Source organism: Paraburkholderia ultramafica (genome assembly GCF_902859915.1).
GTDB lineage: Bacteria > Pseudomonadota > Gammaproteobacteria > Burkholderiales > Burkholderiaceae > Paraburkholderia > Paraburkholderia ultramafica.
Map to the genome: position 1 here is coordinate 226,766 of NZ_CADIKK010000006.1, position 54,937 is coordinate 281,702.

The window sequence follows — 54,937 nt, forward strand, 5'->3', positions numbered from 1 at the left end:
GCCGCATCCCGGACGCTATAATCCGGCACACGCATAATTCAAATCCGGATACGCCAGCGGGTGCCTGACGACCTGGCGTCGACTTCCCTTCGTTGCGGCGCCGTGGCGCCTGCCCGTTTCGCCTCATGCTCGCTCGACTGTCAGATATCGATCGCCGTGACTTCCGTGAGGGCGCGCGCGACTATTCGCCCACGCTGATGGCGATTTTCTCGTGGGGGCTCGTCACCGGTATCGCGATGAGCAAATCCGTGCTCACGTTGCCGCAGGCGCTCACCATGTCGCTGCTGTGCTACGCCGGTTCGTCGCAACTGGCGGTGCTGCCGCTGCTCGCCGCCAAGCTGCCGATCTGGACCGTGCTGCTCACCGCGGCAATGGTCAATACGCGTTTCGTGATTTTCAGCGCCGGACTGGCGCCGCATTTCTCCTATCTGCCGATGTGGCGGCGCATCGTGCTCGGCTATTTCAACGGCGATGTGATCTATCTGCTGTTCGAGAAGAAGAGTTTCCCGACCGGCTACATGCCGGGCAAGGAGGCGTACTACTGGGGCATGGCGCTCTCGAGCTGGCTGTCCTGGCAGGTGTCGTCGATTGCCGGCATCCTGCTCGCGAGCCTGATTCCCGACAACTGGGGGCTCGCGCTGGCGGGCACGCTGGCCCTGGTGCCCATCATGGTGGCGGCGATCGCGACGCGCTCCACACTGGTGGCGGTCAGCATCGCCGGGGTCGTGTCACTGCTTGCCTTCGACCTGCCGTATCGGCTCGCGCTGCCGTTCGCGGTGATCGCGGCGATCGTCGCCGGCAGCGCCGCCGACCTGATGGTCGAGCGAGCCGACTTGCGCCGCATCCGCAACAGCGCCGGAGATTCCCGATGACGTCCACACAAATCTGGCTGGCCATTTTCGGCATGACCTTCGTCACCGCGCTGACCCGCGCGATGTTTCTGATCGGCGGCGAGCGCACGGTCTTGCCGGCGCGCGTGCAGCGGATGCTGCGCTACGCGCCGGCCGCGGCGCTGGCCGCCGTGGTGCTGCCCGACGTGCTGTCGACGCCCGAAGGGCTGTCGTTTGCGCCGTCCAATCACGAGTTTTACGCGACGCTGTCCGGTCTGGGATGGTTTTTGTGGCGGCGCACCATGCTCGGCACGATTGTCACCGGAATGGTCGTGTTCACGTTGTTACGCGTCTTCATATGATTGAATGGGCGAGAAATGCTGCATTGCGGCATGCGCGGCCCTATCTCCAAATACGGGACATTCGCCCAGTCGCGGGTCAGAAGGCAGTGTGGATCAGTTAAACTGCCGGTTTCCGGGTTGAGCGCGCCGCTGCAAGGCGCGAGAGCCGCGGCCCTGCCGTCGGCGCCCGATCCCGTGGAGCCGCTGCCGTGCCGAAGCGCTGGAATTTGCCGCGCTGCAAGCCCGGCGCGTCGTCCGCCACCGCCTTCTCATCAACTCGCACATACACGCCTATGAACAAGGTATTGCGTCTCTCCGATCTGATCGCCGAAGGCAAACTATCCGGCAAACGCGTGTTCATCCGCGCCGATCTGAACGTGCCGCAGGACGATCAAGGCAACATCACCGAAGACACCCGTATCCGCGCCTCCGTGCCGGCGATCAAGGCGGCGCTCGACGCGGGCGCCGCCGTGATGGTCACGTCGCACCTGGGCCGCCCCACCGAGGGCGACTTCAAGCCGGAAGACTCGCTCGCGCCGGTCGCGCAGCGTCTGGCCGAACTGCTCGGCCGCGACGTGCCGCTGGTCGCGAACTGGGTCGAAAACGGCGTGAACGTCGCGCCGGGGTCGGTCGTGCTGCTGGAAAACTGCCGCGTCAACAAGGGCGAAAAGAAAGATTCCGACGAGCTCGCGCAGAAAATGGCGAAGCTCTGCGATGTCTACGTGAACGACGCGTTCGGCACCGCGCACCGCGCCGAAGCGACCACGCACGGCATCGCCAGATATGCGCCGGTCGCCTGCGCCGGTCCGCTGCTGGCCGCTGAGCTCGAAGCGCTCGGCAAGGCGCTGGGCGCGCCGAAGCGCCCGCTGGTGGCGATCGTCGCCGGCTCGAAGGTGTCGACCAAGCTGACCATTCTGAAGTCGCTGGCCGACAAGGTCGATCAGCTGATCGTCGGCGGCGGCATCGCGAATACGTTCATGCTGGCCGCGGGCCTGAAGATCGGCAAGTCGCTCGCCGAAGCCGATCTGATCAACGAAGCCAAGGCCATCATCGACGCGGCCAAAGCCCGCGGCGCCTCGGTGCCGATCCCGACCGACGTGGTCACGGCCAAGGAGTTTTCGCCGACCGCCAAGGCCGAAATCAAGGCTGTCGCCGATGTGCAGGACGACGACATGATCCTCGACATCGGACCGGAAACCGCCAAGGTGCTCGCCGCGCAACTGGAAAAGGCCGGCACGATCGTGTGGAACGGGCCGGTCGGCGTGTTCGAATTCGACCAGTTCGGCAACGGCACGAAGACGCTGGCGGACGCGATCGCCAAGTCGTCGGCGTTCTCGATCGCAGGCGGCGGCGACACGCTCGCGGCGATCGCCAAGTACGGCATCCACGACAAGGTCAGCTATATCTCGACGGGCGGCGGCGCCTTCCTCGAGTTCCTCGAAGGCAAGAAGTTGCCGGCGGTCGAAGTTCTGGAATCGCGGGCTTAAACGTGGCGACGCGCTCCCCAACGGCAAAGTCTGCAAAAGCGCGCGGCGGCCAGCGAGCCAACAAGCCGCGCAACCTCGCAGCAGAGACGGCAGGGGAGCGCGCGGCGCGCTCCGCCGCCACCCCGGCAGTGTCTGCCGAAACAGAAGAATCCAGATCGCCCCTCGCGCTCGCGGAGTTGACCACTGCCGACGACGCAGCGGATTTGTCCAGCGGACAAGCCGCCCCGTCGCCGGCAGAACTCCCCGACGAAGAGACCGTCCCCCCGCCGGCACCCCCCGTGCCGGTGTCGAACACCGCTTCACCCTACAAAGCGACGCTGGTTTCAACCGGCGCGCAGCCCCTGGCAGCATCTTCCGGTGCGCAGCCTCCGCATCCGACTCGCAGCGCTCATTCCAGCGATCCTATCCAGACGAGGAGACTCATGCATCGCGCCACCAAGATTGTCGCTACCATCGGACCGGCTTCCAACACGCCGGAAATCCTGTTGCAAATGATTCAGGCAGGGTTGGATGTGGTGCGGCTCAATTTTTCGCACGGCACCGCCGACGACCACCGCCAGCGCGCCGAATTCGTGCGCGAAGCGGCCCGCCAGGCCGGCCGCGAAGTCGCCATCATGGCGGACCTGCAAGGCCCGAAGATCCGGGTCGGCAAATTTGAAAACGGCAAGGTCTTGCTGGTTGCCGGCGAGCCGTTCATCCTCGACGCCGACTGCGAACTCGGCAACGAGCAACGCGCCGGTCTCGACTACAAGGACCTGCCGCGCGACCTGAAGCCGGGCGACGTGCTGTTGCTCAACGACGGCCTGATCGTGCTGAACGTGTCGCGCGTGATCGGCAACGAGATCCACACGGTCGTGAAGATCGGCGGCGAGCTGTCGAACAACAAGGGCATCAACCGCCAGGGCGGTGGCCTGTCGGCGCCCGCGCTCACCGCGAAAGACATGGAAGACATTCGCACGGCGATGTCGCTCGGTGTCGACTACGTCGCGGTTTCGTTCCCGAAGAACGCCACCGACATGGAGATGGCCCGCCAGCTCGCGAACATCGCCGGTGCGCCGTTCGGCATCAAGCCGAAGATGATCGCCAAGATCGAGCGCGCGGAAGCGATTCCGGCGCTGCAAGGCATTCTCGACGCCTCGGACGGCATCATGGTCGCGCGCGGCGATCTGGCGGTGGAAGTGGGGAATGCCGCAGTCCCCGCGCTGCAAAAGCGGATGATTCGTATGGCGCGCGAATCGAACAAGTTCGTGATCACCGCGACCCAGATGATGGAGTCGATGATCTACGCGCCGGTGCCGACCCGGGCCGAAGTCTCGGACGTCGCCAACGCGGTGCTCGACGGTACCGATGCGGTGATGCTGTCGGCGGAATCGGCGGCGGGCAAGTACCCGGTGCAAACCATCGAGACGATGGCGGCGATCTGTCTGGAAGCCGAGAAGTCGGAACAGTCGGAACTGGACAAGGATTTCCTCGACCGCACGTTCACCCGCATCGACCAGTCGATCGCGATGGGCGCGCTCTTCACGGCCTATCACCTGGGCGCGAAGGCGATCGTGGCGTTGACCGAATCCGGCTCGACCGCGCTGTGGATGTCGCGCCACTGGACCCATGTGCCAATTTTCGCGCTCACGCCGCGCGTCGGCAGTGAACGGGCGATGGCGCTGTACCGCAACGTGACCTCGCTGCATCTGGACACCAACACCAACACCGACCGCGACACCGCGTTGCAGCAGGCGTTGGAGACCGTGGTGAGCAAGGGCTACGCGTCGCGTGGTGACATGGTGGTGCTGACTGTCGGCGAGCCGATGGGTCAGGCCGGCGGCACCAATACGTTGAAAATCGTGCGGGTCGGAGAACCGTACTGATCAGGTAGCAACTGCTCGATCGGCACGGGCTGGATCGAGCGAAGCAGGCTGACATGCCCCGCGAGAGGCGGCGCACCGTCTTCAATCGCGTCCGGAGCGTACAGGAACGCCCGGCGCCTTAGGGACCGTGTGAACGGGTATGCAGCTTGCTCCGCGATAAAATCGCCCAACAAGATGCCGACGGCACAAGGATTCGTTTCAATCTAAGGAGTTACAGCATGCCTCTCGTATCAATGCGTCAACTGCTGGACCATGCCGCCGAAAACGGCTATGGCCTTCCGGCATTCAACGTGAACAATCTGGAGCAAGTGCAGGCGATCATGGCGGCGGCCGACAAGGTCAACGCCCCGGTTATCATGCAGGCTTCCGCCGGCGCGCGTAAGTACGCGGGCGAAGCGTTCCTGCGTCACCTGATCGAAGCGGCGGTCGAGTCGTATCCGCATATTCCGGTCGTGATGCACCAGGACCACGGGCAGTCGCCGGCGGTCTGCATGGCGGCGATCCGCAGCGGTTTCACCAGCGTGATGATGGACGGCTCGCTTGAAGCCGACGGCAAGACCGTCGCGTCGTACGAGTACAACGTCGACGTGTCGCGCAAGGTCGTGGAAGCGGCGCACTCGATCGGCATCACGGTGGAAGCGGAACTGGGCGTGCTCGGTTCGCTGGAAACCATGAAGGGCGACAAGGAAGACGGCCACGGCGCGGAAGGCACGATGACTCGCGAGCAGCTGCTGACGGATCCGGAGCAGGCGGCCGACTTCGTCAAGGCGACGCAGTGCGACGCACTGGCGATCGCGATCGGCACGTCGCACGGCGCATACAAGTTCAGCAAGAAGCCCACGGGCGACATTCTGTCGATCCAGCGCATCAAGGAAATCCACCAGCGCATTCCGAACACTCACCTGGTGATGCACGGCTCGTCGTCGGTGCCGCAGGAACTGCTCGCGGAAATCCGCGAATTCGGCGGCGACATGAAGGAAACCTACGGCGTGCCGGTCGAGGAAATCCAGCAAGGCATCAAGAACGGCGTGCGCAAGGTCAACATCGACACCGACCTGCGTCTGGCGATCACCGGCGCGATCCGCCGCTACATGGCGACCAGTCCGGGCAAGTTCGACCCGCGCGATTACCTGAAGCCGGCGCGCGAAGCGGCGATGAAGATCTGTATCGACCGTTACATGCAGTTCGGCTGCGAAGGCCAGGCCGGCAAGATCAAGCCGCTTTCGCTTGATAAAATCGCGGAGAAGTACAAGTCGGGCGAGCTCGCGCAAGTCGTCCGCTAAGCTATAGCTCGGTTCTGCACCTGGCCGTTTGGCCAGGTTGTCGTTAGATCGCCGTTCCCGCATCATCCGGGGAACGGCGTTTCCCTTTTGTTCCGGTCACACTTTTTGCCTCACTTTTAGCGAACCACGACGATGTCTACCCTCTACGAATCCACGCTCCGCTCGCTGCCGCTGCTCGGCCGCGGTAAAGTCCGCGACAACTATGCGGTGGGCAACGACCAGTTGCTGATCGTCACGACCGACCGTCTGTCGGCGTTCGACGTCATCATGGGCGAGCCGATTCCGAACAAGGGCCGCGTGCTCAACGAGATGGCGAACTTCTGGTTCGAGAAACTGAAGCATGTGGTGCCGAACCACCTGACGGGCGTCGCGCCCGAGTCCGTGGTCGCGGCGGACGAAGTCGAGCAGGTCAAGGGCCGCGCGGTGGTCGTCAAGCGCCTCGAGCCGATTCTCGTCGAAGCGGTGGTGCGCGGCTATCTGGCCGGCAGCGGCTGGAAAGACTACCAGGCAACCGGTTCGGTGTGCGGCGTGCAATTGCCGCCGGGTCTGCAAAATGCGCAGAAGCTGCCCGAGCCGATTTTCACGCCGGCTGCCAAGGCCGAAATGGGCCACCACGACGAAAACATCACGTACGACGAGATGGAACGCCGCATCGGCACCGAACTGTCGGCCACGATCCGCGACATCTCGATCAAGCTGTACAAGGAAGCCGCTGATTACGCGGCGACGCGCGGCATCATCATCGCGGATACGAAGTTCGAATTCGGTCTGGACAACCACGGCAAGCTGTATCTGATGGACGAGGCGTTGACCGCGGATTCGTCGCGCTTCTGGCCGGCCGACCAGTATCAGGTCGGCACCAACCCGCCGTCGTTCGACAAGCAGTTCGTGCGCGACTGGCTCGAAACCCAGCCGTGGAAGAAAGAACCGCCGGCGCCGAAGCTGCCGGACGACGTGGTCACCAGGACGGGAGAGAAGTACCAGGAAGCGCTCGAACGCCTGACCGGGCACAAGCTCGCCTGATCAGATCCGCGCCGTTCGGGAAACAAGGAAGCCGTAAGATGAGTGAAGCTCAAACCGCCCATACGCATGGCGCGCCGGTCGTCGGCGTGCTGATGGGCTCCAGTTCCGACTGGGAAGTCATGAAGAACGCCGTGGCGATTTTGCAGGAATTCGGCGTGCCTTACGAGGCCAGGGTCGTGTCCGCGCACCGCATGCCCGACGAGATGTTCGCCTATGCTGAAAGTGCGCGTGAGCGCGGCATTCGCGCGATCATCGCGGGCGCGGGCGGCGCGGCGCATCTGCCGGGCATGCTGGCGGCCAAGACCACGGTGCCGGTGCTCGGCGTGCCGGTGGCGAGCAAGTATCTGAAGGGCGTCGATTCGCTTCATTCGATCGTGCAGATGCCCAAGGGCGTGCCGGTCGCCACGTTTGCAATCGGCGAAGCGGGCGCGGCGAACGCGGCGCTGTTCGCGGTGTCGCTGCTGAGCGGCACGAGCACCGAGTATGCGGAAAAGCTGGCTGCGTTCCGCGTGCGCCAGAACGAAGCGGCCCATGCAATGGTATTGCCGGCGCTGTAATAGCGCGCTGGCTGATTGCTTTGAGACGTCCCCCTGTCTGACCCCCGGCCGGGTGCCCGCAGTTGCACGACTGCATGCGCACCCGGCCGCGACCGACCACTAAGATGACCCCAGACAACACACCGGTTTCACCGATTCTGCCCGGCGCATGGCTTGGCATGGTCGGTGGCGGCCAACTCGGCCGCATGTTCTGCTTTGCCGCCCAGGCGATGGGCTATCGTGTCGCCGTGCTCGATCCGGACGAAAACAGTCCGGCGGGCGCCGTCGCCGACCGCCATCTGCGCGCGGCCTACGACGACGAAACGTCGTTGACCGAACTCGCGCGGCTGTGCGCGGCCGTGTCGACCGAATTCGAGAACGTGCCGGCCGCGAGCCTCGACTTTCTCGCGAAGACCACCTTCGTGAGTCCGGCGGGCCGTTGCGTGGCGGTGGCCCAGGACCGCATCGCCGAGAAGCGCTTTATCGCGTCGTCGGGCGTGACGGTGGCGCCGCATGTGGTGATCGGGTCGTCGGCCGCGCTGGCCGCGCTCGACGACGCCAAACTCGAAGCCGTGCTGCCGGGCATTCTCAAGACCGCGCGCATGGGCTACGACGGCAAAGGCCAGCTTCGCGTGCGCAACGCCGAGGAAGTGCGCGAGGCGCATGCGTCGCTCGGCGGCGTGCCGTGCGTGCTGGAAAAGCGCTTGCCGCTGAAGTTCGAAGTGTCGGCGCTGATCGCGCGCGCGGCGAGCGGCGCGTCGGTGGTGTATCCGCTGGCGCAGAACACGCACCGCGGCGGCGTGCTGTTGCACACCATCGTCCCCGCGCCGGACGCGAGTTCGACGCTGGTCGAGCAGGCGCAGCAGGCCGCGCTGCAAATCGCCGACAAGCTCGGCTATGTGGGCGTGCTGTGCGTCGAGTTCTTCATTCTCGAAGACGGTTCGCTGGTGGCCAACGAAATGGCGCCGCGTCCGCACAATTCCGGCCATTACACCGTCGACGCCTGCGCAACCAGCCAGTTCGAACAGCAGGTGCGCGCGATGACCGGCATGCCGCTCGGCGACACGCGTCAGCATTCGCCGGCGGTGATGCTGAACATCCTCGGCGACGTGTGGTTCCCGGACGGTCCGAAGCGCGCGGCGGTCACGCCGCCGTGGCACGAAGTCGCGGCGATGCCGGCGGCGCGTCTGCATCTGTACGGCAAGGAAGAGGCGCGTTGCGGCCGCAAGATGGGCCACGTGAACTTCACGGCGGCGACGCTCGAAGAAGCCCGCACGGCTGGGCGCGATTGCGCGCGGCTCCTGCACATCGTCACGAGCTGACGCGCGCGCCATGCCGGATCAACAGAAACCCGCTGATGGCGCCGCGAGCGCATTGCCTGTGAGCGCCGCACAGATCGAGCACGCGGCGGCACTGCTCGACGCGGGTGGTCTGGTCGCGTTTCCGACCGAGACGGTGTACGGGCTCGGCGGCGACGCCGAGAGTCCGGACGCGGTCGCGCGCATCTACGCGGCGAAGGGCAGGCCGGCGAATCATCCGGTGATCGTGCATCTGGCGCCGCAAGGCGATCCGAACTACTGGGTCGAGCAACTGCCCGCGGAAGCGCAGCGCCTGATCGATGCGTTCTGGCCGGGTCCGCTCACGCTGATCCTGAAGCGCGCCGCGCGGATTCCAGCGGCGGTGAGCGGCGGCCAGGATTCGGTGGGCCTGCGTTGCCCGTCGCATCCAGTGGCGCAGGCCTTGCTCGAGGCGTTCAGCGCATTGCGCGGCGGCCACGGTGGCGTGGCTGCGCCGTCGGCGAATCGTTTCGGGCATGTGAGCCCGACCACGGCGCAGCATGTGCGCGACGAGTTTGGCAGCGCGATTCATGTGCTGGACGGCGGCGCGTCGGATGTCGGAATCGAATCGACTATCCTGGATTTGTCGCGCGGTTTTCCGGCGCTGTTGAGGCCGGGCCGGGTCACGCCGCAAGATATCGCCGACGTGCTCGGCGAGGTGCCGCGCCTGGCGGACGGATCGGATGCGACTGCGCCGCGTGCTTCCGGCACGTTGAAGGCGCATTACGCGCCGCGCACGCCGTTGGCCTTATTGCCGTTCGGTGCGCTGGAGCCGTTGCTTGCCGCGCGCGCAGCGGGCGAGCGTGTGGCGCTGGTCGCGCGCGCGTCGCGAGCCGGGCATTGGGCCGATGCCGAAGGCGTGCATTTCATCGCCGCGCCGGAAGACCCGCATGTGTACGCGCGCGAGTTGTATGGTCTGCTGAGGGCTCTCGATCGCGCGAACGTCACGCGGATTCTGATCGAGAAGCTGCCGGATACGATCGAATGGATTGCGGTGAATGACCGGCTCGGTCGGGCTGCGGCTGCGTTCGAAGCGCAAGGATAGGGGCGGCCTGGTCAGCACCGCTCCCATCCTGTCGCCGCTATGCGGCAATCCTCAACTTACTTCCCCAACCCCGTCGCCGCGATCTGCTGCTGGACGAATTGCGCGAACAAGGCGTACAAGTGCGTGGTCGGGTGGACCGAGTCCGCGAACATGTAGGTCTGGTCAGCGCCGGCCACCGTGTAGGTCTGCGGCGAGCAGAACAGCGACGAGCCGAACTGGGCGCCGTACTGCTCCGGAGTCAGCCCGTTCGTCGCGCCCGGATTGGCCTTGGCGTAAGCAGTTGCGTTGTTCACCATCGACGTCAGGTTACACGCCGTGCCGGTGTTGGACACTGTGAAGCCCAGCGCCTGGTAGTTCGGCAACTGCTGATCCAGCCACGTGAACGTATCGAGCACGATCACCTTGCCCGTACCCACCAGGCCGAGGGCGGTCAGGTTCTGGACCAGCAGATAGTTGAATGCCGCGCTGATCCCCGTCAGCAGTGCAGCCGAGCCTGGCGTCGTCACGTTGGCCGCGACGCCGAGCGGCGTATTGCCGATGTCAGGCACATTCGCCACCACCACGTGGGTCGCACCCGAGTCGACGATGGTCTTGACTTGCGCGGCGAGCTGGGTGGCGGCCTGCGCGATCTGAGGGTTGGCCAGCTGCTGCAGGTAGCCGACGATGAACGCGACCTGGCCCGCCTGCGAGTTTGGCAGTTTGCCGGCCAGCACGAGTTTCGGGTAATCCGTCTGTAGCGCGGCGCCGAGCGCCGTCAGATTGGCGGTGGTCGCCGCGAACTGCAAGATGTCGTTCGCGCCGCCGTCCACCAGCACCAGCTGGTTCGAGTTGAAGCTCGTATGTGCGCCCAGGTAGTTCGCCACCTGAGTCACGATCGGCACCGTCGTAGCCGCCATGTTGTTCGGCGCCCAACCTTGGCCTTGAGCGTTGACGACGAGCGCGCCGCCCTGCGCATAACCGAAGCCGCCTGCTGCGACCAGCGGCTTGCCGAAGCCGCCGAGGTACGCCGGCGTCAACGTGCCGCCGTAGTATTCGGCAACCTTTTGCGTCCACACTTCACCCGGGTTGGTCGTGAAGCGGCCGCCGCCGAAACTGGCCTGAATCACCGGCGCATAAGTGCCGACGTCCGACAGGCTGTCGCCGAACGACACGACCTGCAACTTGACGCCGCCTGCCGGTGTGCTGCTGTTCGAGTTGTTGTTATCGTCGCCGCCACCGCCGCAGGCAGCGAGCGCGGCAAACGCGGCGCTGGCGATGACGATCTGCGTGACGCGCAACCATGGGTGTTTCTTCGATGCTGTTTGATTCATGTTGACTACATCTCCTCGTATGTGTGGCCCTTGCGCCATGTGTTGCAGGCAGCGTCCGCCGCGTCGGTGGCGTGACGCCAGCTTACAGAATCTTCTACGGCCTGCGCGTCGTTTGAAACGCAGCCGTATGGTTTGCATTCACGCTCGACTGTTCGCTCGTCGATGCGCTCAAATCTGCCGTCAGTGAAGCTGAACCGGCGGCGCGACGCGCATGATAATCCGCGGCCCAAGCGGGCGGCGCAAACAGTGCGCGCCACTTGTTGCGCCAGCCGCGCACGCTCGCGAAGTCGGCAGCCATCGACGCCCATTCGTGAAACGTCGCCTTCAGCGGGTTGTAGGTGTGAAGCGGCTCGACGATGCCGTACACCGGTACGTCGTGCGGATTCTCGTCGACATAGCTGCCGAACAGACGGTCCCAGATCACCAGCACGCCCGCATAGTTGCGATCGATATAACGGTCGTTGCGCGCGTGATGCACGCGATGAATCGACGGCGTATTGAACACGTATTCGAGCCAGCCGAGCTTGCCGATTGCCTGGGTGTGCACGAAGAACTGGAAGCCGAGATTGATCAGCACGATCGCGACGATCTGCTTCGGCGCAAAGCCGAGCACGGCGAGCGGAATCCAGAACAGCCACATGCCGGCGATCGGATACATCAGGCTCTGACGGAACGCGGTCGAGAAATTCAGGCGCTCCGACGAGTGATGGACAACATGCGCGGCCCACAGCCAGCGCACCCGATGGCTGCAACGGTGAAACACGTAGTAGAGCAGGTCCTGGGCGACGAACAGCACGACGAACGAGACCCAGCTCGCCTGCCACGTGTAGACGCGGTAGTGCTCGTAGAAAAACGCGTAGACCGGAATGATCGCGAGCCACGCGAGCTTGTCGGCGGCTTGCTGCATGAGCGCGAGCGCGGCATTGCAGAACGTGTCGCGCCAGCTATAGATCGGTTCGCCCGGGCACGTGCGCCGCAGGTGCCACGCCTCCCAGCCGATACATGCGAGAAAGACTGGCGCCATGGCGAGCAGCAGCAATTCAGCATCGAATTGCATGGTGTCGTCCTCCGTTGTCCCTGACCGCCGAGAGTTCTCAGCGGGTGGTGTCGTTATCGTTCGAGTGAGCCGCGCTGCCCTGAGGAAGTCCCCTTGGGGAAGCGCACCGGGCGCGCGGTTTGTGCGACACGCATGGCGCCTGGCGCGCGCATCAATCACTGCCCGACAGCGTACACGCTCAGGACCTTGCCGCGCGCGGCTTCGCTAGAAGGAATCCTCAGTGGCTCGCGCGTTTGTGCGGGTTTCTCCTGAGCTTGCCGCGCGGTTCGTCGACGGGATCGGCGACCTTGGTGAAGCCTTGAGCCGGTCCCTGGTAGACCCATTCGAGCAACGCGTCGTGCGCGGCGCGCGCGGCTTCCGAATGCGGATCGTTGATCAGGCTCACGACCACGTAGCTGTTGCCGTCCGCCGACGCGACGTAGCCCGCGATCGCGCGTACGTCGCGCAAGGTGCCGGTCTTGATGTGCGCGTTGCCGTCTGCGCCCTGATTGGTCAAGCGGTTGCGCATCGTGCCGTCGACGCCCGCGATCGGCAGCGACTCCACGAACACCTGGGCGACCGGACTCGCGTTGGCCCGCTGCAACAGGTCGGCGAGCGCGAGCGCGGTGATGTGCTCGTCGCGCGACAGGCCCGAGCCGTTGTCGAGCGTCAGATATTGCGTGTCGAGGCTGTCGCGGCGCAGAAACGCCTGAATCGCACGCGCCGCTTTGGCGGGCGTCGCGGGCGGCCTTTCTTCCGCAGCGCCGATCGTCAGGAACAGATTGCGCGCCATCGTGTTGTTGCTGAATTTGTTGATGTCGCGAACGATGTCGGACAGCATCGGCCCCTGGTGTGTGGCGATCAGTTTGGCGCCAACCGGCACCGCGCCTTCGCGGGTCGCGCCGTTGAAGGTGCCGCCGGTTTGCTGCCACAGCGCGAGAAAGCCGCCCGCGAAAAACGCCGAGTGATCGAGCACCGCGACGTTGATCGTGCGCGGGTCGCAGCGCATCGAGTAGTCGCCGGTGAACGAGGCGACGACGGTGCCGTTCGGCTGCGGCGTGACGGTGGGTGACACAGAGGCTGAGCCGCCGCGGCACGGGCCGTTGACCGCGCGCATCTGATTGTCGATCTGCAATTGCGAGAGCGCCGGCAGCACCTCGATTGCAACGCTGCCGTCGGGCGACGGCGTCAGCGTGAACGACAGCGATTTGAACGCGTACAGCAGCGCATCGGGGCCGACGTTGTATGGCGCGGTGGCGTCGTCGTCGAACGGCGGCAGGTCGCGCGTCGACGGATCGAAGTAGCGCTTGTCGAGCACCAGCGCGCCGTCGATGCCGTTGATGCCCGCCTTGTGAATCTTCTGCACAAGGTCGATCAGTTCTTCCGGCACGAGCTTCGGGTCGCCGGTGCCTTGAATGTACAGATTGCCGTGCAGCACGCCGTTCGCGTCGAGCGTGCCGTCCGCGTACGCGCTCGTGCGCCAGCGATAGTCGGGGCCGAGCATCGACAGGCCGGAGTAGGTGGTGACGAGCTTCATCGTCGACGCGGGCATCATCGGCTTGCCGGCGTTCAATGCGACGATCGGCGTGCGGTCGCCGACCTTCTCCACCACCACGCTGATCGACGACAAGGGCACGTGCGCGCGCTGCAAGCCGACCATCACCGATTGCGGCAACACCGTTGTGACGTTGACGCTCGGATGCGTCGCCTTGGCACGCGCCTGGGCGGCAAGCGGCAGTGCCGCGCCCGAGCCGAGCGCGGCGCACACGAGCAGCCACGCCGACGCGCGAGGCGCGAGCCGGCGAGGCATGTGAGCGGCGGAGGCGAAAGCGGAGGAACAGCGCGGGCGCAGCGCCACGCGGCGTGCGAGAGAAGACAGGAAAGCGTGCGTCATGAACGGGCGAAGAAGCAAAATTTCAGGGCGTGCGGCACGCGGCAATTCACGCTGCATTGATCCAGTGCTTGGCGCGTTCGGCCGAATCGCCGTCGCGCGACACAAAGCGCCCATTGTAGTGACATGCCGCCACGCTGCGGTGAAAAAAGCACCGCGCGCCGCGCACGCCGGGGGCGGGCGCTAGAATGCGGCATCATCAAACGTTTCGGAAAGTACAACCATGCGCATCTTGCTAGTCGAAGACGACCGGATGATCGCCGAAGGTGTGCGCAAGGCGCTGCGCGGCGAAGGCTTCGCGGTCGACTGGGTGGAAGACGGTGAAGCGGCGCTGCGCGCGGCGGCTGGGCAACCTTACGATCTGGTGCTGCTCGATCTCGGCCTGCCCAAACGCGATGGTCTCGACGTGCTGCGCACGCTGCGCACGCGCGGCCACGCGTTGCCGGTGCTGATCGTCACCGCGCGCGACGCGGTGGCCGAGCGCGTCAAGGGCCTCGATGCCGGCGCCGACGATTACCTTGTCAAACCTTTCGATCTCGACGAACTCGGCGCCCGCATGCGCGCGCTGATCCGGCGCCAATCCGGCCGCAGCGATTCGACGATCCGCCACGGCAGCCTGACGCTCGATCCGGCGTCGCACCAGGTCACGCTCGACGGCGCGCCGGTCGCGTTGTCCGCGCGTGAATTCGCCCTGCTCGAAGCGTTGATCGCGCGGCCCGGCGCGGTGCTGTCGAAGAGCCAGCTCGAAGAAAAAATGTATGGCTGGGGCGAGGAGATCGGCAGCAATACCGTCGAGGTCTACATTCACGCGCTGCGCAAGAAGCTCGGCGCGGACCTGATCCGCAACGTGCGTGGGCTCGGCTACATGATCGCGAAGGACGCCTGAGTCGATGCGCTCGATTCGCCGTCAACTGCTGGTCTGGCTGCTGGCGCTGGTGTTGCTCGGCGTCGGCATTGCGGGTTGGCTGATCTATCGGCAGGCGCTGGCCGAAGCCAACGAACTGTTCGATTACCAACTGGAGCAGATCGCCGCGGCGCTGCCGGCGGAACCGTTCTCGCAGGTGCTCGGTTCACGCGACACCGGCGACGAAGGCATCGTGCTGCAGATCTGGAATCGCAACGGCGTGCTGATGTACTACTCGCGTCCGCGTGCGCCGCTCGCGCCGCGCGCCGAACTCGGTTTTTCGACCGAGCACACGGAGCGCGGCGACTGGCGCGTGTACGGCGCGATCGTCGGCGATAACGTCGTGCAGCTGGCGCAGCCGCTGTCCGTGCGCAACCGGCTCGCCGCGAATGTGGCGCTGCGCACCTTGTGGCCGTTGATCGTGCTGCTGCCGTTGTTGGGTGTGGCGGTGTGGGTGATCGTCGGACGCGGGCTCAGGCCGTTGCGGCGCGTGACCAGCGCGCTCGACACGCGTCATCCCGAGGCGCTCGATCCGTTGCCGGATCAGCGTTTGCCGCTCGAAGTGCAACCGCTCGTGCGCGCGTTGAACGGGCTGCTCGAGCGGCTCGCCACCGCGCTCGACATTCAGAAAGCGTTTGTCGCCGATGCTGCGCACGAATTGCGCACGCCGCTCGCCGCCGTGCAGATACAGGCGCAACTGGTGGGGCGCGCGAAAGACGAGACCGCCCGCAATGAAGCGCTTGTGGATCTGCAGGCGGGCGTTACGCGCGCCACGCGGCTCGCCGAGCAATTGCTGGCGCTCGCGCGTTCCGAACCGGACGGCGTCGCCATCACCGACGCGATCGATCTGCGCGCGCTGCTGCAGGAGTGCGTGGCGACCTATGCGCCGCTTGCGCTGAATCGCGGCGTCGATCTCGGCGTCGAGGCGAGCGAAGCGGCCACCCTGATCGGCGATGCCGACGCGCTACGCGTGATGTTCAACAACCTCGTCGATAACGCCACCAAGTACACGCCGCGCGGTGGTCGCGTCGACGTCAGCCTGCGCGTCGAAGACGGGCATCCACTGGTGCGGATTGCCGACAGCGGACCCGGGATCGAACCGGCCGACCGCGATCGCGTGTTCGATCGCTTTTATCGCGCCGGCGCTGGCGCGAATCGCGCGCGCACTGACGTGGCGGGCAGCGGCCTGGGCCTCGCGATCGTGCGCCGCATCGCGACGCAGCACCACGCAACCGTGTCGCTCGATGAATCGCAGGCGGGCGGCTTGCGGGTCACGGTGCGCTTCTAGTGGTGAGCCTTTCTGTTCGTAAAGTGGTTCAAACGCGGGTCAAACGCCCCAGGAATAAGGTTTTAGCGATCTGGCGCTGCTTAAGACTCTTTTAAGCGATGCCACGTACGCTCCTCGGCATTCCAAAGTCTCTTTCTCCAGTGAGGAGTACACGATGAACGCGAAAACCTTGTCCCGCAGCGCTGTTGCAGTAGCTGTCGCCGTTGCGCTTTCCGCCGGCTATGTGGCGGGGCATCGCGACATGCCCGCACCGCAGGTGATTTCGCCAGCGCAAGCCGCCATGATGCCTGCCGAAGCCGCCGCCAAAACCGGCATCCCCGATTTCTCGGGCCTAGTCGAAACCTACGGCCCCGCCGTCGTCAACATCAGCGCGAAGCACGTGGTCAAGCAGACTGCGCTGCGCGGTAACGGTGGCAATGGCGGCAACGCCGGCGGCAATCAGTTGCCGATCGATCCGAGCGATCCTTTCTATCAGTTCTACAAACACTTCTTCGGCGGCATGCCGGGCGCGCAAGGCGGCGACGGCGGCGATGCGCCGGATCAACCGAGCGCGAGCCTGGGTTCGGGCTTCATCGTCAGTAATGACGGCTACATCCTGACCAACGCGCATGTGGTGGATGGCGCGAATGTCGTCACCGTGAGGCTCACCGACAAGCGCGAGTTCAAGGCGAAGGTGGTCGGCGCAGACAAGCAGTCCGACGTCGCCGTGCTGAAGATCGACGCGAGCAACCTGCCGACCGTGAAGATCGGCGATCCGCGTCAGAGCAAGGTCGGCCAGTGGGTGGTCGCGATCGGTTCGCCTTACGGCTTCGACAATACCGTGACCTCGGGCATCATCAGCGCGAAGTCGCGCTCGCTGCCTAACGAAAACTACACGCCGTTCATTCAGACTGACGTGCCGGTGAACCCGGGCAATTCGGGCGGCCCGCTGTTCAACCTGCAAGGCGAAGTGATCGGCATCAACTCGATGATCTATTCGCAAACAGGCGGCTTCCAGGGCCTTTCGTTCGCGATCCCGATCAATGAAGCGATCAAGGTCAAGGACGACCTCGTCAAGACCGGCCACGTGAGCCGCGGTCGTCTCGGCGTCGCGGTGCAGGGTCTGAATCAGACGCTGGCCGACTCGTTCGGCATGCAGAAGCCGCAAGGCGCGCTGGTCAGTTCGGTCGATCCGGGCGGCCCAGCCGGCAAGGCCGGTTTGCAGCCGGGCGACGTGATCCTGTCGGTGAACGGCGATGCGGTCAATGACTCGACGGAATTGCCGGCACAGGTTGCGGGTCTGGCGCCGGGCAGCTCGGCGACCTTGAAGGTGTGGCGCGACAAGGCCGCCAGGGAAATGAAGGTGACCATTGGCTCGTTCTCGGATGCGAAGGTCGCGTCGAAGGCCGATCAGCCGACCCAGTTGCAAGGCCGTCTCGGCGTCGCGGTGCGGCCGCTGACGCCGGAAGAGAAGAGCGGCGCGTCGGTGTCGCATGGTCTGCTGGTGCAGCAGGCGGGCGGCGCGGCGGCAAGCGCCGGCATCCAGCCGGGCGACGTGATTCTGGCGGTCAACGGCCGGCCGGTCGCCAGCGTCGATCAGTTGAAGCAGATGATCACCAGCGCCGGCAACAGCATCGCGTTGCTGATCCAGCGCGACAACGCACAGATCTTCGTGCCGGTCGATCTCGGCTAATAGCTTGTCCTGAGCGGATGGCTCGATCGTCGAGGCGGCAGTTTGACCGACGCATCGCCCGATCCGCCAGCGATTGAAGTAACGTTTGCCGGTCCTTGCATTTACTGCAACGGACCGGTTTCTTTTGCCCGTTCCAAAAGCCGTGAGAAAAGACCCGCGCGCCACGTGGCGCGCCGGGGCAGTCGATTCCGGACGACGCGTCCGACGCTTGGCACGCAGGTTGCGTCTCATTTGATCCGGGCCCGTCGCGGGATACCGGACGACAAGACCTTAACAAGGAGCGAACCGATGAAGACCCAACGCAATCAGCGAAGGATCATAGCCGCGGCACTATGCGCGGCGCTCACGCTCGGTCTGGCGGGCGGCGCGTATGCGCAGCAGGCAAGCGAAGTAACCGGCGGCACGACCACCGACAACAGCAGCGCGGGCAACGTCAATGGCGGCGGCTTGCCGCAAATCCAGCAGCAGGGCGACGTCTCGTTCGTATCGGGCGGCGTCGGTCTCGACGAATCGAAGGCGCTGCAGCAGGCGCAGAGCCAGTGGCCGCTGTCGCTGCGCTTTACGGGCTCCGGCGCCGAGTTTCTCGCCGACGTCCACGTACGGGTAGTCGACGCGCACAATGGCGAAGTGCTGAACACCACGTCGCGCGGACCATACATGCTGGTCAGGCTGCATCCGGGCCGCTACACCGTGCACGCGCGGTACAAGGACCAGGAGCAGTCCAAACCGGTGACGGTCCCGGCCGCGGGCACAGCCAAATCCGCGTTCTACTGGAACATGAACTAAGCGGCCCTGGCGCCTCGGCCCGGCCGGGCGTCTTGCAGGAAGGCCGCGCAATCGGCTGGAGTTTGGCCGATAATGAAGCCACGGGTGCGCCCGTGGCTTTCCTGTTTGTACGACCGCACACCATCACGGAGCCGAGACATGAGCGATGCCTTGACACCTCACGGAAGCCCCGGCACGAGCACGGGGGGCCACACTATCACGATCCGCGGCAACCACCACCGGGTGCGCGTGATCCACGGCGGCGTGACCATGGCCGATACCCAGGCGGGGCTGACACTCTCGGAAACCGGTTTGCCCGACGTGTTCTATTTCCCGCGCGAGCACGTCAACATGGCCCGGCTCGAACGCTCCACGCATACTTCGCACTGCCCGTTCAAGGGCGAGGCTTCGTACTTCCATTTGCGCACCGAAGACGAACTGATCGAAAACGCCGTGTGGAGCTATGAAGCGCCGCTCGAGCAGGTCGTGCAGATCAAAGGGTATCTCGCGTTTTACGCATCGCGCGTTGACCGCATCGATCAGACGTCCTGATCCCGCTGTCGCGCGTTCATCGGGGGAGGCTGCCATGGAACTGAACGACGCGTTACGGATTCCGCTTGCGCCACCCGACGTTTGGGAAGCTTTGCAAGACCTCGCGCTGTTGCGTGCCAGCCTCGATAACTGCGAGTCGTTCACGCGCCTTGCGCACGGCGAATATGAGCTGACCATGACCGTGCCGCTCGGCCCGTTACGCGCGCGTTACGAAGCGCGCGCCCACGTGGCCGGCCAGGACTCCGGACCGGCGGATGCGCAGCGCCGCACCATCAACTTCAAGGCGCGAGCCGAAGGCATTGGCGCGTTGCGCGGCCAGATCGAAGTGCGCTTGCGTCCGGAAGAGGGCATGCACGGCGCCGGCAAGGAGCGCAGCACGCGGATCGACTACACGATCTGGGCGACCTCGTCCGGGCCTCTCGCCGAACTGCCGACGCGTCAGCTCGAAAACGCGCTGCGCCAACTGGCCGACGATTTTTTCGCCGAATTCGACGCGGTCGTGCGGGCCAAGCATGGACAAGGCCCGAACCGTGCGCGCGGATCGGCGGTGCGCCGCCAGCATGTGTTTTTAAGGCCGATCACGCTTGGCGGCATCGCGCGGCGTACGCGTATCGATCACGGCAATGCGCTGACCGGGCGGGCGGCGAGTGCGGCGCATGGCGTTTCACACGGCTTGTCGCATGGCGTCGCGCGTCGGGAGCCGGATTCGCACGTGGTCCCGAACTGGGCCTGGGCAGCGATGATTTTTCTGGTCGCGCTGTTGCTGTATCTCGTGCGCTGGCTTAACGAGACGTGACGCTCGATTGGCGCGCGGTCATCGCGCGACGATGATGGATCGCGCTGCTGTCGCGTCGGCGCGACTACGAAATCCCGGTAGGGCACTACGAAACGCTGTTGATCATGCGGCGTCCGCGCGTGGTGCCTGGGGCGCTTTCGTTCGCTTCGAACTTTTCGCCGGCGCTTGTCTCTGCGCGCTTTCCCGCGCTGTCACAGGCTCTCGGCCGGCTGCGCGCACTCACCACGTTCACACCCCGCGAAACTCCCGCCGCCATGCGGATGGCGACGTGCGAAACGCATCCGCGAAATGTTGCCGTAGCGAAGCCGTCGAGCCGAAGCCCGCGATCTCCGCGATCGCTTCCACCGACTCGTCGGTGCTTTCCAGCAATTGCTGCGCGCGAGCGAGCCGCTGTGCCAGCAACCACGCGCCGACCGTGGTGCCGGTCGCGAGCCGGAAGCGTCGCGTGAAGGTGCGACGGCTCATCAGCGCGCGCCCGGCGAGCGTGTCGAGCGTATGCGGCACGTCCAGATTGCCGCTCACCCAATCGAGCAGTCCTGACAGCCGGTCGCCCCGCAGGTTCGGCGGCATCGGCTGCTGGACGAATTGCGCCTGACCGCCTTGCCGGTGCGGCGGCACCACCAGCCTGCGCGCCACATAGTTCGCCACCTGCGCGCCGCACATCTTGCGCAGCACGTGCAGGCAGCAGTCGAGGCCGGCCGCGGTGCCGGCCGAGGTCATCACGTTGCCGTCGTCGACGTAGAGCACGTCGGGGTCGAGCCGCACGCGCGGATAGCGGCGCGCGAAATCGTCGGCCCACGCCCAATGGGTCGAGGCCGGACGATCGTCGAGGATGCCGGCGGCGGCCAGCACGAACGCACCCAGACACAGCCCGACCAGTTGCGCGCCGCGTGCGTGGGCGGCGCGCAAGGCGGCGAGCAGCGCGGCGGGCGGCGTCTCGTCAGGGTCGCGCCAGCTCGGCACGATGATCGTGTCGGCGTCGGCGAGCGCTTCGAGTCCGTGCGTGACGGCGATCGAGAAGCCGACGGTGGTGGTCAGCGCGCCCGTTTCAGCGGCGCAGACACGGAAGTCGAAGTCCGGCAGGCCGCCGCCGCTGCGGTCCTCGCCGAATACCACGCACGGCACCGACAGATGGAACGGGCTGATACGGTCGAACGCGACCACGGCGACGATGTGGCGGGGCGCGCCGCCGCGCTTCGCTCGTGAGGGTGCAGCCAACGATCACCTCGTCAAAGCAACGATGGCCCGATTCTAGCGAATCTTGTCATTCGGGTCGCTATCGTGAAAGCGGCGGCGCGCGAACAATGCAGTCATCGCCGCTGCCTCGCCCGATGCCCACGCCGGGCCGCACAGCGCGAGCCTTCCCCTTCATTCCCTGATTCGACAGAAGCCTTGCCATGACCAACCCGCGCCGTGCGCTGATCGTCATCGACGTGCAGAACGAATACGTGACCGGCGATCTGCCGATCGAATTCCCGGACGTACAGACCTCGCTCGCCAACCTCGGCCGCGCGATGGATGCGGCGCGGGCCGCCGGCATACCGGTGGTGGTCGTGCAGAACTTCGCGCCGGCCACCTCGCCGCTGTTCGCGCGTGGCAGCGCGGCGGCGGAGCTGCATCCGGTGGTGGGCTCGCGTGCCCACGATCACTACGTGGAGAAATCCCTGCCGAGCGCGTTCACCGGAACCGATCTGGCCGACTGGCTAGCCGCGCGGCAGATCGACACGCTGACGGTGACCGGCTACATGACGCACAACTGCGACGCGTCCACCATCAACCACGCGGTTCACGCGGGGCTTGCCGTCGAATTCCTGCATGACGCGACGGGCTCGGTGCCGTATGAAAACAGTGCGGGCTTTGCCAGCGCTGAGGATATCCACCGGGTATTCAACGTGGTGCTGCAATCGCGCTTCGCGGCGGTGGCGAGTACGGACGCGTGGATTGCATCAGTGAAGAGCGGGGCGCCGCTGGAGCGCGGCAACATCTATACGTCGAATCAGGCGGCGCGGGCTCGCCGGGCCGTTGCCTAAAGCGCGGGTGTTGCGCGGAACCGGCCGAATGATGTGGCATCGAGCGGCTGTCTCAGGTCGCGATGCAACGCCGCTGCACGAAGCTGCCACGCTTAAATGAAAGCGGGCGAATTACTCACCCGCCCGCCGCCCGCTTTTCTGCGTTAGCCGTGCCGACACGATAGCTGCACTGCCGGAGCGCACAGCCGCTACGCTTTCACCTTGCGCAGCGCCGGGCTCAACCGCAGCGCGTCGAACATGCCTTCGACCATCTGCTGCGCATGAGCGCCGAAATCCGTTGCGTCGGGCAGGAACAGCATGTCGCGCAGCGCGCCGCCGACATACGCATGTACCATCGCCGCCGCCAGCTTCGTATCGAGATCCGCGGGCATTTGCCCCTTCGAGATCGCGTTGCGCAGACCGCCTTCGATCTTCAACAGTCCTTCGCGCATGTTGGTCTGATAGCGGACCATCACCGGCCCCATTTCCTCGACCAGCTCGCATTTCAGAAACAGGATGTCGAACACGCGCCGGCGCCGCGGGTCGTTGGCCGTGTCGCGCAGACAGACCATGCAGATTTCCATCAGGCGCCCGAGCGGATCGGGCTCGTTGGGGTCTTGCGACGCGGCTTTGAGTTCGTCCAGCGGCAGCAGCACGCGGTCGAACATTTCGGTAAACAGGTCGCTTTTGTGCGCGAAGTGCCAGTAGATTGCGCCGCGCGTGACGCCGGCAGCCTGGGCGATATCGGCGAGCGAAGTTCGCGATACGCCCTTCTCGAAGAAAACGCGTTCAGCCGCGTCGAGAATGCTTGTGCGCGTCTCCAGCGCCTCTTCTTTGGTTCTTCTGACCATATTGGTATGACCTGCCCTGTTGCGGGGGTTTTCCCGAACTTTTTAAAGTCAGCCCGGTGACAATCTGTCAACTATTGCGCAATTTACGAAGCATTCTTGCGGGCCTTCTCCGCGCAAGAGAGGCAAATGCACTTTTACATTCATTCTTGAACGTATATATAATAGCACCCCACGATCGGATAGCCCAAGCCGTGACGACCAGTTAATATCCGTCACTGTTGCCTTTCAAAACGCTCCTGCGCGTCGCCCGAATGGGCGGCGCCGTGCGGCATTGCCCGGTATGGCGCATTTCGCAGCAGGATGCCCCTGCGGGTGCGGATTGCATCCACGGGCTTCCGGTCAGGCGTCGCAAGACGCATGTGTGCGCTGTCGTCCCCGGGGTAGGGATGCGCGCACTTTTTCATTCTCAGTCTTTGACAGAGGTCGCTCCATGCGCGTCGAACGGGTTCCATTCCGCTTAATCAGTGCCGCGACGGCTGCCATATTGCTGGCAGCGTGCGGACCAAAACAATCTGCCCCGCCGCCACAGGCGCCCGAAGTCGGCGTCGTCACCGTCCAGCCGACCACCGTGCCGGTCGTCACCGAACTGCCCGGCCGCACCAGCGCTTTCCTCGTCGCGCAAGTGCGCGCACGGGTCGACGGCATCGTGCTGCGTCGCGAGTTCACGGAAGGCAGCCAGGTGACAGCCGGCCAGCGTCTGTACAAGATCGATCCGGCGCCGTACATCGCGACGTTGAACAACGCGAAGGCGACGCTCGCCAAGGCGCAGGCCAACCTCGTGTCGACCACCGCGCAGGCGAACCGTTACAAGGTGCTGGTCACCGCCAACGCGGTCAGCAAGCAGGACTACGACAACGCGGTGGCCGCGCAAGGTCAGGCCGCGGCCGACGTCGCCGCCGGCAAGGCAGCGGTCGACACGGCGCAGATCAACCTCGGCTATACCGACGTGACCTCGCCGGTGACCGGCCAGATCGGCGTGTCGCAAGTCACGCCGGGCGCCTACGTGCAGGCGAGCGCGGCCACACTGCTGGCCACGGTCCAGCAGCTCGATCCGGTCTACGTGGACCTGACGCAATCGAGCCTCGACGGTCTGAAGCTGCGCCGCGAAGTGCAGGAAGGCCGTCTGAAGACGACCGGCCCAGGCGCTGCGCAGGTGTCGCTGATTCTCGAAGACGGCCGCGTCTATCCGGAAAAGGGCAAGCTGCAGTTCACCGACGTGACGGTCGACCAGAGCACCGGCTCGGTCACGGTTCGCGCAATCTTCAAGAACGCGGACAAGGTGCTGCTGCCGGGCATGTTCGTGCGCGCGAAGATCGAGGAAGGCGTCAACCAGAACGCGCTCGTCGTGCCGCAAGTCGGCATCACGCACGACCAGAAAGGTCAGCCGACCACGCTGGTCGTCGGCGCCGGCAACAAGGTCGAATTGCGTCAGCTCGTCACTGCCGGCACGTTCGGTTCGAACTGGGTGGTCGCAAGCGGCCTGAACCCCGGTGACCGCGTGATTGTCCAGGGCACCGACAAGGCACGCCCCGGCCAGCAGGTCAAGCCAGTTGCCGCGCAACTTCCCGCCACCCCCGCTTCCGACGCAGCCGCCCCAGGCGCGCCGGCCGCCAGCGGTGCTGCCCAGACGGCTCAACCAGCCTCTGCCGCATCGGGCGCGTAATAACAGGGAGCCCGCCTCATGGCAAAGTTCTTTATTGATCGCCCGATTTTTGCATGGGTGATCGCCATCATTCTGATGCTCGCGGGTATCGCGTCGGTCTTCACGTTGCCGATCGCGCAATACCCGACCATCGCGCCGCCGGCCGTGCAGATCAGCGCAACGTACCCGGGCGCATCGGCGAAGACGGTGGAAAACACCGTCACGCAGGTGATCGAGCAGCAGATGAGTGGTCTCGACCACTTGCTGTATCTGGCGTCCACCTCGGACGATTCGGGTACGGCAACCATCACGCTGACGTTCGCGGCCGGCACCAATCCTGACATCGCGCAGGTGCAGGTGCAGAACAAGCTGCAACTTGCCACGCCGCTGCTGCCGCAAGCCGTGCAGCAGTTGGGCACCAAGGTCACGAAGTCGAGCAGCAGCTTCCTGCTGGTCATGGCGTTCGTGTCCGAAGACGGCAGCATGAGCAAGTACGACCTGGCGAACTATGTCGCGTCGAACGTTCAGGATCCGATCAGCCGTATCGACGGCGTGGGCACGGTGACGCTGTTCGGCTCGCAGTACGCGATGCGGGTCTGGCTTGACGCGAACAAGCTGAACAACTTCGGCCTGACGCCAGTCGACGTGGAAACCGCATTGCAGGCGCAGAACGTGCAGGTCGCGGGCGGCTCGCTCGGCGGCACGCCGTCGGTGCAGGGTCAGGTGCTGCAGGCAACCATTACGCAAGCCACGCTGCTGAATACGCCTGAACAGTTCGGCAACGTGCTGCTGAAGGTGAACCCCGACGGCTCGCAGGTGCGGATCCGCGACGTGGGGCACGTCGAGCTGGGCGGCGAAAACTACAACTTCGACACTAAATACAACGGGCAGCCGACGGCAGGCTTCGGTATCCAGCTCGCGACCGGCGCCAACGCGCTGGCCACCGCCAAGGCGGTGCGCGCGAAGATCACTGAACTGTCGAAGTACTTCCCGCACGGTCTGGTCGTGCAGTATCCGTACGACACCACGCCGTTCGTGCGCCTGTCGATCGAGGAAGTGGTCAAGACGCTGCTCGAAGGTATCGTGCTGGTGTTCCTGGTCATGTACCTGTTCCTGCAGAACCTGCGCGCCACGCTGATCCCGACGATCGCCGTGCCGGTGGTGCTGCTGGGCACGTTCGCGATCATGGGCGTGGTCGGCTTCTCGATCAACACGCTGTCAATGTTCGGGCTCGTCCTGGCGATCGGCTTGCTGGTGGACGATGCGATCGTGGTGGTGGAAAACGTCGAGCGGGTGATGCAGGAAGAGGGCTTGTCGCCTCGAGACGCGACCCGCAAGGCAATGGACCAGATCACCGGCGCGCTGGTCGGCGTCGCGCTCGTCCTGTCGGCGGTGTTCGTGCCGGTGGCGTTCTCCGGCGGTTCGGTCGGCGCCATTTACCGGCAGTTCTCGCTGACGATCGTGGCGGCGATGGTGCTGTCCGTGCTGGTCGCGTTGATTCTGACGCCGGCGCTGTGCGCGACGATCCTCAAGCCGATTCCGCAAGGTCATCACGAAAAAGCCACTGGCTTCTTCGGCTGGTTCAACCGCACGTTCAACAAGAGCCGCGACAAGTATCACTCGGGCGTGCACCACGTGATCAAGCGCTCGGGCCGTTGGCTGATCATCTACATGGTGGTGATCTTCGCGGTCGGCCTGCTGTTCGTCAGACTGCCGAAGTCGTTCCTGCCTGACGAAGATCAGGGCACGATGTTCGTGCTGGTGCAAACGCCGTCGGGTTCGACCCAGGAAACCACGGCACGCGCGCTGAAGGACATTTCCGACTACCTGCTCAACGACGAGAAGTCGATTGTCGAATCGACCTTCACGGTGAACGGCTTCAGCTTCGCCGGCCGCGGCCAGAACGCGGGCCTCGTGTTCGTGCGGATGAAGGATTACGCGCAGCGTCAGCACGCGGACCAGAAGGTGCAGGCGCTGGTGGGCCGTCTCTACATGCACTTCAGCACCTACAAGAACGCGACGGTGTTCCCGGTCAATCCGCCGTCGATTCCTGAGCTTGGCACCGCAGCGGGCTTCGACTTCCAGTTGCAGGACCGCGCGGGCATCGGCCACGCGAAGCTGATGGAAGCACGCAATATGTTGCTGGGCCTGGCGGCGAAAGATCCGACGCTGGCGCAGGTGCGTCCGAACGGCCTGAACGATACGCCGCAGTTCAAGGTGAGCATCGACCACGAGAAGGCTTCCGCGCTCGGCGTCTCGCTGTCTTCGATCGACCAGACGTTCTCGATCGCGTGGGCGTCGCAGTACGTGAACAACTTCCTCGATACCGACGGCCGGATCAAGAAGGTGTTCTTGCAGAGTGACGCGCCGTTCCGGATGAAACCGGAAGACGTGAACGGCTGGTTCGTGCGCAACAGCGCGGGCACGATGGTACCGTTCTCGGCGTTCGCAAGCACCGAGTGGACCTTTGGTTCGCCGAAGCTGGAGCGCTACAACGGTATCTCGTCGGTGGAAATCCAGGGCGCGGCGGCACCGGGCAAGTCGACCGGTCAGGCGATGACGGCGATGGAAGCCCTCGTGGCGAAGTTGCCGGCGGGCGTCGGCTACGAATGGACTGGCCTGTCGTTGCAGGAACGCCAGTCCGGTTCGCAGGCGCCGATTCTGTACGGCATCTCGATCCTCGTGGTGTTCCTGTGTCTCGCGGCGCTGTATGAAAGCTGGTCGATTCCGTTCTCGGTGATCATGGTGGTGCCGCTCGGCGTGATCGGCGCACTGCTGGCCGCGACGCTGCGCGGACTCGAGAACGACGTGTTCTTCCAGGTGGGTCTGTTGACCACGGTCGGGTTGTCGGCGAAGAACGCGATTCTGATCGTGGAATTCGCCCGTGAACTGCAGCAGGGTGAAGGCATGGGGCCGATCGAGGCCGCGCTGGAAGCAGCGCGTCTGCGGTTGCGTCCGATCCTGATGACCTCGCTCGCGTTCATTCTCGGCGTGATGCCGCTCGCGATCAGTAACGGCGCGGGCTCGGCCAGCCAGCACGCGATCGGTACCGGCGTGATCGGCGGGATGCTGACGGCGACCTTCCTGGCGATTTTCATGATCCCGATGTTCTTCGTCGTGATCCGCGCGAAATTCGGCGGTGAGAAGGAAGACCCGGATGAGGCGCTCGCTCACTACAACCAGCACCATCCGCATGATCCGGAAGCTGGCGGGTCGGCTGGCGGGTCGACTGATCAAGGCTCGGGCAAGGACGGACATTGAGATGCAAAAACACTCTCTAATTGCAGTGGCGGTCGCGTTGCTCGCCGCGGGTTGCACGATGGCGCCGCACTACCAGCGCCCGGCTGCGCCCGTGACGGCGACCTTCCCGACCGGCGGCGTGTACGACACGCAGCCGGGCGCGACCGGCGCGCGTAGCGCGAACGGCCAGGCTGCCGCCGACATCGGCTGGCGCGAGTTCTTCATCGATCCGCGCATGCAGCGGCTGATCGAGATCGCGCTGAAGAACAACCGCGATCTGCGCGTGTCGGTGCTGAACATGCAGGCGTCGCAGGCGCAGTACCGGATCGTTCGCGCCGGCCTGTTCCCGACGCTCAATGCGGCGGCTTCCGGAAGCGCGCAGCGCACGCCGCGCGACCTGGCATTGTTCGACCAGACGATTTCCCGCTCGTACTCGGTCGGTTTGAACGCGTCGTGGGAAATCGACTTCTTCGGGCGGATTCAGAGCCTGAAGGATCAGGCGTTGGCGATCTACCTTGGCACGGCCCAGGCACGCAAGGCGGCGGAAATCGCGCTGGTCTCGCAGGTGGCGAACCAGTACCTGACGGTGCTCGAACTGGACGACCTGCTGAAGGTCACGCAGGACACGCTGACGACGTCGCAGGAATCGTATCGGATCACCAAGCTGCAGTTCGACAACGGCACCGGCTCGGAACTCGATCTGCGCCAGGCGCAGACGGTGGTCGAGACGGCCACCGCCAACCTGCAGTCGCAGGAGCGTTTGCGGGCTCAGGCCGAGAACGCGCTGGTGCTGCTGCTGGGCGAACCGTTGCCGGCCGATCTGCCGCCGGGCCTGAGGCTGGGCGACCAGAATCTCCTCACGGATATTCCGGCAGGTCTGCCGTCCGATCTGCTGACGCGTCGTCCGGACATCATGGAGGCCGAGGAGAATCTGCTCGCGGCCAACGCGAACATCGGCGCGGCGCGCGCGGCGTTCTTCCCGAAGGTTTCGCTGACCGGCAGTTTCGGTACGCTGAGCCCGACGCTCGGCGGTCTGTTCAAGCCGGGTTCAGCGGCGTGGAGCTTCGCGCCGTCGATCACGTTGCCGATCTTCGAGGGCGGCCAGAACGTCGCCAACCTGAATCTTGCCAACATCCAGAAGAACGCCCAGATCGCCACGTATGAAAAGGCGATCCAGACGGCCTTCCGCGAAGTGGCGGACGGACTGGCGGCGCGCGGCACGTTCGATCAGCAGATTCAGGCGCTCGAGCGCAATACCTTTGCCGAGCAGCGTCGGCTGGATCTGTCGAACCTGCGCTACACGAACGGGGTCGACAGCTATCTGGCGGTGCTGACCGCGCAGACCGATCTGTACACGTCGCAGCAGTTGTTGGTTACCGCGCGGCTGGAACGCCTGCAGAACCTGGTCACGCTGTACCAGGCACTCGGCGGCGGCTGGATCGAGCGTACCGGCGAGCAGCCGCGTCCGGCCGACGCGCCGGTCGACTACGGCGCGGCGAGTGCGCCGGTGGCGGCTTCGGCGGCGAACGCGAGCTGAGTCTCCCGGTTTGAGTCTCTGATACCAGCGCTAACGCGGGGCGGTTTCTGATTCAGGAGACCGAGCCGCGCAGCCGGACCAACAAAAACGCCACGGCATGCCGCGGCGTTTTTTTATCCACTGCCGCGGCTCGCACCGCGCCAGTGAGCGGCGGCGACGCTCAATGCAGGTCTGCCGCGCGCAGCAGCTCGTCGCGTTGCGGTTCGCTGCCGCCGCGTCCGTCGAAGTCGTGCCCGGCGCGGCGAATTTCGCTCTGCGCCTGCTTCTCGCTCTTCACGCCGTTGAAGATCAGGTTCAGCACCACCGCCGACACCGACGCCAGCAGAATCCCGCTATGCAGCAGCGGCGACAGCGCCGGCGGCAGCTTCGAGAAGAAGTGCGGCGACACCACCGGCACCAAGCCCAGACCGATACTCACCGCGACGATGAACAGGTTGTGGTGGTTCTTCACGAAGTCGACTTTCGACAGCACCTTGATGCCGTTCGCCGCGACCATGCCGAACATCACGATGCCTGCGCCGCCGAGCACGAAGGCCGGCACCGACGCGACCACTTGCGCCATCTTCGGGAACAGGCCGAGCAGCACCAGGATCACGCCGCCCATCGCGCAGACAAAGCGGCTCTTCACGCCGGTCACGCCGATCAGGCCGACGTTCTGCGAAAACGAGGTATGCGGAAACGAGTTGAAGATGCCGCCGATCAGCGTGCCCAGGCCGTCGACGCGCAAGCCGCGCACCAGCGTCTTCTGATCGACAGGACGATCGACCATGTCGCCGACCGCGAGGAACATGCCGGTCGATTCGATGAAGGTGACGAACATCACCGTGACCATCGTCGCGATCGACAGCGGATCGAAGTGCGGCAGGCCGAAGTGGAACGGCATCACGAAGCCGACCCACGGCGCGAGCGTGACGCCGTCCATGTTGACGCGGCCGAGCGCCAGCGCGATCACGAAGCCCGCGACGATGCCGAGCAGCACCGAGATATTGGCGAGGAAGCCTTTGGCGAACTTGTTGATCAGCAGGATCAGCATCAGCACGAGCAGCGACAGGCCCAGATACACCGGATTGCCGTAATCGGGATTGCCCACCCCGCCGGCCGCCCAGTTGATGCCGACTTCCATCAGCGACAAGCCGATCACCGAGATCACCACGCCGATCACAACTGGCGGGAAGAAGCGCAGCAGCTTGCCGACCGCGGGCGCGAGCAGGATGCCGACCACCCCGGCCGCGATCGTCGAGCCGAAGATGTCGAGAATGCCGAGCGAAGGATTGGTGCCGATCGCGACCATCGGACCGACGGCCGCGAACGTGCAGCCCATGATGACCGGCAGACGGATGCCGAAGATCCACAGACCGAGCGTCTGGATCAGCGTGGCGATACCGCATGAAAACAGATCGGCGCTGATCAGGAACGCGATCTGGTCCTTCGGCAGCTTGAGCGCCGCGCCGATGATCAAGGGCACGGCAACGGCGCCGGCGTACATCACCAGAACGTGCTGAATGCCGAGGGTGAGCAACTGGCCCGCGGGCAGTCGCTCGTCGCACGGATGAACCGCGTTCGCTTGCATATCGTCTGTCTCCACCATCTGGTTTTGGAATGACTCCAAGGTATCGGGGACGAAAAGCTGCAACAAGACCACTGGGGCCTATTCCGGCATTCCCGCTGACGATATGCGAGCGCGTCGTTTGAAAGGCAAATTAAAGGTCCGTGCGTAGCCGATCGGCGGTCAGCCCCTTGCAGCGGCGCTGCGCGGCCGCGCGCCACGTGTGCGCGGTTCGCCGGGATATATGTGAGAATCAATGAGGCGTATCGCGTCCAGCGCATAGTCCTGTTTTCACGCGGCTCGCGGTGTGGCGGGGTTAACCCGCGATTCGGGAATTTCAGCGTGGGTTCGGGCGCGCGTCCGAAGCCGCGCGATAGTGACAACGGCTACGCGTTGCCACGCAACTTGCGCGCGTTTTTTTGCATGCTCGCCACGCGTACGGCCGCGTCGAAACATGGTTCGGCGATCCGACGCTTCGTTAGCCGAAGCAATGTCAGGCGAGGACAATGCGGTGTCGCGCTTTGCAATACCATTACGCTTTTCGCGCGCTAAGCTGGAACGCGGCCCGCAAGGCCATTCGGCCGCGACAACATCGGCCGCTGGCACCGCATCTGAATCACACGCGGCCGGTGAAATGGAACACCCGCGCGCCGCGACCTATCGAACCTCGACGCACGTCGCATTCACAGACTCACAGGAGCATTGACGATGAAAACCAAAGCAGCAATCGCATGGAAAGCCGGCGCCCCGCTGACGATCGAAGAAGTCGATCTGGAAGGGCCGCGCGCCGGTGAAGTCCTGATCGAAGTGAAGGCGACGGGCATCTGCCACACCGACTACTACACGCTGTCCGGCGCCGATCCGGAAGGCCTCTTCCCGGCGATTCTCGGCCACGAAGGCGCGGGCGTGATCGTCGATACCGGTCCCGGTGTCGGCACGCTGAAGAAGGGCGACCACGTGATTCCGCTCTATACGCCGGAATGCCGCCAGTGCAAGTTCTGCCTGTCGCGCAAGACCAACCTGTGTCAGGCGATCCGTGCGACGCAAGGCAAGGGGCTGATGCCGGACGCCACCTCGCGTTTCTCGCTCGACGGCAAGCCGCTGTTTCACTACATGGGCACGTCCACGTTCTCGAACTACATCGTCGTGCCGGAAATCGCGGTCGCGAAGGTGCGTGAAGACGCGCCGTTCGACAAGATCTGCTACATCGGCTGCGGCGTGACGACGGGCGTCGGCGCCGTGGTGTATTCGGCGAAGGTCGAGGCGGGCGCGAACGTCGTGGTGTTCGGTCTCGGCGGCATCGGACTGAATGTGATCCAGGGCGCGAAGATGGTCGGCGCGGACAAGATCATCGGCGTCGATATCAACCCGGGCCGCGTCGAGCTGGCGAAGAAGTTCGGCATGACCCACTTCATCAACCCGAATGAAGTCGAGAACGTGGTCGATCACATCGTCCAACTCACCGATGGCGGCGCGGACTATTCGTTCGAGTGTATCGGCAATACCAAGGTGATGCGTCAGGCGCTGGAGTGCACCCACAAGGGCTGGGGCCAGTCGTTCATCATCGGCGTGGCGGCGGCGGGCGAGGAGATTAGCACGCGTCCGTTCCAGCTGGTGACGGGCCGCGAGTGGAAGGGCTCGGCCTTCGGCGGCGCGCGCGGCCGCACCGACGTGCCGAAGATCGTCGACTGGTACATGGAAGGCAAGATCAATATCGATGATCTGATCACGCACCGTCTGCCGCTCGAACGCATCAACGAAGGCTTCGATCTGATGAAGAAGGGCGAGTCGATCCGCTCGGTCGTGCTGTACTAAACGGGGAGCGTCGCGATGCTTGAACTATTGTCGTCGCATGCGTGCCATGGCGGCGAGCAGCGCTTCTACCGGCACGACTCGCAGATCATCGGCCTGCCGATGCGCTTCTCGGTGTATCTGCCGCCGCAGGCTTTGCAGGCCAACGCGAACGTGCCCGCGCTGTTCTATCTCGCGGGTCTCACCAGCACCGAAGAAACGTTTCCGATGAAGGGCGGCGCGCAGCGCTTCGCGGCGCAGCACGGCATCGCGCTGATCGCGCCGGATACCAGTCCGCGCGGCGCGGGCGTGCCGGGCGAAAGCGCGGCGTGGGACTTCGGCGTGGGCGCGGGCTTTTACGTCGACGCGACGCAGGAGCCGTGGGCGCAGCACTATCGGATGTACTCGTACGTGCGTGACGAGCTGCGCGAAACGACGCTCGCGAATCTGCCGGTGGACGGCGCGCGCATTGGCGTCTTCGGACATTCGATGGGTGGTCACGGCGCGCTGATGCTGGCGCTGCGCAATCCGGAGATCTATCGGTCGGTGTCGGCGTTCGCGCCGATTGCCGCGCCGATGCGCTGCCCGTGGGGCGTGAAGGCGTTCAGCGGCTATCTGGGCGAAGACCGCGAAGCGTGGCAGCAGTACGACGCCAGCGAGCTGGTGATGCACGCGTCGCGCAAGTTCGCGCAGGGGATTCTGGTCGATCAGGGGCTCGCCGATCAATTCCTCGCCGAGCAGTTGAATCCGGATGTGTTCGAAGCTGCTTGCCAGGCCGCGGGGCAGCCGCTGACATTGCGCCGTCACGCGGGCTATGACCACGGCTATTACTTCATCTCGACCTTCATCGAGGATCATCTCGCGCATCACGCGAAGGCGCTGCTCGGGTGATGTCGTAGTCGTTCGCAAGGTCGATGGCGGCATGCAGCTGTGCTGCCGCCATCGACAACCCGGCATGGGCATCGGCGCCTCGATGCCCCATTCGGTGCGCAACCACCGCTCAACGCCGCTTCAACAAACTTCCGCCATACACCAGCGCCGACAGCACAGTAATCCAGAAGCTGGTCGGCCAGTCGGTATAGAACGCCAGCGTCAGGCCCAGCCACGCCTGCAGCAGCGCGAACACGGCGGCGAGCACGAGACCGGTCGACAGCCGCGTGGTCATGTTTTGGGCCGCGGCGGCCGGCCCGACCATCAGCGTGAACACCAGCAACACGCCGACGATCTGCGTGCACGCGGCCACGGCCAGCGCGGCGATCGCGAGAAACAGCACCGACACCAGACGCAGCGACACGCCCTTGGCTTCGGCCAGTTCCGGCTGCAACGAAGCGAACAGCAGCGGCCGCATGATCGCCGCGAGCGCGACCAGACTGACGACGCCCAACGCCGCGAGCACACCGAGCGTCGACGCATTCACGCCGAGCACGTTGCCGAACAGCAGCGCGGTGACCTGCGTCGCGTACGCGGTGAAGAAGTGCAGAAACAGCAGGCCGAAGCCGAGCGACAGCGACAGGATCACGCCGATCGCCACGTCGCGTCCGGCGAGGCGTTCGCCGAGCGCGCCCATGCCGACGCCGGCCGCGAGCGTGAAGCCGATCATCCCCCAGATCGGCGAGATGCCGATCAGCACCGCGCCGGTCGCGCCGGTGAAGCCGACGTGCGAGAGCGCGTGACCGGCGAAGGTCTGTCCGCGCATCACCAGGAAATAGCCCACTACGCCGGCCAGCACCGCGACGATCCCCGACGCCGCGAATGCGTTCACCATGAAATCGTATTCAAACATCGTGCGTGTGTCCGTCGCGTGAGTCGTGCTGGTGTGAGTGGCCGTGCGCGTGCCCGTGCCCGTGCGAATGCGAGTGGCTATGCCCGCCGTCCTCGTCGTGTTCGTGCTCGTGATCGTGCTTCTCGACTTCGACGCCGCCCGACATCACGAAGATGCGGCCGTTGACGCGCATCACGTCGATCGGCGAGCCGTAGAGGCGCGACAGCACCGGCCGCGTAATCACTTCGTCGACGGTGCCGAGCGCCGCCACGCCGCTGCCGAGATACAGCACGCGGTCGAGCGAGTTCAGCAGCGGGTTCAGTTCATGCGCGGAAAACAATACGGCGATGCCGAGTTCGCGCTGCACGCGACGCACCAGTTCGACCACGCTCTTCTGATGATGCGGGTCGAGGCTGATCAGCGGTTCGTCGAGCAGCAGCAGCTTCGGATTGCCGAGCAGGCATTGCGCGAGCAGCAGCCGCTGGCGCTCGCCGCCCGACAGTTCCGACAGCGGCCGTTCGGCCAGCTTGCGGCCGCCGACCAGATCGAGCACGCGCTCGACGTCGGCGCGGGTTTTCGCATCCGCAAGCGGCAAGCCCCAGCGGTGGCCGTCGGCGGCCATCGCGACGAAATCGCGGCCACGCACGCGCCGGCCGGCCAGCGCGCTGCGCGTCTGCGGCATATAGCCGATCGACGCATTGCCGCGCCCGACAGGCTGCCCCAGCACGCGAATCGCGCCGCTTGCCGCCGGCACGAGGCCGAGCACGGCGCGCATCAGCGTCGTCTTGCCCGCGCCGTTCGGCCCGAGCACGCCGATGAATTCGCCCTGGTTCACCACGAAGCCGGTGTCGCGCAAAATCGTGCGCTCGCCGAGTTCGAGCGTCACGTGTTCGAGTTCGAGCACGGCGTTGGAGGCGCTCGTCGGTGCGCTCGCGGGCGCGCTAGCTGGCGCGCTGCGGCCAGTCGAAGTCATTGGGTTTTTCCTTTTGTGCCAGAAGCCGCCGCCTTCGCATCGCCCGCGGCCAGCGCCGTGCCCAGCGCGTCGAGCTGGCTCAGCATCCACGTCTGATAGGTCTTGCCGGCCGGCTGGGTTTCGGTGACGCTAAGGGTCGGCACCTGTGATTGCTGCGCGAGCTTCAACATGCGTTGGGTCAGGGCTTCGGTTGCCTGGCTGTTATAGATCAGAACGCGCACGCGCTTGTCGCGCAGATCGCGTTCGAACGCGGCGATATCGGCCGCGCTGGCTTCGGTGTCGTTCATGGCCGCGAGCTGGAAGCGCTGATTGCGCATCGTCAGACCCACCGCGTCCGACATGTAGCCGAACACCGGCTCGGTCGCCGTGACCGGCACGCCTGCATAGCGGCCGTGCAGCTCGGCGATCTTGGCGTCGATCGGCTTCAGCGAGTCGAGAAACTTCGCGAGGTTCGCATCGTACGCCGACTTGTGCGCCGGGTCAGCGGCGATCAGCGCTTCGCTCACTGCGCGCGCCACTTTCGGCATGGTCGCCGGGTCATACCAGAGGTGCGGATTATCGCCGCTCTTCTTGCCGGTGAGATCGGCGGCGACGATCGTGGTGCGCTGCGTACCCTTCGATGCGGCCAGCAGCTTCGCCATCCACGGATCGTAGTCGGCGCCGTTGTAGACCACAAGGCTCGCATGCTGCAACGCGCGCGCGGTCTTCGGGCTGGCTTCGAACAGATGCGGGTCCTGGTCCGGATTGCTGAGGATGCTCGTCACGTCGACGCGATCGCCGCCCAGTTGCTGCACCACGTCGCCGTAAAAATTCTCCGCGGCGACGACCGGGATTTTCGCTTCCGCGGCAAACGCGCCGTGGCCGAACGCGAACGCCGCCGCGCCCGCGGCCACGTACTTCGACAGCTTCAGCGCGCGGTGCGCCCCGATCAACATCGAGCCGATTTTTTTCATCGTTGTTTCCTGCTGCGTGAGAGTTGAATGAACCGCGAACGTTAGGGCGGGCTGGCTGGGCTCGCGGCGGGCGTTCAGGCCCGCCGTCATGCGCGGTTTCGTGCATGACTCAGAGCGCGGCGTCCGAGGTACGGCTGGCCGACGTACGCCTTCATGAGCGGCTTGATGCACGGACTCATGCGGGCTTCATGCCGAGGCGCCGACGGGCCGTGCCGCGCGGGCGCACAGCGCGCACAGACCGCTCAGTTCGATCACCTGGCGATGCACTTCGAAGCCATGCGCCGGCGCGCTATGCGACAACCGGTCGGCGAGCTCCTCGCCGGGAATCTCGACGGTGGCGCCGCAGCCGTCGCACATCAGAAACTGACTGCGATGCGGCACGCCGATTTCGCAGCAGGCAACGAACGCATTCTTCGATTCGATCCGATGCACGAAGCCGTGCGCGACCAGAAAGTCCAGCGCGCGGTAGACGGTCGTGGGCGGCATCCGGCCGCGTTGCGGCGCGAGCGCATTGAGCAGCTCGTACGCGCCGATCGGCCGCTCGCTGGCGACGATCGCCGCGTACACGTCACGACGCAGCGGCGTCAGCGCGAGCCCATGCAAAGCGGCGTGCGCTTCGGCATGCGCGAGCCGCACGGCGTGATGTTCTGCAATCGACGTGGCCATCGGCGTGGACCTCCTGGCGAAGTGGCGAAGTGACAAAGCGGCAACCGGGCGGTGGCAAGGCTGCGAGGCGAAGCTTCGATCCGGGGCCTCGAAGCAAAGCGAGGTCGCAATGATATAACGTATCTTGAATTTTTGTCAGCGGCTTGCACAGAACGCAGCTGGACCGCCGCCGATTTGCGGCACGAGTGTTGCTGAGGGCAAGGACGGCACGTCGAGAGTCCTGCCGCGCTGCACCATCGAAATCTGGTCGAAGCGCCTTGACATGACCCGGTCCGTATCCGATCATTCGATCACTAACAGAGCAATTGTTCGCGCAATGGGCGTTCGCTCGCTGCGCCTCAAGAAGCAGAACGAACCGGAGACATGCGGTGGCGGCACGATTGCAAGACAAGGTGGCCATTCTGACGGGCGCGGCAAGCGGCATCGGTGAGGCTGTGGCGCGGCGCTATCTGGACGAAGGCGCGCGCTGCGTGCTGGTCGACGTGAAGCCGGCGGACAGTTTCGGCGACGCGCTGCGTGCCGCCTACGGCGAGCGCGTGCTGAGCGTCAGTGCCGACGTCACGAGCCGCGACGATATCGAGCGCATCCTGGCGAGCACGCTGGAGCGCTTCGGCCAGGTCAACATTCTGTTCAACAACGCGGCGCTGTTCGATATGCGCCCGATCCTCGATGAATCCTGGGACGTGTTCGACCGCCTGTTCGCGGTCAACGTGAAGGGCATGTTCTTCCTGATGCAGGCGGTCGCGCGCCAAATGGTCGAGCAGGGCCACGGCGGCAAGATCATCAATATGTCGTCGCAAGCCGGACGGCGCGGCGAGGCGCTGGTGTCGCACTACTGCGCGACCAAGGCGGCCGTGCTCAGCTACACGCAATCCGCGGCGCTGGCGCTCGCGCCGCACCAGATCAACGTGAACGGCATCGCGCCGGGCGTCGTCGATACGCCGATGTGGAATGAAGTCGACGCGCTCTTCGCCCGCTATGAAAACCGGCCGCTCGGCGAGAAGAAGCGTCTGGTCGGCGAAGCGGTGCCGCTCGGCCGCATGGGCGTGCCGGATGACCTGACCGGCGCCGCACTGTTTCTCGCGTCCGCGGACGCCGACTACATCACCGCGCAAACCCTCAACGTCGACGGCGGCAACTGGATGAGCTAAGTGGATGAACTGAGTGCAGCCACGCGACCCGCGCGCGATCCACCGTCATTTCCGTAGAACAAACGCAGCACTACATAACGTACGAGAAAGGAGACAACACATGAAACCAGCTTTCAAATCCACGCTGAAGGCGGTCAGTGCCGGCGCAGCCGCATGCTTTGCGTTGAGCGCGCCGGCGGCCACGGTGACGATCGCGACGTTGAACAACCCGGACATGATCGAGCTGAAGAAGCTCTCGCCCGCGTTCGAAAAGGCGAATCCGGACATCAAGCTGAACTGGGTGATTCTCGAAGAAAACGTGTTGCGTCAGCGTGCCACGACCGACATCACCACCGGCAGCGGCCAGTTCGACGTGATGACGATCGGCGCGTACGAAACGCCGCAATGGGGCAAGCGCGGCTGGCTCACGCCGATCACCAACCTGCCCGCCAGTTACGATCTGAACGACGTCGTGAAAACGGCGCGCGACGGCCTGTCTAGCGGCGGCCAGTTGTACGCGCTGCCGTTCTACGTCGAGAGTTCGATGACCTATTACCGCAAGGATCTGTTCGACCAGAAGGGCCTGAAAATGCCCGATCAGCCGACCTACGAGCAGGTCGCGCAATTCGCCGACAAGCTCACCGACAAAGCCAGCGGCGTCTATGGCATCTGCTTGCGCGGCAAGGCGGGCTGGGGCGAAAACATGGCGTACGGCACGACCGTGGCCAACACCTTCGGCGGCCGCTGGTTCGACGAGAAGTGGAACGCGCAGCTCACGTCGCCGGAATGGAAGAAGGCGATGACGTTCTATGTCGATCTGCTGAAGAAGGACGGCCCGCCGGGAGCGAGCTCGAACGGTTTCAACGAAAACCTCACGCTGATGTCGTCGGGCAAGTGCGCGATGTGGATCGACGCGACGGTGGCGGCCGGCATGCTCTTCAACAAGCAGCAATCGCAGATCGCAGACAAGGTCGGTTTCGCCGCGGCGCCGACCGCGCTCACGCCGAAGGGTTCGCATTGGCTGTGGGCCTGGGCGCTGGCCATTCCGAAGTCGTCCAAGCAGGCCGACTCGGCGAAGAAGTTCATCACGTGGGCCACGTCGAAGGAGTACATCGAACTGGTCGCGAAGGATCAAGGCTGGGCGTCGGTGCCGCCGGGAACGCGCAAGTCGACCTATGCGCGCCCCGAGTACAAGCAGGCCGCGCCGTTCGGCGATTTCGTGCTGAAGGCGATCGAAACGGCTGACCCGGATCACCCGACCCTCAAGCCGGTGCCGTACACCGGCGTGCAGTTCGTCGGGATTCCTGAGTTCCAGTCGTTCGGCACCGTGGTCGGGCAGAGCATCTCCGGTGCGATTGCCGGTCAGATGACGGTCGATCAGGCGCTGGCGGCCGGCAATGCCGCCGCGGATCGCGCGGTGAAGCAGGCCGGCTACCAGAAGTGAAGCAGGAGTGAACCAGAAGTAAAGCGGCAAGTCAGCCACTCGAGTGATGTGGCACGCGCCGGCTGACGTCCGTCAGCCGGCTCACGCAGCACAGCGGGCCGTCCCCGCCGCGGTTCATGCGGCACACGCGGCTTAAGGAGACGGCCCGCGCATTACCGAACCGGTGGTCAATCATGCGTCCTCTGCGCCTACCTCTCATGCATGCCCATCCCCAGACAGAAAAAGAACGCGAAACCCGCAAAGCCAATTCCGCCCGCTGGCTGGTTTCGCCGTCGGTCGCCGTATTGGTGTTGTGGATGGCCATTCCACTCGCGATGACGATCTGGTTTTCGTTCTCGCGCTACAACCTGCTGAATCCGGATATCCGCGGTTTCGCGGGGTTCGACAACTATCGGTACCTTGCCACCGACCCCTCATTCGGCCCATCGATCGCCAACACGCTCGAGCTGATCATCTCGGTGCTGGTGATCACCGTGGTCGGCGGCGTGCTGATGGCGGTTTTGTTCGACCGTAAGTTCTACGGCCAGGGCATCGCGCGGCTTCTGGCCATTGCGCCGTTCTTCGTGATGCCGACCGTCAGCGCGCTGATCTGGAAGAACATGATCCTGCATCCGGTGTACGGCCTGGTCGCGCAGGGCATGCGCGCGATGGGCATGCAGCCGATCGACTGGTTCGCCGACTATCCGCTCACCGCGGTGATCATGATCGTCGCGTGGCAGTGGCTGCCATTCGCGTTCCTGATTCTGTTCACCGCGATCCAGTCGCTCGATCAGGAGCAGAAGGAGGCAGCGCGCATCGACGGCGCGGGTCCATTCTCGATGTTCTTCTACATCACACTGCCGCACCTGAGGCGAGCGATCGCGGTGGTGGTGATGATGGAAACGATTTTCCTGCTGTCGATCTTCGCCGAGATCTATACGACTACGGGCGGCGGTCCGGGCACCGCGACCACCAATCTGTCGTACCTGATCTTTTCGCTGGGCCTGCAGCAGTTCGACGTCGGTCTCGCGTCGGCGGGCGGCATCCTCGCTGTCGTGCTGGCCAACATCGTGTCGTTCTTCCTCGTGCGGATGCTCGCGAAGAACCTGAAAGGGGAGTACGAAAAATGAGCCACGTTGCCTCTACCCCGGCGTCGACGACGACGCCCATGACCGTGCCGGCCAAGTCGCCGTTCGAGGGAATCCGTCGCAGCATCCCCGGTGTGATCGCCTGGCTGGTCGCGTTGCTGCTGTTCTTCCCGATCTTCTGGATGACGATCACCGCCTTCAAGACAGAGCAGCAGGCCTATTCGTCGTCGCTCTTTTTCGTCCCGACGCTCGAGAGCTTCCACGAGGTGTTCGCGCGCAGCAATTACTTTGCGTTCGCGTGGAATTCGGTGCTGATCTCGGTGGGCGTCACGGTGCTGTGCCTGATCCTCGCCGTGCCGTGCGCGTATGCGATGGCGTTCTTCCCGACACGCCGCACGCAGAAAGTGCTGCTGTGGATGCTGTCGACCAAGATGATGCCGTCGGTCGGCGTGCTGGTGCCGATCTATCTGCTGTGGAAAAACAGCGGGCTGCTCGATACGGTGTCGGGTCTGGTGATCGTCTACACGCTGATCAATCTGCCGATCGCGGTGTGGATGTCGTTCACATACTTCGCTGAAATTCCGCGCGATATTCTCGAAGCCGGCCGCATCGACGGCGCCGCGACGTGGCAGGAGATCGTCTATCTGCTGATGCCGATGTCGCTGCCCGGGCTCGCTTCCACCGCGCTGCTGCTCGTGATCCTGTCGTGGAACGAAGCGTTCTGGAGCATCAACCTGTCGAGTTCGAATGCCGCGCCGCTGACCGTGTTCATCGCGTCGTATTCGAGTCCTGAAGGGCTGTTCTGGGCCAAGCTGTCGGCGGCTTCGCTGTTGGCGGTTGCGCCGATCCTGATCGTCGGCTGGCTGTCGCAAAAGCAACTGGTGCGCGGCCTCACGTTCGGGGCGGTCAAATGACGGCAGGCACGGGTATGGGTAATCTCGCGCTGATTTGCGATTGCGACGGCGTGCTGATCGACAGCGAAGCGGTGGCGGCGCGCATGCTGGTGCGCGAACTCGAAGCGCGCTGGCCCGGCACCGATGTCGAGCCGGTGGTGCTGCCGCTGCTCGGCCTGCGCATCGAGAAGGTGTTGCAGGGCACGGCGACGCAACTCGGCAAAAGCCTCGGCGCCGACGAGATCGATGCGATCCGCCGCACGGTGGAAGAAGCGGCGATGCAGGCGCCGACGGTCGAAGGCATCGACGCCGCGCTCGCCCAGGTGCCACTCGTCAAAGGCTGCGCGAGCAACAGCTTCCGGCCTTATGTGGAATCGGTCCTGGCGCGCACAGGCCTCGCGCGGTTTTTCGGCGAGCGCCTGTTCTGCGCCGATGCAGTGCCGAATCCGAAGCCCGCGCCCGACGTCTATCTGGCGGCCGCGCAGCGACTCGGGCTCGCGCCGTCCGCGTGCCTCGTGGTGGAAGACAGCGTCGCGGGCGTGACGGCGGCGGCTGCGGCGGGCATGACGGTGCTCGGTTTTATCGGCGGCGGTCATGCGAGCGACGTGCAGATCGACAAGCTGCATGCGGCCGGCGCGCGTCACGTATTCGACGACATGCGCCAGTTGCCGGATCTGGTCGCACAATGGACGCTGAGCGCGACGGCAGCGGCGCCTTGAGCGCGCGAGTCGCGACTCACGGCGGCGCAGACTCAACCGGCAGGCAATCCATAGCAAGACACAGCAACGCGCGGCAACACACAGCATTACACGGAGACACATCATGGCAAGCGTAACTCTGCGCAACATCAGAAAGGCCTACGACGACAACGAAGTGATGCGCGACATCAACCTCGACATCGCGGACGGCGAGTTCGTCGTGTTCGTGGGCCCGAGCGGTTGCGGTAAATCGACCTTGATGCGGATGATCGCCGGTCTCGAAGACATCAGCGGCGGCGATCTGACCATCGACGGCACGCGCATGAACGATGTGCCGCCGGCCAAGCGCGGCATCGCGATGGTGTTCCAGTCGTACGCGCTGTATCCGCACATGACGCTGTACGACAACATGGCGTTCGGCCTGAAGCTCGCCGGCACGAAGAAGCCGGAGATCGACGCGGCCGTGCGCAACGCCGCGAAGATCCTGCACATCGACCATCTGCTCGATCGCAAGCCGAAGCAGCTTTCCGGCGGCCAGCGCCAGCGCGTGGCGATCGGCCGCGCGATCACACGCAAGCCGAAAGTGTTTCTGTTCGACGAGCCGCTGTCGAATCTCGATGCCGCGTTGCGCGTGAAAATGCGCCTCGAATTCTCGCGTCTGCATGACGAGCTGAAGACCACGATGATCTACGTGACGCACGACCAGGTCGAAGCGATGACGCTGGCCGACAAGATCGTCGTGTTGTCGGCGGGCAATCTCGAGCAGGTCGGCAGCCCGACCATGCTGTATCACGCGCCGGCCAACCGCTTCGTCGCCGGCTTCATCGGCTCGCCGAAGATGAACTTCATGGAAGGCGTCGTGCAGTCGGTTACGCGCGACGGCGTGACGGTGCGCTACGAAACCGGCGAGACGCAACGCGTCGCGGTGGAGCCGGGCGCGGTCAAGCAGGGCGACAAGGTGACGGTCGGTATTCGCCCCGAGCATCTGCACGTGGGCACCACCGAAGACGGCATCTCGGCCCGCACGATGGCGGTCGAATCGCTCGGCGACGCGGCGTATCTTTACGCGGAATCGAGCGTCGCGCCGGACGGCCTGATCGCGCGGATTCCGCCGCTCGAACGGCACGCGAAGGGCGACACGCAAAAGCTCGGCGCCACGCCCGAGCACTGCCATCTGTTCGACAGCGAAGGGAAAGCATTCCAGCGTAAGATCGTTGAAGTGCTGGCCGCGTGACGAGAGGGGAAGCGGCGGGCGCGCCGCTTTCCTTTCAATCACGCTCAGGAAACGTTCATGTCTGCCTACGTCGTCATCACGCGCGAAAAAACGCTCGACCCCGCCAAACTGGAAGAATACAAACAGATCGCGCCCGCCGTCTTCGAGCAGCATCCGGTGATGATGCTGGCGAGCCATGGGCGCAGGGAAGTGGTGGAGGGGCCGGCGATCGAAGACATCCTGATTCTCGAATTCACCGGTTACGACGAAGCGCTCGCGTGGTATCGCAGTCCGGCGTATCAGGCGGTCAGCGAGACGCGCCTGAAGGGCGGCGATTACCGGATCATCATCACTGAGGGTTTGCCGCTGGTGTAGGGCGGTGGTATGAGGATTCGTGCTTTTATTCAGGCGGTCTACGAACCGCGTACGTGATGGCCGCTGTCATGCGGCGCATGAAGTGAACGCACCAGGCACCGCCTTCACGCCTCCAGCGCCGCCCGCGCGCACAACTCGTCAGTTACCAGTCCCGACAACCAGCCGCCCTTGAGCACCGCGATCAGCGCTTCACGCTTGCGCTGCCCGCCGGCGAAACCGATCGTCGGTCGGCGCGGCGGCGCATCGAGCGCGATGCTCGTCACGCGCCGGCCGGTCGGCGACTCGACGTGCGCGCCGGCCGCATCGATCGGCAGTCCTAGCATTTCAGCGACCGCGCCGTTCTGCATCAATTCCTTCACTTCCTCCGACGTGATGAAGCCATCTTCGTGCAGCGGACACTTCAGCCCGATATTGCCGATGCCGACGAACGCGACATCGGCTTGCGCCGAGAGCGACTCGACGATCCGGTACAGCCGGTGATTGCACCACTGCGCGCGCTCGGCCTCGCTATCGGCGAGCAATGGCGCAGGTAGCAGAAAATACTTGCCGCCGGTCTTCTCCGAAATGTGCAGCGCGACGTCGTAGCGGTTCGACGAGCCGTCCTGGGCGATCGCCCCGACCATCGATACCAGCCGGTGCTGCGGACGGTCCAACTGCGCGATCTGATCGACCGCGGCCTTCAGCGTGCGGCCGCTGCTCACCGCGACCACCATCGGTTTTTCGGCGGCGAGATAGCGCTCCATCACCTGCGCGCCGGCCACCGCCAGCTTGCGGTCGAGCTCGTCGGTCGTATCGCCGTCGATCGGCACCACTTCGCACATGCTCAGGCCATAGCGCTTCGACAGCTGATCGGCAAGCGACAGACAGTCGGCCAGTTTGTGATCGACGCGCACTCGAATCAGGTTCTTTTCGACGGCGAACGCGACCAGCCGTTGCGCAACCGGGCGCGAGACCTGCAGCTTCTCGGCGATTTCGTTCTGGGTATTGCCGGCGACGTAGTAAAGCCACGCAGCGCGGGTAGCGAGATCTAGTTTTTCTGTGGACTTGGGCACGGTAACGGTTCGCTTGAAGTGCGCCGATGATAGCAGCCGGTCCCGCCTCTCAACGGCAAGCGGCTGTGGTTTGCCGCTCAGGCGAGCGGAGCTCGCGCAGGGTCGAACAGCGGCCGCACGTGACGGTACAGCGCGCGGTACGCTGCGAGCCGCGTGCGCAGTTCCGCATGCCGGCGCGGGTTCGGTGTGAACTCCTTTTCGATCGGCGGCTTGGTCAGCACCTTGGCCGGATCGCCGCCCGCGGCCAGCCAGCCGAGCCGGGCTGCGCCGAGCGCCGCGCCGGTTTCGCCGCCGCCGTGTTTGCGGGTCGCGGTGTCGAGCGCATCCGCCAGCAGCTGCGCCCAGTAATCGCTGCGCGCGCCGCCGCCGAGCAGCGACAGCGCCTTCGCCTCGGTGCCGGCCGCGCGCAGCGCGTCGAGGCCGTCGGTCAGCGCGAGCGTCACGCCTTCGAGCACCGCATAGCCGAGCAACGCGCGATCGGTCGCGTGGTTCATGCCGAAGAACACGCCTTGCGCATACGGGTCGTTGTGCGGCGTGCGTTCGCCGGACAGATACGGCAGGAACAGCGGCGCGGTGTTCAATGCGTCGGCGGGGAGCGCCTCGATTTCGGCGAGCAGGGTCGGCTCGTCGGTGGACGTGAGCTTGCAGACCCAGCGCAGGCAGCTCGCCGCCGACAGCACCACGCTCATCTGATGCCAGCGATCCGGAATCGCGTGACAAAACGCGTGCACGGCGGAAGCCGGGTTCGGCCGGAAGCTGTCGCCGACCACGCACAGCACGCCCGATGTGCCGAGCGAGACGAAGCCGTCGCCCGGTTGCGTCGCGCCGATGCCGATCGCGCTGGTGGCGTTGTCGCCGCCGCCGGCCGCGACGATCACACCGTCGCGCAAGCCGAATTCGCGCGCCACCGCGGGCAGCAGCGTGCCGGACGGCGCGCTGCCTTCGGCGAGGCCCGGCATCTGCGCGCGCGTCATGTTGCAGGCGGCGAGCAATGAGTCGGACCAGTCGCGTTTGGCGACGTCGAGCCACAACGTGCCGGCCGCGTCCGACGGATCGGACACCTTGCCGCCGGTCAGTTGCAGGCGCAAGTAATCCTTCGGCAGCAACACACAGGCAGTCTGCGCGAAGATCTCCGGCTCATGGCGCGCGACCCATAGCAGCTTCGGCGCAGTGAAGCCCGGCATCGCCAGATTGCCGGCGACGCTGTGCAGGTCCGGCGCGCGCTCGGTCAGCTCCGCGCATTCCTTGTCGCTGCGCATGTCGTTCCACAGAATCGCGGGCCGCAGCACGCGGTCCTCGGCATCCAGCAGCACCGCGCCGTGCATCTGTCCCGACAGGCCGATGCCGCGAATCTGCGCGAACTCGTCGGGATGCCGGACGCGCAACGCGGCGAGCGCCGCGCGCGTCCCGGTCCACCAGTCTTCGGGATTCTGCTCGGCCCAACGCTGATGCGGCCGCGAAACCGTAAAGGGAGAGCCGGCGGTGCCGATCACGCGTCCATCGGACGCGAGCAGCAGAACTTTCACTTCGGACGTGCCGAGGTCGATGCCGAGATACATGGGCGCGAAACCTTCGTCGTTAGGGATGCGCTACTTTAGCCGCACATGGCTCGCGGTGCCATGCGCATTAAGCCTGGCACCGCGCGTGATTCGAAAGAGAGTGCAACGCGGCGTTCAAACCGCGCCGCGTTTGGCGAGCCAGACATCGATGCGCGCGAGCGCGCCGGCGAGCGCCGATTCCAGTTCCGGCGTCTGCGCCATGCTGCCCCACAGCAGCCGGTCCGCGGCGAACGCCTGCAGCGGGTCGGGCGCCGCGAAGAAGCCGTGCGCGACGCGCTCATCCATCACGCCGTCCTGATACGCATATGCCAGCTTGCCGGTGTGCCAGCGTTCGAGAAAGCGGAAGAACAGCGCGGGCAGCAGCGCGGTCGCCGCTGGCTTCACGCCGCGCTCGAAACACTCGGCGAGCGTCGGCGCGATAAAGCCGGGCAGCTTCGAAAAGCCGTCGGCCGCAACGCGCTGGTTGGTGTCCTGGATATACGGATTGCTGAAGCGTTCGAGCACGACGTCGCGATACCGTTCGAGATCGAGCGGACTCGGCGTGAGACACGGGATCACGTCTTCGGTCACGTAGTCGAACGCGAATTGGCGAATGTCCGCGTCGAGCGTGCCTTCGTGAATGTAGTTCAGCCCGACCAGGGTGCCCGCCCACGCAATGCAGCTATGGGTCGCGTTGAGAATGCGGATCTTCGCTTCCTCGTACGGCAGCACCGAGTCGACCAGTTCCGCGCCGGCCTTCTCCCATGCGGGACGCCCGGCGATGAAACGATCTTCGATCACCCACTGGATGAACGCTTCACCCATCACCGGGCAGGCATCGTCGACACCGGTCGCGGCCTTGACGCGCTCACGCACGTCCGGCGTCGGACGCGGCGTGATGCGGTCGACCATCGAATTCGGGCACGCGGTGTTGTCGTCGAACCATTGCGCCAGTTGGTCCGCGCCGCGCCGTTCGAGAAACTCGCTCATGCCCGCGTGAAAGCGCTCGCCGTTGCTGCGCAGGTTGTCGCAAGTCTGCAGTGTCACAGGGCCCGCGCCGCGTTTCATGCGCGCATCGAGAATCGCCGCCAGCGCGCCGTAGATCGTGGTGTGGCCGCCTTTGAGATCGGTGGCGAGATCGGCGTTCGCGGTATCGAGCTCGTCGTGTTCGTCGAGGTAATAGCCGCCTTCGGTGACCGTGAACGCGATGATCTTGCAGGCCGGATCGGCGCCGGCTTCGATCAGCGCGTCGAGGCTTTCGGTCCACGGCAGCACGCGCTCGATCGAGCGGATCGTCTCGTATGCGCGCTGGCCCTGGGGCGTGACGGTCTCGAGCGTGTAGACGCCGTCTTGCGCGGCGAGCGCTTCGAGCACCGCGTTCATGTCGCTGCGGATATTGCCGACCGTCAGCGACCAGTGCGGCTCGCCGGGCAGCTTCGCTTCATTCAAACGGTGCAGATACCACGCCTGATGCGCGCGATGAAACGATCCCGCGCCGATGTGCAGGATCACCTGTGCGGCCGCGCCGCTGCCTTGCCCGCTGTTCATGTGTGTCTCCTGTGTCGATCGGAGTTAGCGCTTTAGCGCTTACTCCGATCCCATGATCGTTGCTGTTAGCGCTTTAGCGCTTACTCCGATCCCATGATCGTTGCTGTTGCCCGCACGGCTCGGAGCGTGCGTTTATTCTTCGGATGGAGCATTTGCTCTGCATGTGAGCGAATGATCGTACCCGGCGAAACGAAAGTCAAGGCGACGTCACAGGGTTTTCGTGGCGCAGCGCGGCGCGGCGGGGCTTTTCCGCGTCGCTGACGGTGGGTCGCTGGGCGAGCTGCGGTGCTTCGCCCTGCGTATTGCACTGCATCAAATTTGACGCCGGCTGCGTCAGCACTAACCCGAATGCAAAAAAGTAGTGGTCCGCGGTCTTATTTTTAGTGGTGGCCAGCGCGGTTGCAGGCTACTTTTCGCTTTACAAGACGAAGAGCAGCGGCGCCCGGAGCGGTCCGCTTCATGGAGGCAAGACAGTGCAACCCGATCTGGAAGTCGTGGCCGTACGCCGCGACGAATCGTTCAAAGTGTGGTCGCATGGCTATCCGTATCGCACGGTGCGCTGGCACTTTCATCCGGAATACGAAATTCATCTGATCGTCGCGACGACCGGCAAGATGTTCGTCGGCGATCACATCAGCAGCTTCGCGCCCGGCAACCTGGTGTTGCTGGGACCGAACCTGCCGCACAACTGGGTCAGCGACGTGCCGGACGGCGAGACCATCGCGCAGCGCAATCTGGTCGTGCAATTCGGGCAGGAGTTCGTGTCGAGCTGCCTCGACATGGCGTCAGGTCGAGGCGCTGCTCGCGGACTCGCGCCGCGGCTTGTCGGCTGATCGTCTATACGATCGCCGGTTTGACTTCCGCGTTCGCCGCCATCGTGTTGACCGCGCGTTTGATGAGCGGCCAGCCGAACGCGGGCGTCGGCTTCGAGCTCGACGCGATCGCCGCCGTAGTGATGGGCGGCACTTCGATTTCCGGCGGGCGCGGTTCGATCATCGGCACCTTGATCGGGGCGCTGCTGCTCGTCGTGCTGAACAACGACCTGAACATGGTCGGCGTGAATCCGCGGACGTGACGCTCGACGTGCGCGGCGCGCATCTCGGACCCTACTGCTATCCGATCGCGATCGATCTGCTGGCGCGCGGTCTCGTGACGTCGAAGGGCATCGTTACGCACGGCTTTTCGCTGGAAGAGTGGGGCGAGGCGTGGCGCTCGATGCTGTGACGCGGGCGCTGTGCATCGAATTGGGGCCTTTCGGGATTCGCGTGAATAGCGTGAATCCGACGGTTACGTTGACGCCGATGGCGGTGCAGGCGTGGAGCGATCCTGTGAAACGGGATCCTGCTTTGAAGGCCATTCCATTGCGACGCTTTGCCGAGTCCGCCGAGGTCGCCGCACCGATCATGTTTTTGTTGAGCGATGCGGCCTCGATGATTAGCGGCATTTGCTTGCCTGTCGATGGGGGATATACGGCCAGGTGAACCGGTTAAAGCATCGTCCTCACATGCCAAAGCTCAGGAAACAGCACCACGTCCAGCATCTTGCGCAAGTAAGGCGCACCACTGGTTCCGCCGGTGCCCTGCTTGAACCCGATGATCCGCTCGACGGTGGTCACATGCCTGAACCGCCATTGACGGAACGCATCCTCGAGATCGACCAGTTCTTCGGCCATCTCATACAGCTCCCAATGCTGCGAGGGATTGCGGTACACCTCCAGCCAGGCCGCTTCGACAGACGCGTCGTGAGTGGTCGGCTGCGTCCAGTCCCGCTCCAGCCTCGACGGAGAAATCGCAAACCCGCGACGCGACAGCAACCTCACCACTTCGTCATAGAAAGAGGGCGCTTCGAGCGAAGCCTTCACCTCGGCGAACACATCGGCGCGATGCGCATGCGGCTTCAGCATCTGTTCATTCTTGTTGCCGAGCAGAAACTCGATCTGCCGATACTGATATGACTGGAAGCCCGAAGAACTGCCGAGATAAGGCCGCATCGCGGTGTACTCGGACGGCGTCATCGTCGCGAGCACGCTCCATGCCTGCACGAGTTGCTCCATGATCCGCGATACGCGCGCGAGCATCTTGAACGCCGGCGGCAACTCGTCGCGATGCACCGCCTTCAACGCAGCACGCAACTCATAGAGCGCGAGCTTCATCCACAGTTCGCTGGTCTGGTGCTGGATGATGAAGAGCATCTCGTTGTGATCCGGCGACAACGGGTGCTGCGCATCCAGTACCGTGCCGAGCGACAGATAATCGCCGTAGCTCATCGACTCCGAGAAGTCGAGTTGCGCGTCATGCCAGCCGGTATCGGCAGTACCGCCAGTCCCGGCAGCGGCAGAAGCAGCAGCCGGCGCGGCCACGCGCCCATGCCCAAACGGACATCCCTGCGCCACCGGCTCTTCCGGCAAGCCCGGTGTTTGCATGTGATCGGTCATTGCGCGCTCCTCAGGTCACTGCGCCGCGCGCGGCGAATTCAGGTGCCCGCCAGGTCTCTCGCGTGAGCACGTCACGCAAGGTTTCGACGGCATCCCACACATCGACGAAGCGCGTATAGAGCGGCGTAAAGCCGAAGCGCAACACATGCGGCTCACGATAGTCGCCGATCAGGCCACGCGCAATGAGCGCCTGCATCACCTCATAGCCATGCGGATGTTCGAAGCTCGCATGCGAGCCGCGCTGCGCGTGCTCGCGCGGCGTCACGAGCTGGAGCGGAAACTCGCCGCAGCGCGCTTCAACCAGTTCGATGAACAGATCGGTCAACGCGAGCGACTTCTTGCGAACCGCCTGCATGTCGGTTTGCAGAAACACGTCGAGCCCGCATTCGACCAGCGCCATCGACACCATCGGCTGCGTGCCGCACAGGAAGCGGCCAATGCCGTCATCCGGCTGATATGCGGGGTTCATCTCGAACGGCGCGCGATGACCCCACCAGCCGGACAGCGGCTGCGCGAATTCGTTTTGATGGCGCTTGGGCACCCAGACGAACGCCGGCGAACCGGGACCGCCATTCAGATACTTGTACGTGCAGCCGACCGCGTAGTCCGCGCCGACGCCGTTCAGATCGACCGGCACCGCGCCCGCCGAATGCGCGAGATCCCACAGCGCGAGCGCGCCTTTGTCGTGGATCAGCTTCGTCAGCGCGGCCATGTCGTGCATGTAGCCCGTGCGGTAGTTCACGTGCGTGATCATCGCGATGGCGGTGTCGTCGCCGATCGCCGCGGGCAGTTCGGACGGATCGTCGACGAGGCGCAGTTCATAGCCACGGTCGAGCTGCTCGATCAGGCCTTGCGCGATATACAGATCGGTCGGGAAATTCGAGCGTTCGGACACGATCACGCGACGCTTCGGATCGCGCGCATTCGCCACCCGCACCGCAGCGGACAGCAGCTTGAACAGGTTGATCGAAATCGTATCGGTGACGACCACTTCGTTGTCGGCCGCGCCGATCAACGGCGCGAGCTTGTTGCCGAGGCGGCGCGGCAGCGCGAACCAGCCGGCGCTATTCCAGCTGCGGATCAGACCTTCGCCCCACTCGGCGGCGATCACGGTTTGCGCGCGTTGCGCGGCGGCGGCGGGCGGCACGCCGAGCGAATTGCCGTCGAGATAAATGGTGGCCGGCGACAGCGCGAACTGGTCGCGCAGTGTCGCGAGCGGGTCGGCGCTATCGAGCGCCAGTGCTTCGTCACGGTGGTTCATGGTGGTTCCGTTGGTCAGTTCAGTGAGATTCGGTGAAGTCTGCGAGGCTCAATGCGCGTCGGGCAGCGCGCGCAAGACCGCGCGCACCGGGCTCGCGTCGAGCGTGGTCAGCTTGAGCGGCAGCGCGATCAGTTCGTAGTCGCCGGGGGCGACGGCGTCCAGCACGATGCCTTCGAGAATCGCCATTCGATGCGCGCGAATCCGGTGGTGAGCGTCCATCGTCTTCGATTCCTGCGGATCGAGCGACGGCGTGTCGATGCCGACCAGCTTCACGCCGAGCGACGCGAGCAGGTCGATCGTGGCCGGCGCGACCGCGCAGAACGCGCTGTCCCAGGCGCTCGTCGGCGCATTTCTGTAAGTGCGCAGTAAGACTCGCGGTGGCAGGTCGTCGAGCGAGCCGGCCAGGTGTTGTGGCGTCACAACAGGCGACGCGCCGATGCAGTGAATCACCCGGCAGTGGCCCAGGTACGCGTCGAGCGGCACTTGGCCGATCGGCGCGCCGTCGGCGTCGTAGTGCAACGGGGCGTCGGTATGCGCGCCGGTATGCGGCGACAGCGTCAGCCGTGCGACGTTGACCGGCGAGCCCGCCTCCATGCGCCACACGCGCTCGATGCCGACCGGCGTGTCGCCGGGCCAGACGGGCGTCGCGGTGTCGACGGCGGGGGTGATGTCCCAGAGTGTTTGCATGTCTCCAGCGGCGAATTGTGTGTATGCGGGAATGATAGGCGGCTTATTGCAAAATGTGATTGCGAAAAAATCACCTTCTTAGCCCTGTCTTGGAACATAATTTGAGTCAAACGGGAAAGGGAGACCGAATATGAGCGCGATCTCGCTCGACGCCACCGATTGCCGTATCTTGACGGTGCTTCAGCAAGAAGGACGAATCAGCAATCTCGACCTCGCGGAGCGTATCTCGCTCTCGCCATCGGCCTGTCTCCGGCGCCTGCGTCTGCTGGAGGAGCAGGGCGTGATCGAACACTACCGCGCGTGTCTGAACCGCGAAGTGCTGGGTTTCGAACTGGAAGCGTTCGTCCAGGTGTCGATGCGCAACGACCAGGAGAATTGGCACGAGCGCTTTGCCGAGGCGGTGCGCGACTGGCCGGAAGTGGTCGGCGCGTTCGTCGTGACCGGCGAGACCCACTACTTGCTGCGCGTTCTCGCGCATAACCTCAAACACTACTCGGATTTCGTGCTGCAGCGTCTCTATAAGGCGCCGGGCGTGATGGATATTCGTTCGAATATCGTGCTGCAAACGCTGAAGGAAGATTCGGGCGTGCCGGTGTCGCTAGTGAAGAAAGCCAGCGGGCATGGCGCGTCGCATAGCGACCGCTGAGGGCGCGCAGGTGGCCGGCGCGATGCGCGGACGGCTGCGTGGCTGGTTGATTGGTTTGCTGTTGCAGGCACCCGCCGGTGCGGCTCGCGGCGCTGGCGCTCTTTGCACCACTTGCACCACTTGCACCACCTGCACCACTTGCATCGCGTCCAGAACGCGGCGGTGGCACATTCAGAACGGCTTGAGCCCGTGAAACTGGCCGTTCTGAAACACCAGCGGCGCAATCTCCGCCGCATTGTCGTGCACGCCACAGCGCTCCACTTCGCCGACGAAAATCACGTGGTCGCCTTCTTCGTAGCGGCTGCGGTTATGGCATTCGAACCACGCGAGCGCGCCGTCGAGCACCGGCATGCCGGTGTCGCCTTGCGCGTGCGACACGCCTTCGAAGCGGTCGCCCTTCACGGTCGCGAAGCGTTTGCACAGATCGAGTTGCGACGCGGCCAGCACATTGACCACGTAGTGACTGTTGGCGCGGAACACCGGCATCGACGCCGAGCGTGTGGCGAGACTCCACAGCACCAGCGGCGGATTGAGCGACACCGAATTAAACGAGCTGGCCGTGATGCCGATCAACTGGCCGGACTCCGCACGCGTTGTAATGACGGTGACGCCGGTGGCGAATTGGCTGAGCGCCTGTTTGAAGGCGGTCTGGTCGAAATTGGGCGGGCTGGCGCGCTTCATCGGGCGCAAGCCCCTGGCGTCAACCGGGTCGAAGCCGGACTGAACCCGTCACACGCGCGGTCGGAAACAAATGATTCGAAAGTCATAGTGAAAATCGTCGATTTGTCCCAATTTTAACTGCAATCGCGGTGCACTGGCCGCAACCCCAGCCGGTCAGTGGAAAACCCGCTAAGCTGGAAAGTCCCGCTGGTGGCATGAGCGTTGCGGCGAACCAGCACCGGCATCGGCCGACTATCAGTATCAAGGAGCGAGCAGCATGAGTCAGACAGGCGAAGTCGCCACCCTCGGTGGCGGGTGTTTCTGGTGTCTCGAAGCGGTGTATCTGGGCGTCGACGGCGTGAACTCGGTGGAATCGGGCTATGCGGGCGGCCAGACCCGGCATCCCACCTACGAACAGGTGTGTGACGGCGAGACCGGCCACGCCGAAGTGGTCAACGTCGACTTCGATCCGGCGAAGATCAGCTATCGCGAGATTCTCGATATTTTCTTCGCGATCCACGATCCGACGCAGCTGAACCGGCAGGGCAACGATGTCGGCACGCAATACCGGTCGGTCATTTTCAGTAATTCCGAAGCGCAGCGCGAGACGGCGCTACGGGCGATCCGCGAGATCGGCGAACAGCGGATTTACGACGGGCAGATCGTCACCCAGGTGCTGCCGCTAGACGGCAATTACTGGCCTGCCGAGGCGTATCACCAGAACTATTTTGCGCAGCATCCGAATCAGGGGTACTGCTCGTTCGTGGTGGCGCCGAAGGTGGCGAAGTTTCGTCAGAAGTTCGCGCATAGGATCAAGGCGGGCTGAGGGCAGGGCTCGATGGCTGCGTGATGCCGGCACTCGCGGCACTCGCCGCACGGCACGACCCGACACGACATGACACGTCGCAGGTCGGACAGCCGCGGGTGCGGCGTTTTTTGGGGGTGTCGGCGGGGGCTGGCGTGGCTTCGGCTTCTGCAGGCTCCCGCTGTGATTTCCCGCCATGAGCGTGCGCCTTCGGCCCCGCGGACACCGGCGAGGCCGCCTGTTCCACCGGCATCCCGAACAGATCGAACTGCACGGTTTCGCCACCTGCGCCATCATTGTCGCCGCTTGCCGGCTGTTCAGCTTTGCTTGTCCCGCTCTGGTCCATCGATCTCCGACCCGCTGTTCAAAGTTGCGCCGCGCCGGTCCGCTCACGCACGGCGCCGCGGCGCAACCGTATCACAGCGGTTTCTCGTACATGTAGCGGCGCGACCACGGCAAGGTTTTCGCGCTGCGGCCGGCTTTGCGGCACACCACCTGGTAGATCGACACGTCGTCCGCTTCGAACGCGTACGCGCAGCCGGCGAGATACACGCG

The 54,937-nt window shown here is 64.7% G+C and carries 47 protein-coding genes and 5 pseudogenes; 34 read left to right on the forward strand and 18 right to left on the reverse strand.

Annotated features, from left to right (window positions below):
* Positions 1-125 precede the first annotated feature (125 nt).
* The 9 genes from HV744_RS08970 to HV744_RS09010 all read left to right on the forward strand — a co-directional run bounded on the left by HV744_RS08970 (position 126) and on the right by HV744_RS09010 (position 9,747).
* Positions 126-872: an AzlC family ABC transporter permease gene (locus HV744_RS08970; protein WP_175149168.1), complete on the forward strand. Its 747-nt coding sequence runs from the start codon at positions 126-128 to the stop codon at positions 870-872.
* Positions 869-1,192, forward strand: coding sequence for an AzlD domain-containing protein (locus HV744_RS08975; protein WP_175149169.1), 324 nt, complete (start codon positions 869-871; stop codon positions 1,190-1,192). The genes HV744_RS08970 and HV744_RS08975 overlap by 4 nt, the downstream gene beginning before the upstream one ends.
* Before the next feature lie 272 nt (positions 1,193-1,464).
* A complete protein-coding gene (locus tag HV744_RS08980; RefSeq protein ID WP_175149170.1) occupies positions 1,465-2,658 on the forward strand; it encodes a phosphoglycerate kinase in 1,194 nt (397 codons plus the stop codon).
* Between the two features lie 422 nt (positions 2,659-3,080).
* On the forward strand, positions 3,081-4,523 hold the full coding sequence (gene pyk / locus HV744_RS08985; RefSeq protein WP_175149171.1) for a pyruvate kinase: 1,443 nt from the start codon (positions 3,081-3,083) through the stop codon (positions 4,521-4,523).
* A gap of 218 nt (positions 4,524-4,741) precedes the next feature.
* The gene (gene fba / locus HV744_RS08990; RefSeq protein ID WP_175149172.1) at positions 4,742-5,806 is read left to right on the forward strand and encodes a class II fructose-bisphosphate aldolase; all 1,065 of its coding nucleotides are present in this window, start codon (positions 4,742-4,744) and stop codon (positions 5,804-5,806) included.
* A 132-nt stretch (positions 5,807-5,938) separates the two neighbouring features.
* On the forward strand, positions 5,939-6,829 hold the full coding sequence (locus tag HV744_RS08995) for a phosphoribosylaminoimidazolesuccinocarboxamide synthase (protein WP_175149173.1): 891 nt from the start codon (positions 5,939-5,941) through the stop codon (positions 6,827-6,829).
* Positions 6,830-6,867: 38 nt separating this feature from the next.
* Positions 6,868-7,386, forward strand: coding sequence for a 5-(carboxyamino)imidazole ribonucleotide mutase (gene purE / locus HV744_RS09000; RefSeq protein WP_121315613.1), 519 nt, complete (start codon positions 6,868-6,870; stop codon positions 7,384-7,386).
* 104 nt (positions 7,387-7,490) lie between these two features.
* Complete coding sequence (locus HV744_RS09005) at positions 7,491-8,687, forward strand: 5-(carboxyamino)imidazole ribonucleotide synthase (RefSeq protein ID WP_175149174.1); 1,197 nt, start codon at positions 7,491-7,493, stop codon at positions 8,685-8,687.
* Between the two features lie 10 nt (positions 8,688-8,697).
* Positions 8,698-9,747, forward strand: a complete 1,050-nt coding sequence (locus tag HV744_RS09010; RefSeq protein WP_175149175.1) for an L-threonylcarbamoyladenylate synthase — start codon at positions 8,698-8,700, stop codon at positions 9,745-9,747.
* Positions 9,748-9,803: 56 nt separating this feature from the next.
* Here the strand turns inward: HV744_RS09010 and HV744_RS09015 are convergent, their stop codons facing one another.
* The 3 genes from HV744_RS09015 to dacB all read right to left on the reverse strand — a co-directional run bounded on the left by HV744_RS09015 (position 9,804) and on the right by dacB (position 13,987).
* Positions 9,804-11,057: an SGNH/GDSL hydrolase family protein gene (locus HV744_RS09015; RefSeq protein WP_175149176.1), complete on the reverse strand. Its 1,254-nt coding sequence runs from the start codon at positions 11,055-11,057 to the stop codon at positions 9,804-9,806.
* A 94-nt stretch (positions 11,058-11,151) separates the two neighbouring features.
* On the reverse strand, positions 11,152-12,114 hold the full coding sequence (locus tag HV744_RS09020; RefSeq protein WP_175149177.1) for a sterol desaturase family protein: 963 nt from the start codon (positions 12,112-12,114) through the stop codon (positions 11,152-11,154).
* A 217-nt stretch (positions 12,115-12,331) separates the two neighbouring features.
* Positions 12,332-13,987, reverse strand: coding sequence for a D-alanyl-D-alanine carboxypeptidase/D-alanyl-D-alanine endopeptidase (gene dacB, locus HV744_RS09025; protein ID WP_175149178.1), 1,656 nt, complete (start codon positions 13,985-13,987; stop codon positions 12,332-12,334).
* A gap of 220 nt (positions 13,988-14,207) precedes the next feature.
* On the opposite strand from dacB, the gene HV744_RS09030 reads away from it, so the two are divergent.
* The 6 genes from HV744_RS09030 (at position 14,208) to HV744_RS09055 (ending at position 19,961) form a co-directional block, all read left to right on the forward strand.
* A complete protein-coding gene (locus HV744_RS09030) occupies positions 14,208-14,870 on the forward strand; it encodes a response regulator (RefSeq protein WP_175149179.1) in 663 nt (220 codons plus the stop codon).
* 4 nt (positions 14,871-14,874) lie between these two features.
* On the forward strand, positions 14,875-16,176 hold the full coding sequence (locus HV744_RS09035) for an ATP-binding protein (RefSeq protein ID WP_175149180.1): 1,302 nt from the start codon (positions 14,875-14,877) through the stop codon (positions 16,174-16,176).
* A 154-nt stretch (positions 16,177-16,330) separates the two neighbouring features.
* Positions 16,331-17,848, forward strand: coding sequence for a DegQ family serine endoprotease (locus HV744_RS09040; RefSeq protein ID WP_175149181.1), 1,518 nt, complete (start codon positions 16,331-16,333; stop codon positions 17,846-17,848).
* 288 nt (positions 17,849-18,136) lie between these two features.
* Positions 18,137-18,634, forward strand: a complete 498-nt coding sequence (locus tag HV744_RS09045; RefSeq protein ID WP_175149182.1) for a carboxypeptidase-like regulatory domain-containing protein — start codon at positions 18,137-18,139, stop codon at positions 18,632-18,634.
* A gap of 138 nt (positions 18,635-18,772) precedes the next feature.
* Entirely contained in the window at positions 18,773-19,165 is a 393-nt protein-coding gene (locus HV744_RS09050) for a DUF427 domain-containing protein (RefSeq protein ID WP_175149183.1), read from the forward strand.
* 34 nt (positions 19,166-19,199) lie between these two features.
* On the forward strand, positions 19,200-19,961 hold the full coding sequence (locus HV744_RS09055; protein WP_175149184.1) for an SRPBCC family protein: 762 nt from the start codon (positions 19,200-19,202) through the stop codon (positions 19,959-19,961).
* Positions 19,962-20,189: 228 nt separating this feature from the next.
* Here HV744_RS09055 and HV744_RS09060 read toward each other — a convergent pair whose 3' ends face one another.
* Positions 20,190-21,179 (reverse strand): helix-turn-helix domain-containing protein, encoded by a 990-nt coding sequence (locus HV744_RS09060; RefSeq protein WP_175149185.1) that lies wholly within the window; start codon positions 21,177-21,179, stop codon positions 20,190-20,192.
* A gap of 179 nt (positions 21,180-21,358) precedes the next feature.
* Between HV744_RS09060 and HV744_RS09065 the strand changes: the two genes are divergently transcribed.
* Positions 21,359-21,991: a cysteine hydrolase family protein gene (locus HV744_RS09065; protein ID WP_175149186.1), complete on the forward strand. Its 633-nt coding sequence runs from the start codon at positions 21,359-21,361 to the stop codon at positions 21,989-21,991.
* A gap of 188 nt (positions 21,992-22,179) precedes the next feature.
* Here the strand turns inward: HV744_RS09065 and HV744_RS09070 are convergent, their stop codons facing one another.
* Positions 22,180-22,821, reverse strand: a complete 642-nt coding sequence (locus HV744_RS09070) for a TetR family transcriptional regulator (protein ID WP_175149187.1) — start codon at positions 22,819-22,821, stop codon at positions 22,180-22,182.
* Between the two features lie 430 nt (positions 22,822-23,251).
* Here HV744_RS09070 and HV744_RS09075 point away from each other — a divergent pair, with 430 nt between their 5' ends.
* The 3 genes from HV744_RS09075 to HV744_RS09085 are packed head-to-tail and all read left to right on the forward strand — an operon-like array spanning position 23,252 to position 29,240.
* Positions 23,252-24,484 (forward strand): efflux RND transporter periplasmic adaptor subunit, encoded by a 1,233-nt coding sequence (locus tag HV744_RS09075; RefSeq protein WP_175149188.1) that lies wholly within the window; start codon positions 23,252-23,254, stop codon positions 24,482-24,484.
* An 18-nt stretch (positions 24,485-24,502) separates the two neighbouring features.
* Complete coding sequence (locus tag HV744_RS09080; RefSeq protein ID WP_175149189.1) at positions 24,503-27,724, forward strand: efflux RND transporter permease subunit; 3,222 nt, start codon at positions 24,503-24,505, stop codon at positions 27,722-27,724.
* Position 27,725: 1 nt separating this feature from the next.
* Positions 27,726-29,240, forward strand: coding sequence for an efflux transporter outer membrane subunit (locus tag HV744_RS09085; protein WP_175149190.1), 1,515 nt, complete (start codon positions 27,726-27,728; stop codon positions 29,238-29,240).
* Between the two features lie 160 nt (positions 29,241-29,400).
* Here HV744_RS09085 and HV744_RS09090 read toward each other — a convergent pair whose 3' ends face one another.
* The gene (locus HV744_RS09090; RefSeq protein WP_175149191.1) at positions 29,401-30,810 is read right to left on the reverse strand and encodes a nucleobase:cation symporter-2 family protein; all 1,410 of its coding nucleotides are present in this window, start codon (positions 30,808-30,810) and stop codon (positions 29,401-29,403) included.
* A gap of 684 nt (positions 30,811-31,494) precedes the next feature.
* On the opposite strand from HV744_RS09090, the gene HV744_RS09095 reads away from it, so the two are divergent.
* Together HV744_RS09095 and fghA are read left to right on the forward strand one after the other, a co-directional pair.
* Entirely contained in the window at positions 31,495-32,601 is a 1,107-nt protein-coding gene (locus tag HV744_RS09095; RefSeq protein ID WP_175149192.1) for an S-(hydroxymethyl)glutathione dehydrogenase/class III alcohol dehydrogenase, read from the forward strand.
* A gap of 15 nt (positions 32,602-32,616) precedes the next feature.
* Positions 32,617-33,468, forward strand: coding sequence for an S-formylglutathione hydrolase (gene fghA, locus HV744_RS09100; protein WP_175149193.1), 852 nt, complete (start codon positions 32,617-32,619; stop codon positions 33,466-33,468).
* Positions 33,469-33,577: 109 nt separating this feature from the next.
* Here fghA and HV744_RS09105 read toward each other — a convergent pair whose 3' ends face one another.
* The 4 genes from HV744_RS09105 to HV744_RS09120 form a co-directional block, all read right to left on the reverse strand.
* A complete protein-coding gene (locus HV744_RS09105; protein WP_175149194.1) occupies positions 33,578-34,360 on the reverse strand; it encodes a metal ABC transporter permease in 783 nt (260 codons plus the stop codon).
* Entirely contained in the window at positions 34,353-35,312 is a 960-nt protein-coding gene (locus tag HV744_RS09110; RefSeq protein ID WP_175149195.1) for an ABC transporter ATP-binding protein, read from the reverse strand. Before HV744_RS09110 ends, HV744_RS09105 begins: the two co-directional genes overlap by 8 nt.
* Positions 35,309-36,265: a metal ABC transporter solute-binding protein gene (locus HV744_RS09115; protein WP_175149196.1), complete on the reverse strand. Its 957-nt coding sequence runs from the start codon at positions 36,263-36,265 to the stop codon at positions 35,309-35,311. The genes HV744_RS09110 and HV744_RS09115 overlap by 4 nt, the downstream gene beginning before the upstream one ends.
* A 186-nt stretch (positions 36,266-36,451) precedes the next feature.
* Positions 36,452-36,931, reverse strand: coding sequence for a Fur family transcriptional regulator (locus HV744_RS09120; protein WP_175149197.1), 480 nt, complete (start codon positions 36,929-36,931; stop codon positions 36,452-36,454).
* Positions 36,932-37,299: 368 nt separating this feature from the next.
* On the opposite strand from HV744_RS09120, the gene HV744_RS09125 reads away from it, so the two are divergent.
* From HV744_RS09125 to HV744_RS09155, 7 genes are all read left to right on the forward strand, one after another.
* Complete coding sequence (locus tag HV744_RS09125; protein ID WP_175149198.1) at positions 37,300-38,082, forward strand: L-iditol 2-dehydrogenase; 783 nt, start codon at positions 37,300-37,302, stop codon at positions 38,080-38,082.
* Positions 38,083-38,182: 100 nt separating this feature from the next.
* Entirely contained in the window at positions 38,183-39,505 is a 1,323-nt protein-coding gene (locus HV744_RS09130; protein ID WP_175149199.1) for an ABC transporter substrate-binding protein, read from the forward strand.
* 173 nt (positions 39,506-39,678) lie between these two features.
* On the forward strand, positions 39,679-40,614 hold the full coding sequence (locus HV744_RS09135; protein ID WP_175149200.1) for a carbohydrate ABC transporter permease: 936 nt from the start codon (positions 39,679-39,681) through the stop codon (positions 40,612-40,614).
* 38 nt (positions 40,615-40,652) lie between these two features.
* The gene (locus HV744_RS09140; protein ID WP_246278987.1) at positions 40,653-41,486 is read left to right on the forward strand and encodes a carbohydrate ABC transporter permease; all 834 of its coding nucleotides are present in this window, start codon (positions 40,653-40,655) and stop codon (positions 41,484-41,486) included.
* The gene (locus HV744_RS09145) at positions 41,483-42,184 is read left to right on the forward strand and encodes an HAD family hydrolase (protein ID WP_175149202.1); all 702 of its coding nucleotides are present in this window, start codon (positions 41,483-41,485) and stop codon (positions 42,182-42,184) included. The genes HV744_RS09140 and HV744_RS09145 overlap by 4 nt, the downstream gene beginning before the upstream one ends.
* A 103-nt stretch (positions 42,185-42,287) precedes the next feature.
* Entirely contained in the window at positions 42,288-43,397 is a 1,110-nt protein-coding gene (locus HV744_RS09150) for an ABC transporter ATP-binding protein (protein ID WP_175149203.1), read from the forward strand.
* A gap of 57 nt (positions 43,398-43,454) precedes the next feature.
* Positions 43,455-43,751: a DUF1330 domain-containing protein gene (locus HV744_RS09155; RefSeq protein WP_175149204.1), complete on the forward strand. Its 297-nt coding sequence runs from the start codon at positions 43,455-43,457 to the stop codon at positions 43,749-43,751.
* Positions 43,752-43,855: 104 nt separating this feature from the next.
* On the opposite strand, the gene HV744_RS09160 is transcribed toward HV744_RS09155, so the two are convergent.
* From HV744_RS09160 to dalD, 3 genes are all read right to left on the reverse strand, one after another.
* A complete protein-coding gene (locus HV744_RS09160) occupies positions 43,856-44,803 on the reverse strand; it encodes a sugar-binding transcriptional regulator (RefSeq protein ID WP_175149205.1) in 948 nt (315 codons plus the stop codon).
* 77 nt (positions 44,804-44,880) lie between these two features.
* Complete coding sequence (gene xylB, locus HV744_RS09165) at positions 44,881-46,362, reverse strand: xylulokinase (protein ID WP_175149206.1); 1,482 nt, start codon at positions 46,360-46,362, stop codon at positions 44,881-44,883.
* Positions 46,363-46,476: 114 nt separating this feature from the next.
* Positions 46,477-47,889 (reverse strand): D-arabinitol 4-dehydrogenase, encoded by a 1,413-nt coding sequence (gene dalD / locus HV744_RS09170; RefSeq protein ID WP_175149207.1) that lies wholly within the window; start codon positions 47,887-47,889, stop codon positions 46,477-46,479.
* Positions 47,890-48,362: 473 nt separating this feature from the next.
* On the opposite strand from dalD, the pseudogene HV744_RS09175 reads away from it, so the two are divergent.
* The 4 pseudogenes from HV744_RS09175 to HV744_RS09190 all read left to right on the forward strand — a co-directional run.
* Positions 48,363-48,717 (forward strand): annotated as a pseudogene (locus tag HV744_RS09175) (cupin domain-containing protein); the annotation flags it as partial.
* Positions 48,707-48,955, forward strand: a pseudogene (locus tag HV744_RS09180) (ABC transporter permease subunit); the annotation flags it as partial. The pseudogenes HV744_RS09175 and HV744_RS09180, both read left to right, overlap by 11 nt.
* An 11-nt stretch (positions 48,956-48,966) precedes the next feature.
* Positions 48,967-49,113: pseudogene (locus HV744_RS09185) on the forward strand (erythritol/L-threitol dehydrogenase); the annotation flags it as partial.
* A pseudogene (locus HV744_RS09190) lies at positions 49,098-49,370 on the forward strand (SDR family oxidoreductase); the annotation flags it as partial. The pseudogenes HV744_RS09185 and HV744_RS09190, both read left to right, overlap by 16 nt.
* A 5-nt stretch (positions 49,371-49,375) precedes the next feature.
* Here the strand turns inward: HV744_RS09190 and kynA are convergent.
* The 3 genes from kynA to kynB are packed head-to-tail and all read right to left on the reverse strand — an operon-like array spanning position 49,376 to position 52,271.
* Positions 49,376-50,323 carry a tryptophan 2,3-dioxygenase gene (kynA, locus tag HV744_RS09195; protein ID WP_175149208.1) on the reverse strand — a complete coding sequence of 316 codons (948 nt, stop codon included), beginning with the start codon at positions 50,321-50,323 and terminating at the stop codon, positions 49,376-49,378.
* Positions 50,324-50,333: 10 nt separating this feature from the next.
* Complete coding sequence (gene kynU / locus HV744_RS09200) at positions 50,334-51,584, reverse strand: kynureninase (protein ID WP_175149209.1); 1,251 nt, start codon at positions 51,582-51,584, stop codon at positions 50,334-50,336.
* Positions 51,585-51,632: 48 nt separating this feature from the next.
* A complete protein-coding gene (gene kynB / locus HV744_RS09205) occupies positions 51,633-52,271 on the reverse strand; it encodes an arylformamidase (RefSeq protein ID WP_175149210.1) in 639 nt (212 codons plus the stop codon).
* Positions 52,272-52,401: 130 nt separating this feature from the next.
* Between kynB and HV744_RS09210 the strand changes: the two genes are divergently transcribed.
* Positions 52,402-52,917: an Lrp/AsnC family transcriptional regulator gene (locus HV744_RS09210; protein WP_175149211.1), complete on the forward strand. Its 516-nt coding sequence runs from the start codon at positions 52,402-52,404 to the stop codon at positions 52,915-52,917.
* A 171-nt stretch (positions 52,918-53,088) separates the two neighbouring features.
* Here the strand turns inward: HV744_RS09210 and HV744_RS09215 are convergent, their stop codons facing one another.
* The gene (locus HV744_RS09215) at positions 53,089-53,598 is read right to left on the reverse strand and encodes a flavin reductase family protein (RefSeq protein ID WP_175149212.1); all 510 of its coding nucleotides are present in this window, start codon (positions 53,596-53,598) and stop codon (positions 53,089-53,091) included.
* Between the two features lie 256 nt (positions 53,599-53,854).
* On the opposite strand from HV744_RS09215, the gene msrA reads away from it, so the two are divergent.
* The gene (gene msrA, locus HV744_RS09220; RefSeq protein ID WP_175149213.1) at positions 53,855-54,403 is read left to right on the forward strand and encodes a peptide-methionine (S)-S-oxide reductase MsrA; all 549 of its coding nucleotides are present in this window, start codon (positions 53,855-53,857) and stop codon (positions 54,401-54,403) included.
* Between the two features lie 396 nt (positions 54,404-54,799).
* Here msrA and HV744_RS09225 read toward each other — a convergent pair.
* A pseudogene (locus HV744_RS09225) lies at positions 54,800-54,937 on the reverse strand (SAM-dependent methyltransferase); the annotation flags it as partial.

Bases quoted from the DNA above. Each gene is read 5' to 3' on its own strand.
- fghA (WP_175149193.1), top strand. From the start codon at position 32,617: ATGCTTGAACTATTGTCGTCGCATGCGTGCCATGGCGGCGAGCAGCGC.
- HV744_RS09005 (WP_175149174.1), top strand. From the start codon at position 7,491: ATGACCCCAGACAACACACCGGTTTCACCGATTCTGCCCGGCGCATGG.
- HV744_RS09120 (WP_175149197.1), bottom strand. From the start codon at position 36,931: ATGGCCACGTCGATTGCAGAACATCACGCCGTGCGGCTCGCGCATGCC.
- HV744_RS08980 (WP_175149170.1), top strand. From the start codon at position 1,465: ATGAACAAGGTATTGCGTCTCTCCGATCTGATCGCCGAAGGCAAACTA.
- HV744_RS09095 (WP_175149192.1), top strand. From the start codon at position 31,495: ATGAAAACCAAAGCAGCAATCGCATGGAAAGCCGGCGCCCCGCTGACG.
- HV744_RS09035 (WP_175149180.1), top strand. From the start codon at position 14,875: ATGCGCTCGATTCGCCGTCAACTGCTGGTCTGGCTGCTGGCGCTGGTG.
- HV744_RS09055 (WP_175149184.1), top strand. From the start codon at position 19,200: ATGGAACTGAACGACGCGTTACGGATTCCGCTTGCGCCACCCGACGTT.
- HV744_RS09215 (WP_175149212.1), bottom strand. From the start codon at position 53,598: ATGAAGCGCGCCAGCCCGCCCAATTTCGACCAGACCGCCTTCAAACAG.
- HV744_RS09020 (WP_175149177.1), bottom strand. From the start codon at position 12,114: ATGCAATTCGATGCTGAATTGCTGCTGCTCGCCATGGCGCCAGTCTTT.
- HV744_RS09040 (WP_175149181.1), top strand. From the start codon at position 16,331: ATGAACGCGAAAACCTTGTCCCGCAGCGCTGTTGCAGTAGCTGTCGCC.
- HV744_RS09140 (WP_246278987.1), top strand. From the start codon at position 40,653: ATGACCGTGCCGGCCAAGTCGCCGTTCGAGGGAATCCGTCGCAGCATC.
- HV744_RS09090 (WP_175149191.1), bottom strand. From the start codon at position 30,810: ATGCAAGCGAACGCGGTTCATCCGTGCGACGAGCGACTGCCCGCGGGC.
- HV744_RS09105 (WP_175149194.1), bottom strand. From the start codon at position 34,360: ATGTTTGAATACGATTTCATGGTGAACGCATTCGCGGCGTCGGGGATC.
- purE (WP_121315613.1), top strand. From the start codon at position 6,868: ATGAGTGAAGCTCAAACCGCCCATACGCATGGCGCGCCGGTCGTCGGC.
- HV744_RS09135 (WP_175149200.1), top strand. From the start codon at position 39,679: ATGCGTCCTCTGCGCCTACCTCTCATGCATGCCCATCCCCAGACAGAA.
- HV744_RS09115 (WP_175149196.1), bottom strand. From the start codon at position 36,265: ATGAAAAAAATCGGCTCGATGTTGATCGGGGCGCACCGCGCGCTGAAG.
- HV744_RS09145 (WP_175149202.1), top strand. From the start codon at position 41,483: ATGACGGCAGGCACGGGTATGGGTAATCTCGCGCTGATTTGCGATTGC.
- kynB (WP_175149210.1), bottom strand. From the start codon at position 52,271: ATGCAAACACTCTGGGACATCACCCCCGCCGTCGACACCGCGACGCCC.
- dalD (WP_175149207.1), bottom strand. From the start codon at position 47,889: ATGAACAGCGGGCAAGGCAGCGGCGCGGCCGCACAGGTGATCCTGCAC.
- HV744_RS09015 (WP_175149176.1), bottom strand. From the start codon at position 11,057: ATGAATCAAACAGCATCGAAGAAACACCCATGGTTGCGCGTCACGCAG.
- HV744_RS09150 (WP_175149203.1), top strand. From the start codon at position 42,288: ATGGCAAGCGTAACTCTGCGCAACATCAGAAAGGCCTACGACGACAAC.
- HV744_RS09050 (WP_175149183.1), top strand. From the start codon at position 18,773: ATGAGCGATGCCTTGACACCTCACGGAAGCCCCGGCACGAGCACGGGG.
- fba (WP_175149172.1), top strand. From the start codon at position 4,742: ATGCCTCTCGTATCAATGCGTCAACTGCTGGACCATGCCGCCGAAAAC.
- xylB (WP_175149206.1), bottom strand. From the start codon at position 46,362: ATGTATCTCGGCATCGACCTCGGCACGTCCGAAGTGAAAGTTCTGCTG.
- HV744_RS09030 (WP_175149179.1), top strand. From the start codon at position 14,208: ATGCGCATCTTGCTAGTCGAAGACGACCGGATGATCGCCGAAGGTGTG.
- kynU (WP_175149209.1), bottom strand. From the start codon at position 51,584: ATGAACCACCGTGACGAAGCACTGGCGCTCGATAGCGCCGACCCGCTC.
- HV744_RS09080 (WP_175149189.1), top strand. From the start codon at position 24,503: ATGGCAAAGTTCTTTATTGATCGCCCGATTTTTGCATGGGTGATCGCC.
- HV744_RS09010 (WP_175149175.1), top strand. From the start codon at position 8,698: ATGCCGGATCAACAGAAACCCGCTGATGGCGCCGCGAGCGCATTGCCT.
- pyk (WP_175149171.1), top strand. From the start codon at position 3,081: ATGCATCGCGCCACCAAGATTGTCGCTACCATCGGACCGGCTTCCAAC.
- kynA (WP_175149208.1), bottom strand. From the start codon at position 50,323: ATGACCGATCACATGCAAACACCGGGCTTGCCGGAAGAGCCGGTGGCG.
- HV744_RS09110 (WP_175149195.1), bottom strand. From the start codon at position 35,312: ATGACTTCGACTGGCCGCAGCGCGCCAGCTAGCGCGCCCGCGAGCGCA.
- HV744_RS09075 (WP_175149188.1), top strand. From the start codon at position 23,252: ATGCGCGTCGAACGGGTTCCATTCCGCTTAATCAGTGCCGCGACGGCT.
- HV744_RS09085 (WP_175149190.1), top strand. From the start codon at position 27,726: ATGCAAAAACACTCTCTAATTGCAGTGGCGGTCGCGTTGCTCGCCGCG.
- HV744_RS08970 (WP_175149168.1), top strand. From the start codon at position 126: ATGCTCGCTCGACTGTCAGATATCGATCGCCGTGACTTCCGTGAGGGC.
- HV744_RS08995 (WP_175149173.1), top strand. From the start codon at position 5,939: ATGTCTACCCTCTACGAATCCACGCTCCGCTCGCTGCCGCTGCTCGGC.
- HV744_RS08975 (WP_175149169.1), top strand. From the start codon at position 869: ATGACGTCCACACAAATCTGGCTGGCCATTTTCGGCATGACCTTCGTC.
- HV744_RS09155 (WP_175149204.1), top strand. From the start codon at position 43,455: ATGTCTGCCTACGTCGTCATCACGCGCGAAAAAACGCTCGACCCCGCC.
- HV744_RS09070 (WP_175149187.1), bottom strand. From the start codon at position 22,821: ATGGTCAGAAGAACCAAAGAAGAGGCGCTGGAGACGCGCACAAGCATT.
- HV744_RS09045 (WP_175149182.1), top strand. From the start codon at position 18,137: ATGAAGACCCAACGCAATCAGCGAAGGATCATAGCCGCGGCACTATGC.
- HV744_RS09210 (WP_175149211.1), top strand. From the start codon at position 52,402: ATGAGCGCGATCTCGCTCGACGCCACCGATTGCCGTATCTTGACGGTG.
- dacB (WP_175149178.1), bottom strand. From the start codon at position 13,987: ATGACGCACGCTTTCCTGTCTTCTCTCGCACGCCGCGTGGCGCTGCGC.
- HV744_RS09065 (WP_175149186.1), top strand. From the start codon at position 21,359: ATGACCAACCCGCGCCGTGCGCTGATCGTCATCGACGTGCAGAACGAA.
- msrA (WP_175149213.1), top strand. From the start codon at position 53,855: ATGAGTCAGACAGGCGAAGTCGCCACCCTCGGTGGCGGGTGTTTCTGG.
- HV744_RS09130 (WP_175149199.1), top strand. From the start codon at position 38,183: ATGAAACCAGCTTTCAAATCCACGCTGAAGGCGGTCAGTGCCGGCGCA.